General features: G+C 68.2%; 42 protein-coding genes and 2 pseudogenes. 27 read left to right on the plus strand and 17 right to left on the minus strand.

Annotated features, from left to right (window positions below):
• Together BM228_RS34855 and BM228_RS26270 are read left to right on the plus strand one after the other, a co-directional pair.
• Positions 1-200: ABC transporter permease (locus BM228_RS34855; protein WP_425285000.1), on the plus strand; the 200-nt coding region annotated here is incomplete at its 5' end.
• 37 nt (positions 201-237) lie between these two features.
• On the plus strand, positions 238-522 hold the full coding sequence (locus tag BM228_RS26270; protein WP_092045189.1) for a response regulator transcription factor: 285 nt from the start codon (positions 238-240) through the stop codon (positions 520-522).
• Between the two features lie 13 nt (positions 523-535).
• On the opposite strand, the gene BM228_RS26275 is transcribed toward BM228_RS26270, so the two are convergent.
• The 3 genes from BM228_RS26275 to BM228_RS26285 form a co-directional block, all read right to left on the minus strand.
• Entirely contained in the window at positions 536-1,153 is a 618-nt protein-coding gene (locus BM228_RS26275) for a hypothetical protein (protein WP_139234208.1), read from the minus strand.
• Positions 1,154-1,638: 485 nt separating this feature from the next.
• Entirely contained in the window at positions 1,639-2,337 is a 699-nt protein-coding gene (locus tag BM228_RS26280) for a phosphatase PAP2 family protein (protein ID WP_092045193.1), read from the minus strand.
• A 12-nt stretch (positions 2,338-2,349) separates the two neighbouring features.
• On the minus strand, positions 2,350-3,615 hold the full coding sequence (locus BM228_RS26285) for an MFS transporter (RefSeq protein WP_092045195.1): 1,266 nt from the start codon (positions 3,613-3,615) through the stop codon (positions 2,350-2,352).
• Positions 3,616-3,974: 359 nt separating this feature from the next.
• Between BM228_RS26285 and BM228_RS26290 the strand changes: the two genes are divergently transcribed.
• The 9 genes and pseudogenes from BM228_RS26290 (at position 3,975) to BM228_RS26330 (ending at position 11,680) form a co-directional block, all read left to right on the plus strand.
• A complete protein-coding gene (locus tag BM228_RS26290; RefSeq protein ID WP_092045197.1) occupies positions 3,975-4,757 on the plus strand; it encodes an SDR family NAD(P)-dependent oxidoreductase in 783 nt (260 codons plus the stop codon).
• A gap of 216 nt (positions 4,758-4,973) precedes the next feature.
• Entirely contained in the window at positions 4,974-5,666 is a 693-nt protein-coding gene (locus BM228_RS26295) for a GntR family transcriptional regulator (protein WP_092045199.1), read from the plus strand.
• Positions 5,667-5,753: 87 nt separating this feature from the next.
• Positions 5,754-6,506: an ABC transporter ATP-binding protein gene (locus BM228_RS26300; protein ID WP_092045201.1), complete on the plus strand. Its 753-nt coding sequence runs from the start codon at positions 5,754-5,756 to the stop codon at positions 6,504-6,506.
• The gene (locus BM228_RS26305) at positions 6,499-7,206 is read left to right on the plus strand and encodes an ABC transporter ATP-binding protein (RefSeq protein WP_092045203.1); all 708 of its coding nucleotides are present in this window, start codon (positions 6,499-6,501) and stop codon (positions 7,204-7,206) included. The genes BM228_RS26300 and BM228_RS26305 overlap by 8 nt, the downstream gene beginning before the upstream one ends.
• 101 nt (positions 7,207-7,307) lie before the next feature.
• Positions 7,308-7,868: pseudogene (locus BM228_RS35930) on the plus strand (ABC transporter substrate-binding protein); the annotation flags it as partial.
• Between the two features lie 82 nt (positions 7,869-7,950).
• Positions 7,951-8,529 carry an ABC transporter substrate-binding protein gene (locus tag BM228_RS35935; RefSeq protein ID WP_280142357.1) on the plus strand — a complete coding sequence of 193 codons (579 nt, stop codon included), beginning with the start codon at positions 7,951-7,953 and terminating at the stop codon, positions 8,527-8,529.
• 213 nt (positions 8,530-8,742) lie between these two features.
• On the plus strand, positions 8,743-9,645 hold the full coding sequence (locus BM228_RS26320; RefSeq protein ID WP_092045207.1) for a branched-chain amino acid ABC transporter permease: 903 nt from the start codon (positions 8,743-8,745) through the stop codon (positions 9,643-9,645).
• 9 nt (positions 9,646-9,654) lie between these two features.
• Positions 9,655-10,656: a branched-chain amino acid ABC transporter permease gene (locus BM228_RS26325; protein WP_092045209.1), complete on the plus strand. Its 1,002-nt coding sequence runs from the start codon at positions 9,655-9,657 to the stop codon at positions 10,654-10,656.
• Positions 10,657-10,783: 127 nt separating this feature from the next.
• On the plus strand, positions 10,784-11,680 hold the full coding sequence (locus BM228_RS26330; protein ID WP_092045211.1) for a dihydrodipicolinate synthase family protein: 897 nt from the start codon (positions 10,784-10,786) through the stop codon (positions 11,678-11,680).
• Between the two features lie 89 nt (positions 11,681-11,769).
• Here the strand turns inward: BM228_RS26330 and BM228_RS26335 are convergent, their stop codons facing one another.
• The 3 genes from BM228_RS26335 to BM228_RS26345 all read right to left on the minus strand — a co-directional run bounded on the left by BM228_RS26335 (position 11,770) and on the right by BM228_RS26345 (position 13,164).
• Positions 11,770-12,039 (minus strand): hypothetical protein, encoded by a 270-nt coding sequence (locus tag BM228_RS26335; RefSeq protein ID WP_092045213.1) that lies wholly within the window; start codon positions 12,037-12,039, stop codon positions 11,770-11,772.
• Between the two features lie 149 nt (positions 12,040-12,188).
• Positions 12,189-12,461: a hypothetical protein gene (locus tag BM228_RS34860; RefSeq protein WP_092045215.1), complete on the minus strand. Its 273-nt coding sequence runs from the start codon at positions 12,459-12,461 to the stop codon at positions 12,189-12,191.
• Positions 12,462-12,579: 118 nt separating this feature from the next.
• Positions 12,580-13,164: a hypothetical protein gene (locus tag BM228_RS26345; RefSeq protein ID WP_139234210.1), complete on the minus strand. Its 585-nt coding sequence runs from the start codon at positions 13,162-13,164 to the stop codon at positions 12,580-12,582.
• Positions 13,165-13,480: 316 nt separating this feature from the next.
• On the opposite strand from BM228_RS26345, the gene BM228_RS26350 reads away from it, so the two are divergent.
• The 10 genes from BM228_RS26350 (at position 13,481) to tkt (ending at position 24,321) form a co-directional block, all read left to right on the plus strand.
• Positions 13,481-13,927 (plus strand): hypothetical protein, encoded by a 447-nt coding sequence (locus BM228_RS26350; protein WP_244537316.1) that lies wholly within the window; start codon positions 13,481-13,483, stop codon positions 13,925-13,927.
• A gap of 116 nt (positions 13,928-14,043) precedes the next feature.
• Positions 14,044-14,334, plus strand: a complete 291-nt coding sequence (locus tag BM228_RS26355) for a hypothetical protein (protein WP_092045220.1) — start codon at positions 14,044-14,046, stop codon at positions 14,332-14,334.
• A 71-nt stretch (positions 14,335-14,405) separates the two neighbouring features.
• Positions 14,406-15,302, plus strand: coding sequence for a LysR substrate-binding domain-containing protein (locus tag BM228_RS26360; protein ID WP_092045222.1), 897 nt, complete (start codon positions 14,406-14,408; stop codon positions 15,300-15,302).
• Between the two features lie 216 nt (positions 15,303-15,518).
• Positions 15,519-16,268, plus strand: a complete 750-nt coding sequence (locus tag BM228_RS26365; RefSeq protein WP_092045224.1) for an SDR family NAD(P)-dependent oxidoreductase — start codon at positions 15,519-15,521, stop codon at positions 16,266-16,268.
• Between the two features lie 10 nt (positions 16,269-16,278).
• Positions 16,279-17,142: a transketolase gene (locus BM228_RS26370; RefSeq protein WP_167367834.1), complete on the plus strand. Its 864-nt coding sequence runs from the start codon at positions 16,279-16,281 to the stop codon at positions 17,140-17,142.
• On the plus strand, positions 17,139-18,161 hold the full coding sequence (locus tag BM228_RS26375) for a transketolase family protein (protein ID WP_092045226.1): 1,023 nt from the start codon (positions 17,139-17,141) through the stop codon (positions 18,159-18,161). The genes BM228_RS26370 and BM228_RS26375 overlap by 4 nt, the downstream gene beginning before the upstream one ends.
• Positions 18,152-19,033, plus strand: coding sequence for an NAD(P)-dependent oxidoreductase (locus BM228_RS26380; protein ID WP_092045227.1), 882 nt, complete (start codon positions 18,152-18,154; stop codon positions 19,031-19,033). Before BM228_RS26375 ends, BM228_RS26380 begins: the two co-directional genes overlap by 10 nt.
• A 216-nt stretch (positions 19,034-19,249) precedes the next feature.
• Positions 19,250-20,266, plus strand: a complete 1,017-nt coding sequence (locus BM228_RS26385) for a TRAP transporter substrate-binding protein (protein ID WP_092045228.1) — start codon at positions 19,250-19,252, stop codon at positions 20,264-20,266.
• A 12-nt stretch (positions 20,267-20,278) separates the two neighbouring features.
• Entirely contained in the window at positions 20,279-22,171 is a 1,893-nt protein-coding gene (locus BM228_RS26390; protein WP_092045230.1) for a TRAP transporter large permease, read from the plus strand.
• Positions 22,172-22,326: 155 nt separating this feature from the next.
• The gene (gene tkt, locus BM228_RS26395; RefSeq protein ID WP_092045232.1) at positions 22,327-24,321 is read left to right on the plus strand and encodes a transketolase; all 1,995 of its coding nucleotides are present in this window, start codon (positions 22,327-22,329) and stop codon (positions 24,319-24,321) included.
• A gap of 14 nt (positions 24,322-24,335) precedes the next feature.
• Here tkt and BM228_RS34865 read toward each other — a convergent pair whose 3' ends face one another.
• The 6 genes from BM228_RS34865 to BM228_RS26420 all read right to left on the minus strand — a co-directional run bounded on the left by BM228_RS34865 (position 24,336) and on the right by BM228_RS26420 (position 30,967).
• A complete protein-coding gene (locus BM228_RS34865) occupies positions 24,336-24,494 on the minus strand; it encodes a hypothetical protein (RefSeq protein ID WP_167367835.1) in 159 nt (52 codons plus the stop codon).
• 200 nt (positions 24,495-24,694) lie between these two features.
• Positions 24,695-26,335 carry an acyl-CoA synthetase gene (locus tag BM228_RS26400; RefSeq protein WP_092045234.1) on the minus strand — a complete coding sequence of 547 codons (1,641 nt, stop codon included), beginning with the start codon at positions 26,333-26,335 and terminating at the stop codon, positions 24,695-24,697.
• A complete protein-coding gene (locus BM228_RS26405; RefSeq protein WP_092045236.1) occupies positions 26,332-27,363 on the minus strand; it encodes a TRAP transporter substrate-binding protein in 1,032 nt (343 codons plus the stop codon). The genes BM228_RS26400 and BM228_RS26405 overlap by 4 nt, the downstream gene beginning before the upstream one ends.
• Positions 27,364-27,778: 415 nt before the next feature.
• Positions 27,779-29,503, minus strand: a complete 1,725-nt coding sequence (locus tag BM228_RS35560; RefSeq protein WP_244537317.1) for an AAA family ATPase — start codon at positions 29,501-29,503, stop codon at positions 27,779-27,781.
• 12 nt (positions 29,504-29,515) lie between these two features.
• Complete coding sequence (locus BM228_RS26415; RefSeq protein ID WP_092045238.1) at positions 29,516-29,905, minus strand: hypothetical protein; 390 nt, start codon at positions 29,903-29,905, stop codon at positions 29,516-29,518.
• 165 nt (positions 29,906-30,070) lie between these two features.
• A complete protein-coding gene (locus BM228_RS26420; protein ID WP_092045240.1) occupies positions 30,071-30,967 on the minus strand; it encodes a hypothetical protein in 897 nt (298 codons plus the stop codon).
• Positions 30,968-32,053: 1,086 nt separating this feature from the next.
• On the opposite strand from BM228_RS26420, the gene BM228_RS34090 reads away from it, so the two are divergent.
• The 3 genes and pseudogenes from BM228_RS34090 (at position 32,054) to BM228_RS26435 (ending at position 36,048) form a co-directional block, all read left to right on the plus strand.
• Positions 32,054-32,632 (plus strand): hypothetical protein, encoded by a 579-nt coding sequence (locus BM228_RS34090; RefSeq protein ID WP_139234211.1) that lies wholly within the window; start codon positions 32,054-32,056, stop codon positions 32,630-32,632.
• A gap of 235 nt (positions 32,633-32,867) precedes the next feature.
• Positions 32,868-34,295, plus strand: coding sequence for a phosphohexomutase domain-containing protein (locus BM228_RS26430; protein ID WP_092045244.1), 1,428 nt, complete (start codon positions 32,868-32,870; stop codon positions 34,293-34,295).
• A 531-nt stretch (positions 34,296-34,826) separates the two neighbouring features.
• A pseudogene (locus tag BM228_RS26435) lies at positions 34,827-36,048 on the plus strand (IS3 family transposase).
• Positions 36,049-36,083: 35 nt separating this feature from the next.
• Here the strand turns inward: BM228_RS26435 and BM228_RS26440 are convergent.
• The 3 genes from BM228_RS26440 to BM228_RS26455 all read right to left on the minus strand — a co-directional run bounded on the left by BM228_RS26440 (position 36,084) and on the right by BM228_RS26455 (position 38,718).
• Positions 36,084-37,186 (minus strand): IS3 family transposase gene (locus BM228_RS26440; RefSeq protein WP_092045246.1). Its coding sequence is split into 2 segments (ribosomal slippage): positions 36,084-36,925 and positions 36,925-37,186, totalling 1,104 coding nucleotides; the frame shifts between segments, so codons are not numbered across the junction.
• A gap of 537 nt (positions 37,187-37,723) precedes the next feature.
• On the minus strand, positions 37,724-37,978 hold the full coding sequence (locus BM228_RS26450) for a hypothetical protein (RefSeq protein WP_092045250.1): 255 nt from the start codon (positions 37,976-37,978) through the stop codon (positions 37,724-37,726).
• Positions 37,975-38,718: a Crp/Fnr family transcriptional regulator gene (locus tag BM228_RS26455; RefSeq protein ID WP_092045252.1), complete on the minus strand. Its 744-nt coding sequence runs from the start codon at positions 38,716-38,718 to the stop codon at positions 37,975-37,977. Before BM228_RS26455 ends, BM228_RS26450 begins: the two co-directional genes overlap by 4 nt.
• Before the next feature lie 312 nt (positions 38,719-39,030).
• On the opposite strand from BM228_RS26455, the gene BM228_RS26460 reads away from it, so the two are divergent.
• Positions 39,031-39,759, plus strand: coding sequence for a Crp/Fnr family transcriptional regulator (locus BM228_RS26460; RefSeq protein ID WP_092045255.1), 729 nt, complete (start codon positions 39,031-39,033; stop codon positions 39,757-39,759).
• A 143-nt stretch (positions 39,760-39,902) separates the two neighbouring features.
• Positions 39,903-40,151, plus strand: a complete 249-nt coding sequence (locus BM228_RS26465; RefSeq protein ID WP_139234212.1) for a hypothetical protein — start codon at positions 39,903-39,905, stop codon at positions 40,149-40,151.
• Between the two features lie 84 nt (positions 40,152-40,235).
• Here BM228_RS26465 and BM228_RS26470 read toward each other — a convergent pair whose 3' ends face one another.
• Positions 40,236-40,823 (minus strand): PAS domain-containing protein, encoded by a 588-nt coding sequence (locus BM228_RS26470; RefSeq protein ID WP_092045259.1) that lies wholly within the window; start codon positions 40,821-40,823, stop codon positions 40,236-40,238.
• A 189-nt stretch (positions 40,824-41,012) separates the two neighbouring features.
• Here BM228_RS26470 and BM228_RS34095 point away from each other — a divergent pair, with 189 nt between their 5' ends.
• Complete coding sequence (locus BM228_RS34095) at positions 41,013-41,264, plus strand: hypothetical protein (protein ID WP_139234213.1); 252 nt, start codon at positions 41,013-41,015, stop codon at positions 41,262-41,264.
• A gap of 36 nt (positions 41,265-41,300) precedes the next feature.
• On the opposite strand, the gene BM228_RS26480 is transcribed toward BM228_RS34095, so the two are convergent.
• The coding region (locus BM228_RS26480) for a diguanylate cyclase (protein ID WP_092045265.1) at positions 41,301-41,705 on the minus strand (405 nt) is incomplete at its 5' end.

Raw genomic sequence — 41,705 nt, forward strand, 5'->3', positions numbered from 1 at the left:
TGGGCGGTCTGGCCGGCGTCGTCGTCGGGAGCGCGATCTCGCTGACGGTGGCCCGGTCGGCGGGCTGGGCGACGATCATCGACGCGCAGGCGATCGTCCTGTCGGTGGGCTTCTCGGCGCTGGTCGGCCTGTTCTTCGGATACTACCCGGCCCACCGAGCCTCTCGGCTCGATCCGGTCGACGCTCTCAAGATGGAATGATGGACCCGTCGGACGTGTTCCGGCGCAGAAGGAGGTAATGATGATCCAACCGTCCGCGCGAACCGCTCTCGCCGACACCCGCATCGCCTTGACCGCACGCGAGCGGGAGATCATCCGGCATATAGCGCTCGGCGCGCAGAATGACGGCATCGCTTACGAGATGGGGATATCGGCCAATACCGTCAAAACCCATATCGGCAACATCATGCGCAAGTTCGGGCTGCACAACAGGACCCAGATCGCGATGCTGCTCACGCCCCATGTGACGCCCGCCGCACCCGTCCGGCACGGACGCGTCCCGTCCGCTCGCCTCACGCCGTAGCGGACGGTGCCGGTCAGCGCGGAGGCTCTGCCTGGGCGCGCCGACGCCGCTTCACCGGGGCGCGGCGGACAACGGGGGGCTCGAGATCGGATTGGGTCTCCGCGCCGAGGTCGGCGACGGCGGGATAGTCCTCGGAGGGCGCAAAGCCGACGGAACGCTGCGTCTCCGCGCCGGAGCCGGCGAGGCAGCGCACGCCCTCGACGGCCAGCGCCAGGGCGACGTCGGGATCGTTGCACAGGATCTGCGTGGCCGCGACCCTGTGGCCGAGGCTGTACAGGGTCCGGGCATAGAGGCGCAGGTTGCACCCCTTGTCGGTCAATGTGCCGCCGAGCGTGACGCCGATCCCGGGACCGGCCCCGCCGACGCTCGCGCTGCCGAGGCAACTCTCGATCCCGGCGGCCGCGAGACCCGGCGCCCAAACGCTCGGCGTGTTCCGGCCGCTGCCGCCGCCGATGCTCACCGAACTCGACGAGCCCGCCGCCGCAGCGGCGGCCAGCGCGTTGTTGCTGCCGTTGCCGTTGCCATTCCCGTTGCCGGCTCCGGAGTTGCCGTTGCCGTTGCCGGCGCCCACTTGGGCCTGCGCGGCCGTCGCCATCACGAGAGCGAGCCAGAGGAAGAGCAGACGACTCACGAGCAACCCTCACCTCGGCGAAGAGCAGCAGAGGCCACACGGCATGAGCGCCATGGTTCAAAGTCAGCCGCGACTCGTCAATGGCTGTTGCCGTCTGGAAGAGTACTCATGGCCTGAATACTTGCTCCTACCTGGCGAATTTTGAGGCGTGCGGCAAAAATGGCGATGCTCGTTCGGACGACCCGGCACCCGGTCCTTAAGCTTTAAGTACGATCCCATAGAGGTATCACTCCGCCCCCGACCGGCCCGGTATTCTGGACCGCATTGAATCCGGACGGGCCGATTGTTGACCGTAAGCGGTATGCACCGGGCCGATCGCGGAAGCATCGAGAGGGCCTTTGCCGGGGATGTGCTGCGTTCGGCGGTTCCGGAATACCGAAACATGCCGGCCTCTGTGTTCGAAAGTCTTAAAATGGCTGTCGGGCGACCGCGTTGCGGCGACGCCGGGCGGCCGGAGCCGGCGACGTTCGAGCAGGGGGCGGCATTTACCGGCCGGCCTGGTCGATCTCCGCTCGGGCATCAGCGAGCGCCTGTTGAAATCCGCCGTCGCTCAACAGCGCCTCGGCGATGATCGCGGCGGCGATCTTTCCGGCTTCGAGGTCGGACGGGAAATGCGTGCCGGCCTCGAAGCGATTCCGGCCGTACTGGTCCGCACGGGCGAACAGGGCCTCTCGCTTCTCCGGCGCCAGGATCCCAAGCACGGTCGCCGCGAGATACCCGAAGGTCGCGTGGCCGCTCGGATACGATGTGCTGCCGGACCGGTGGCCGAAGGTGCGCAGATCGGGATCGATTGTGTAGGGTCGCTTGCGGCCGATCGCCGACTTGGCCGCCAGCACCGCCAATTCGCCGTCCTGGAAGACGTGCTCGATCAGAGCCGCGAGCTTCGGCATGCGGGCGGCCGTGAAGGCCGGCCCGAGCACGTCGGCGAACCGGTCGAGGGTGCAGGGCAGGTCGGCGGTGATGCGACGCTCATCCTCCGGGGTTCGCGTGGCAACCGCCGCACGCACAGCGGCGAGATCCGCAATCTCCGTCTCGGAGCCCGCGGCCGGGGGCGGCGGCAGGACGCGCTGGAGCGCCAGGGCTTCCGGGTCGATCCAGGTGGCGTGCAGCTCGGCCGCTGCGACGGGCGTGAGGGGAAGGGTGGCCCAGACGAGGGCCAGGAGCGCGCGGGACAGAGGATGCATGGCGCGGGCTCCTCAGACGTTTCGGGCTTGTGCGGGCTCAGGGCCGTCCCGCTCGGTGGCGGTCTCGGGCAGGGCGAGCCAGAGCAGCGCCAAAGCGAGGAGCGCGACGCCCCCGCAGACGAGATAGGCAGCCTGGAACCCCGCGTGCTGAACGAGGCTGCCCGCCACCACGAAGGAGAGCGCGGCGCCCGCGCCCTGGAGGGTGCCGACGAGCCCCTGCGCGAGGTTGTAGCGACCGGTGCCGCGCATCACGTCGGCGAGGACCAGCGACTTCGACGCGCTCAGGAGCCCCGCGCCCACGCCGTCGAGGAGCTGCACCGCGATCAGCCAGATCGGATCGCGCCAGAGCGTGTAGAGCAGCGCCCGAAGCGGCAGCGCCACGAAGGCGGCGAGCAAGAGCGGCTTGTGCCCCCAGCAATCGGCCCGGCGGCCGACCAGGATCGCCATCGGCACCATCACCATCTGCGCGCCGACGATGCAAACCGAGACGATGACCGACGACCAGTCCGGCCGGTCTCGTCCGACTTCCTGGGCGACGAGGGTCAGCAAGGGGGCGTTGGCGAAGTGGAACAGGCCGACGCAGACGGCGAAGACGATGAGCGGCCGGTTATCGAGAAGCGTTCGGAGACCCGCGGGTCCGGTGCCGGTATCGCCCTCCGCCTCGCCGCGGGCCCGCCGGGCGTCGATCGCCCGGCGCGGGATCGCGAACAGGGCGGCGGCGGCCACGATGCAGAGGGCCGGTACCAGCAGGAACACCGCCCGGTCCGGGAGCAGCCAGCCGATCCCGCCGATCAGCAGCGCGATGACGACGTTGCCGGTGCGTTCCAGGGCGGCGTTGCGCCCGAGCCGCCGGGTGAGCTGACGGCGCGGGACCAGGCCGAGGGTGAGCGCGGCCACGGCGGGGCTCAGGATGGCCCCCGCCACCGCCAGGACGGTGGAGGCGATCAGGACCGGCCAGAAATGGGGCGCCCCGGCGATCACCGCGGTCGCCAACGCCAGGGCGATGAGCGCGGCGAGCAGCACGAGCCGCTTGTCGCGCACCGCGTCGATCGCGGCCCCGAGCGGCGCCTGGAACAGGATTCCGACGAGGCCCGCCACGGTCCCGACCAGCCCGACCGCGCCGTCGCTCCAGTCGCGCTTCACGTAGAGATAGACGTTGAGATACGGCTTGATCGCGCCGTTCACGTCGACGAGCGCGAGGTTCAGCGCGTCGAGCGCGACCGGTCGAAAACCCGTCCGGTGGGACCGCAGGGTCGGGCGGGTGTCGTCCTGATCCATGGTCCTGCTTCTTGGCCGGGGCGGTGCGGCGCGACCGTGATCGCCTCGCGTTCACGCAGTCACCCGGCGCGGCGTTACCTAGCTGCCGGGCCGGCGAAGGCAACGCGTGGGGGCCCGCCGGGCGGCGGTCTCGGCGTGAGGCTTTGAAGACTGACGCGAAGAGGGCGTTCGCGGTTGGGTCTGAGACCCGGGCCATCGTTTCCGGACGGCAGCAAAAAGCCTTTCGGTTGCAGACGGCTCCGGGTAGCACGGTGGCAGCGGTCAGCCTCGGCATGCGTACATCCGGGCTCGCGGCGACGCCGCCCGCCGGAACGATCCCTCGCCGCCCGCGCGCGGCCATCGCCGACGGAGACGCGCCCATGAGCGATACCCAGGACCGGACCGCGCTGGTGACGGGGGCGGCCCGCGGCATCGGGCTCGCCGCCGCGACCCGGTTCCTCGCGGAGGGGTGGCGCGTCGCCCTGCTCGACATCGATGGCCCGGGCGTGGAGGCGGCGGCCGCCCGCCTCGGCCGGCCGGAGGCGGTGTTGGCCGTGACCGCGGACGTCTCCGATCCGGTGGCGGTCGAGGAAGCGATGCGGCGGGTCGCTGACCGGTTCGGGCGCCTCGACGCGCTGGTCAACAACGCCGGCATCGCGATCTTCAAGCCGCTGATGGAAACCACCTTCGCGGATTGGTCGCGGGTGCTGGCGGTGAACCTGTCGGGGCCGTTCCTGTGCACGCAGGCGGCCGTCCCGCTGCTCGCCGCGCGGGGCGGTGCGATCGTGAACGTCACCTCGATCTCGGGCCTGCGCGCCTCGACGCTGCGGACCGCCTACGGCACGAGCAAGGCGGCGCTGGCGCAGCTCACCAAGCAGCAGGCCGTCGAACTGGCGCAGTTCGGGATCCGGGTGAACGCGGTCGCGCCCGGACCGGTGGATACGGCGATGGCCAAGGCGGTCCACAGCCCCGAGATCCGCGCGGATTACCACGACGCCGTGCCCCTTGGGCGCTACGGCCTGGAGACGGAGCTCGCGGAGGCGATCGTGTTCCTCTGCTCCAAGCGCGCCTCCTTCGTCACCGGCCAGCAGCTCGCCGTCGACGGGGGCTTCGAGGCGACGGGCATCGGCCTGAAAACCCTGCGCGGAGAGCGGCAGGACTGAGCGCCGGTCCGGCCGGAACAGACGGTTTCCGGACGATCGCCTCGCGGCCGTCCCGCCTGTGCCGGCGAGGCGATCCGAGGGTGCCGACCCTTGCCGCTGTCGCACCGCCTTCGGTCATTCGCTCCTCTCGTGAGGACGCCTTCATGGCAGCCCCGAGCCCCCGTTTGTCGCCGCGCATCGTTTCTGGATACAATCTACCCTCGTTTCGAGGTGTCCATGTCTGCTCCGGCTTCTCCGCCGTCCGCCACCGATCGCCTGCGCCACAAGACGGTCTCCGCGGCCGTCACCGAATCGCTCCGGCAGCGCATCCTGAACGGCGAGTTCGCGCCCGGTATCCAGTTGCGCCAGGACGCGCTGGCGGAGGAATTCGGCATCAGCCGCATCCCGGTCCGAGAGGCGCTGCTGCAACTGGAGGCCCAGGGGCTGGTCAAGATCGTGCCGCATCGCGGAGCCATGGTCACCGGTCTCTCCGTCGAGGAAGTCGAGGACATTTTTCGCCTGCGCGAACAGCTCGAACCGCCGCTGCTCGCGCTGTCCGCCCGCCGCTTCTCCGAGGCCGATTACCGGAGGCTGCGCAGCCTGACCGACGAGTATGGCGCGGCGTTGGAGGCCGGTCAGGTCGACCGCTGGGGCGAGCTGAACCGGAGCTTCCACCTCGATCTCCTGCGCTACGCCGATCGTCCCCGCTCCCTCAGCATCGTCTCCGGCCTGCTCCAGGATTGCGACCGCCCGACCCGGCTGCAGCTCTCGGCCTCTGGGGATACCGCGCGCGCCGACCACGAGCACACGCAGATCGTGGCGCTCTGCGAGGCCGGCCGGATCAACGAGGCAGCCGACCTCCTGCAAGCCCATATCGCGCACGCCGCCGTGTCGCTTGTGGCGATCTATCGGCACGCCCATGCCGGCTGAGCCCGCCCCGTGAAGAACCCGACACCAGGGGCCTTGACGCGCCTGCAGATTTTATACAATCTACAAAAAGAGACCGGTGAGGGCGCCGTGGCAGAGCACGCATTGGTGACAGAGGGGCTGACCAAGGCGTTCGGAGGCTTCACGGCCGTGCGCGGGGTCGACTTCGCGGTCCGGCGCCATGCAATTCACGCGCTCATCGGCCCCAACGGCGCGGGCAAGACCACCTTCTTCAACCTGCTCACGAAGGTCCACACGCCGACCGGCGGGCGCATCCTCTTCGAGGGCACCGACATCACCCACGAGAGCTCGGCGGCGATCGCCCGGCGGGGGATCGTGCGCTCGTTCCAGATCTCGGCGACCTTCCCGCATATGAGCGTGCGCGACAACGTCCGCGTCGCGCTGCAGCGGCGGCTCGGAACCCAGTACGCGTTCTGGCGCTCGATCCGATCGCTGGCGGTGCTGGACGATGAGGCCATGGCGCTCCTGTCCGATGTGGGGTTGGCCGACTACGCCGAGGCGAATGCCGCCGACCTGTCCTACGGGCGCAAGCGCACCCTGGAGATCGCCACGACGCTGGCGCTGGATCCACCCCTGCTGCTCCTCGACGAGCCGACCCAAGGCATGGCCATCGACGATGTCGACCGGATCAAGCGCCTGATCCGGCGGATCGCCGTGGGCCGCACCATTCTGATGGTCGAGCACAACATGTCGGTGGTGGCCGACCTCTGCGATACGATCACCGTGCTCCAGCGCGGGGAGATCCTGGCCGAGGGCAGCTACGAAACGGTCTCCGCCGATCCGGGGGTGAAGGCGGCTTATCTCGGGGGCGGGCATGCCTGAGTCCGCCGCCCTGGAGATAAGCGGGCTCGAAGCCTGGTACGGCGAGAGCCACGTCCTGCACGGGATCGACCTCACCGTGCGCGAGGGCGAGTGCGTGACCCTGCTCGGGCGCAACGGCGCCGGGCGCAGCACCACCCTCAAGGCGATTCTCGGCCTGACCGACCGCCGCGCCGGCTCGGTGCGGGTGCGCGGGCAGGAGACGATCCGGCTCAGCACACACCGGATCGCCCGGCTCGGCCTCGGCTACTGCCCGGAGGAGCGCGGCATCTATCGCTCGCTGACCACGCAGGAGAACCTCACCCTCCTGCCCCGCCTCGGGCCCGATGGGATGTCCGTGGCCGAGGTGCTGGCGATGTTCCCGAACCTCGCCGAGCGGGCCGATAGCGGCGGCGGCCGGCTCTCGGGCGGCGAGCAGCAGATGCTGGCGCTCGGCCGCATCCTGACCACGGGCGCCCGCATCCTGCTGCTCGACGAGATCACCGAGGGCCTCGCCCCGGTCATCGTCGAGGCGCTGGGCCGGGCGGTCGCCCTGCTCAAGAGCCGGGGCTTCACCATCGTGCTGGTGGAGCAGAACTTTCACTTCGCCCGCCACCTCGCCGACCGCCATTACGTGATCGAGCATGGCCGCGTCGCGGCCGAGATCCCGGCGGGCGAGGTGGCGGCCAGGGAGGCCGAGGTCGGGCGCCTGCTCGGCGTCTAGAGCATCGTCCCGAAAGGTGGATGCCGGCTTTCGGAACAAGACGATGCACAGTCGAACCCTCGGCAGGGGAAGAACAGTCGGGACGCACAGGAGGCGGGAACATGCGGTCACGGTTCATCGGTTACGTGCTCGGCGCGTCGCTCGCGTCGGCCCCCCTGCCGTCGCTCGCCGCCGAGCCGGTCAGCGACGGCGTCGTCAAGATCGGCATCCTTAACGATCTGTCGGGGATCTATTCGGACTTCACCGGGCGCGGCTCGGCGGTGGCGGCGCAGATCGCCATCGACGAGGTCGGCGGGAAGGTCCTGAACGCCCCGGTCGAGCTCATCGCCGCCGACCACCAGAACAAGCCCGACATCGCCGCCAACCTCGCCCGGGAATGGTTCGACCAGGGCAAGGTCGACATGATCGCCGACTTCCCGACCTCCTCGACGGCGCTCGCCGTGATGGAGATCGCCAAGCAGAAGAACCGGGTGACGATGCTCTCGGCTGGGGTCGCCATGGCGGCGATCAACGAGAAGTGCTCGCCGCTGAACGCCCAGTGGATGGTCAACACCTACGCGCTCGCGGCCGGCACCGCCAAGGCGCTGCTGAAGACCGGCCGCAAGACCTGGTACTTCGTCACCGCCGATTACACCTTCGGCCATTCCCTCGAGAAGGACGCCTCCGCGGTGGTGGAGGCCGAGGGTGGCAAGGTGCTGGGCGTCTCGCGCCACCCGTTCCCGGGGGGGCGACTTCTCCTCCTTCATGCTGAAGGCCCAGGGAAGCGGCGCGCAGGTGATCGCGCTCGCCAATGCCGGCAGCGACACGATCAACGCGGTCAAGCAGGCCGCCGAGTACGGTATCGGGCGCAGCGACAAGCAGGTGATCGCCCCGCTGCTGACCTACATCACCGACGTGAAGAGCCTCGGGCTGACCAAGGCCCAGGATATGTACCTCACGGAAGCGTTCTACTGGGATTACGACGACCGCTCGCGCGCCTTCGCGGAAAAATACTTCGCCAAGATGAAACGCATGCCGAGCGCCTCGCAGGCGGCGGTCTACTCGGCGGTGCTCAGCTACCTCAAGGCGATCGAGGCGGCGGGTACCGACGAGGCCGGCGCGGTGATGGGCAAGCTCCGCACCATGACCATCGACGACGCGGTCATCCGCAACGGCAAGCTGCGCGCCGACGGCGCCCTCGTCCACGACATGCTGCTCCTGCAGGTGAAGAAGCCGGCGGAGTCCAAGCGCGACTGGGATTTCTACAACGTCCGGGCGGTCCTGAAGGGCGACGACGTGTTCCCGAAACCCTCCGATGCCTGCCCGCTCAACGCCAAGGGCTGAAGCAACATCACTTCAGGACGCGCACCGCCTCCCCGGATCGGGCGCCTCTCCTCCCCCCTGCGGGGAGGAGTTGGAGGTGGGGGTGGCTCAGAAGGCACCGATGCGACCGATCCGGCACCACCCCCACCCCTGACCCCTCCCCGCAAGGGGGAGTGGAAAGTCCCGCCTCCCGCGTGAAGCGTTCGACCCCTCCAACCCGCCGGTGACCCCGCGATGGACATCACCTTCCAGGCCTTCATGGCCCAGCTCACCATCGGCCTCATCGGCGGCTGCTTCTACGCCCTGCTGAGCATGGGGCTCGCGATCATCTTCGGGCTGCTCAACATCATCAACTTCACCCACGGGGCGCAGTTCATGATGGCCGCCTTCCTGGCCTGGATCGGGCTGACCCAGATCGGGCCCTGGCTCGGCTATCCCGACTTTCAGATCAACTTCTGGGTCGCGCTGGTGCTGGCGCCGCTCTGCGTCGCCCTGTTCGGCATGGTCATCGAGCGCACGCTGCTGCGCCGGCTCTACCATCTCGACCACCTCTACGGCCTGCTCCTGACTTTCGGGGTGGCTCTGGTGATGGAGGGGGCGTTCCGGTACGCGTTCGGCGTCTCCGGCCAAGGCTACGAGCCGCCCGAGATCCTGCAGGGGCCGATCGATGTCGGCTTCATGCTGCTGCCGAAGTACCGCGTCTTCGTGGTCGTGGCCTCGCTGCTGATCTGTTTCGGCACGTGGTACCTGTTCGAGCGGACCAAGCTCGGCGCCTATCTACGCGCCGGCACCGAGAACCCGCGCCTGCTCCAGGCCTTCGGCATCAACGTGCCGGTGATGATCACCCTCACCTACGGCTTCGGCGTGGCGCTCGCCGGCATCGCCGGGGTGCTGGCCGCGCCGATCATGCAGGTGACGCCGCTCATGGGCGGCAACCTGCTCAACATCGTTTTCGCCGTGGTGGTGATCGGCGGCCTCGGCTCGATCCTCGGCGCGATGATGACCGGCCTCGCCCTGGGGCTGATCGAGGGACTGACCAAGGTGGTCTACCCCGAGGCCTCCACCGTGGTGGTGTTCGTCATCATGGCGCTGGCCCTGCTGGTGCGCCCAGCCGGCCTGTTCGGCCGCGAAGCCTGAGGGGAGCCGATGTCGAACACCTTCAAGATCTTTCTGGTCCTGATCGGGCTCGCCCTGATCGTGCCGTTCGTGCCGGGGCTGATCTACCCGGTCTTCGTGATGAAGGTGATGTGCTACGGGCTGTTCGCCTGCGCCTTCAACCTGCTCCTGGGATTTACCGGGCTCGTCTCCTTCGCGCATGCCGCCTTCCTGGGCAGCGCCGGCTACGTCACCGGCGCCCTGATGATCCGCTTCGGCAACCACCCGCTGGGGATGCCGGCGGCGTTCGCGGCAGGCGTCGCCGCGGCGGCTTTGGTCGGCTTCGCCATCGGCGGCCTCGCGATCCGGCGGCGAGGCATCTATTTCGCGATGATCACCCTGGCGCTGTCGCAGATCATCTACTTCCTGGCGGTGCAATTCCGCTGGACGGGCGGTGAAGACGGCCTTCAGGGCATCCCGCGCGGCAGCCTGTTCGGGCTCGACCTCTCCTCCGACACGGTGATGTACTACGTGACGCTGGCGCTGTTCGCGGCGGGCTTCCTGTTCGTCGACCGCGTCGTCCACTCGCCCTTCGGCCAGATCCTGCAGGCGGTGCGGGACAACGAGGCCCGGGCGACCTCGCTCGGCTACGACACCGACCGGTTCAAGCTCCTGGCCTTCGTGATCTCGGCGGCGGTCGCCGGCTATGCCGGGGCGATGAAGGCGTTGGTCTTCCAGCTCGTCTCCCTCAACGACGTCTCGCTGCACACCTCGACCGAGGTGGTGCTGATGACTCTGCTCGGGGGCGTCGGCACGATCTTCGGGCCGCTGCTCGGGGCGGGGCTCGTGGTCGGGCTGCAGAACTACCTCGCGACCATCGGCGACCTCGTGACCGTGGTGATCGGCCTGATCTTCATCGTCTGCGTCTCGTTCTTCCGGCGCGGCATCGTCGGCGAGTTCCTGCACCTGCGCCGCCGCCGGGCCGAGCGGGGCAAGACGCGTCCGGTCCTGACCGCCACCCGCGCGGAGGCACCGGCCGTCGAGGCGGCCTGAGCCGCGCCCCCTGCCCCGACGGGCAGACCGATTTCGCCGCCGCGCCGCGCGAGGCGTGGGCGAAGCCATGGCCGCGCGACCCGAGCGCGGTGCCGTTCAACGCGTTGACACAAAAGGAAAATCGATCATGTGGACAGGTGTCATCCCCGCCGTCACGACCAAATTCAAGCCCGACGGCAGCCTCGACCATGCCGAAATGGAGCGCTGCTTCGCCTTCCAGATGGAGGCCGGATGCAACGGCATCATCGTGTGCGGCTCGCTGGGCGAGGGGCCGATGTTGTCCCAGGACGAGCGCATCGAAGTGCTCCGGCTGGCCCAGTCGGTCACCAAGGGCAAGCCGACCCTGCTGACCGTGGCCGAGGCGGGCACCCGCGAGGCCTGCGAGCTCGCCGCCAAGGCGGCAAAGGCCGGGGCCAGCGGCCTCATGGTGGTGCCGAGCCCGATCTACCACACCAACCCGGCCGAGACGGCGGAGACCCTGCGGGCCGTCGCGGCCGCGGGCGACCTGCCGGTGATGATCTATTCCAACCGCGTCGCCTACCGGGTCGACGTGACGCCCGAGATCATGGAGGAGCTGGCCGCGGATCGGCGCTTCGTGGCGATCAAGGAATCCTCCGACGACATCCGCCGCACCACCGAGATCATCAACCGCCTGGGCGACCGCTACGCCGTGCTCACCGGCGTCGACAATCTCGCCCTGGAAGCCCTCGCGGTCGGCGCCTGCGGCTGGGTCGCCGGCCTCGTCTGCGCCTTCCCGGCCGAGACGGTGGCGATCTACCGCCTGATGCAGGCAGGCCGCCTCAAGGAGGCCCTGGCGATCTATCGCTGGTTCCGGCCGCTCCTCGATCTCGATGTCTCCACCTACCTGGTCCAGAACATCAAGCTTGCCGAAGCCCTCGCCATCAACTCGACCGAGCACGTGCGCGGCCCGCGCAAGCCCCTGTCCGGAGCCCGGCGGGCCGAGGTCGAGGCGATCGTGCGCCATGCGATGGAGAGCCGCCCTGCCCTGCCCGCGGCGGCGTGACGGTTATTGGCAGTCGGGCCTCTGCAAACGCGATGGTCCGGCAGGCTCACCGCGCCGGTTTCACCGGGGAGTGAGCCTGGACCGCTCGCTCAGCGGCCGACGCCCACTCCGGTGCCGCCGCCGATCGGGCCGATGGCGTTCGGCCCGGTATTCGGGGTGGGCGTCGCGGCCTGATTCCGCTCGATGTTCATCTGAAGCGTGTTGCCCTGCGTCGTCTGCTCCTGACGCAGGGAGCGCATCTCGCTGTTGTACTCCATGGACTGGTTCGCGGCGTTGGGATTGTTCTGCCGCACCTGCGCCAGGACGGGAGTCGCCACGATCGGCGAGAGGCAGAGGGCGGCGATGAGGAGAGCGCGCATGATAAAGCTCGGACGAGTGATGGGGGTCACGGAGTCGACGCGCTCGGGGCAGGGCCAGTTCCGCCGGGGGGCAGCGACCTGATGCATCAGGGTGGCGCGTCGCAGCCCTGGCTCGACGGGGTCGTCGCGACGAGCCGGCCTCCGCCGCGCTAGCAGCCAATGCAGACGCGCGGATCCCATTTCGGCAGGGGCTTCAGCGGCGGCAAGGATGCCGGCGCCGGGGCAGTGGTTGTCACGCTCTGCTCGGGCAGCGTGACAGCGGCGATTGCCTCGCCATCGACGCCGGCTTCTGCGCCCTGGACCGGCTCGGCTGCGGCCGGCCCGTCGATGCTGCCGGTCGGATCGGGCTCGACCGCGTGCGCGGCGCCGAGGCTGAGCGCGACGGCGAAAAAACCGGCGGCGATGAGGCGGATGACGATCATGGGGGGCTCCGCCGGCACAACGTGATGCGGGCGGTGGGGTTCAATCCCCCTCCCCGTCTGCCGTGCGGCGTTTTAGGGCGTCGGCCCCGGCGCCCGATGGGCGCAGCTCCGCGGCGTGTCAGGAGCGCCGCGGGCGCTGCGACGATGCCGGCAGGATCGTTATCGCGTGCCACCGGTCGTCGTCCTGCGGCACCCACGGGCGCTCGACGGGCGGTTCGGGCAGCCGGTAGGCGACGCGGCTCGACCCGACCGGCCATGCGACCGGCGCCCTGTGGAGCTGCGCGAGCTTCCGCAGGTGCAGGCGCTTCGCCAGCCGAACGGGATGCGCCCGCAAGGCGAGCCTGCGTCGGTCGCGCCGCTGGAGCCGGGCGTAGCGCTTGCGCAACTGGGCGAGCCGCACCTCGGCCCTGGGGCGGTGCGTGGCCGTCTTCACGCCTGGGGCCGGCTGCGCCAGCTCGATCAGGCTCGGCTTGTCGTAGTTGACCGGCGCGACGCGGTTGGCCGCGGTGATGCAGCCCGTGCAGATGGAGCCCGAAAGCTGCTGCCAAGTCCGCTGCTGCCGCTCGGCGATGAGTGCGCTCCGGTCGGGCCCCGGATCGGATCGTTCCGTGACCCGGCTCGCCGGAACGGCCGCGCTGATGGACGGCAACGCGATGGCGAATGCAGCAAGCGTTGCCGCCAAGGAGTGTAGAACGCGCTTCATGACCCATCTCGGCGGTCGACCGGAGCCGCCAAGCTTCCTGTTGCCCGGTGGGCGCGGTCGCGCAAACCGTTTTCTTGGGTCTTCGGTACTCAATACGTATGCCGAGGGCGCGGTTTCGGACGGCCCGTACCGGCGATGCTTTCCGCGCCGGGATTTGATCAACGCAAGATTATCTGGACGTTTCTCGTCATCAATATATGTCTAAGTGTTGTCTATCGGCCGTTCTGGCGGCTGTTGATTGGACAAATCCCTAATTTGTCGTTAATGCAGTTGGCTCGCGGCCTGCGGCCAGGCCGAGTCTCTCTTCAGGGCGATCATGATCTCTGTGAAGCGGATTGCGGCTCTAGGCTTGGTGCTCCTGGCAGGGGCGTGCTCGCGTCTGCCGAATGTTCCGACCGCCTACAGCGCATTGCCGCGCACGCCGGCCTCCGGCGCTGCGGGGCCGGTGGTGACGGTTCCGGAGACCCCGGCCGAAACCGTCGCCGCCCTGCCGCGCATCGTGATTCCCGGGACCATGACCGTCCCGATGGTGGCGGAGCCGCACGGCCTGAACCCGAACGCGGCTCTGGACACGTCCCGGCGCAGCCGCATGACCTGGGAGGCCCTGCGCCCCGGCGAGCTCGTGAAGCCGCCGGTTCTCGCCGCGGCGGGCCGGCCGGCCGCGGCGAATTCCGCGCCTCAGACCTACGACCGCGAGGCGGCGATGGACCGCCTGCTGAAGGGCGGCCGGAACGCCGCGAGCGGCATCTGTTCCGGGTGCTGATTGTGCGTTGCCGGGATGCGGCATGGTTAGCCGATGACTTCTTAGGCCGCGCTCGGTTTACGCGGCGTTAACGTGTCCTCTCCATCTTGTATTCAGCGACCCGAGGGAGGCGTGGCATGGGTGCCTTGAAGGCGGAAGACGAGCAGGCCGTCGAGCGCCTGACGCTGCGGCTCCTCCAGGACGCCTATTGCGACCTCGCGGCCGTGCTCCGCGGTGCGCAGCCCGCGGCCGCCGCGGCCATCCTCGCCGTCATGGAACAGCGCGTCACCGACGTCCTCACCCGAATCTGCCAGCAGGGCTCGGAAGGCGCGGCCTCGGCGGAGATCGCCATCGCCGTCGGCGAGCGGATCGGCGAGATCATGGATCAGGCGCAGGGCCGGGACGTCAGAACGGCTCTGGCGGCGTGAGGCGAGCCGTTCGGCGGGGTCTGCTTCGCGGCCATTGCCAGCACGGTTAGCCCGGGCCCATCCTGCTTCGAATGCGCCCTCCTGTTCCCCTGTCCGCCGTCCGGATCTTCGAAGCCGCCGCGCGGCGACGCTCGTTCAAGGCGGCGGCCGGCGAATTGAACCTGTCGCCGAGCGCGGTCAGCCACGCCGTGCGCAAGATGGAGGAGTCCCTCGGCGTCGCCCTGTTCGAGCGGATCGGGCAGGGCATCACCCCGACCCCGGCCGGCGAGGCTTTGTGCGACCATGTCGGGCGCGCCTTCGCCGAATTGAACCGCGGCCTCGACCTCGTGGCCAACCGCGGGCCGCAATTGCTGCGGCTGCACTGCGCCCCGAGCTTCGCCGCGCAATGGCTCGCGCCGCGTCTGGCGCGCTTCCTCAGCGAGCATCCGGGCTTCGAGGTGCGGCTCGCCGCCGGCATGGATTACGCCCGCTTCATCACCGACGAGTTCGACGCCGACATCGTCTACGGGCCGCCCCGGGGAGAGGGGCTGGTGCGCATGCCCCTCGGGCTCGAGACGGTGACGCCGCTCTGTGATCCCGAACGCGCCGCCCGGATCGCCGGTCCCGCCGACCTGTTCGGGCAGACCCTGATCCAGAGCGACAACAAGCAGGTACGCTGGACCCATTGGTTCGAGCGCAACCGCCTCACCGCGCCGCCCACCGCCGCGATCCGCTTCGACCGGAGCTTTCTGGCCCTGGCGGCGGCGGCCGATGGGCTCGGCGTGGCGCTCGAATCGACCCGGCTCGCCGAGCGGGAGCTCGCCGCCGGCCGCTTGGTGGCGCCGCTCGCCGGGCGGGCGGAGGATATCAGCTACATCGGCCACCATTTCGTCTGCCCGGCCGATGCCCGCCGCCGGGCGCCGCTGCGGGTCTTCGCCCGCTGGCTCGCCCGGGAACTCGCGATCGAGTTGGACGCCGAACTCGCCTGAAACGCGAGGGCAGGTGAATCCCACTCACCTGCAGGTGTAGGATTCGCGTTTGTCGCGCAGGCCGCCCCGGGCCAATGTCGCCGCAACGAACAAGACGCGAGGAAACGTCACCGTGAGGCCGCCGATCCCCGGATCGCGGTCGCCGGCCGGCCGCAGCCTCCGTCGCGACGACAGGCTTCGCCTCCGCGCACGCGCGGAATGCCGGGAGGGTTTTCCATGCTTCTGAACGATCGGGTCTGCGTGATCACCGGGGCGGCCTCCGCCCGCGGCATCGGGAAGGCCACGGCGCGCCTGTTCGCGACCTACGGCGCCCGCATCGCCGTGCTCGACCTCGATGCCGGCCAGGCCGAGGAGGCCGCCCGCGACATCGGCCCCGGCCATATCGGCCTCGCCTGCAACGTGACCGACCGGGCCGCCTGCGACCGGGCCGCCGAGGAGATCGTGGCCCGGCTCGGGCGCATCGACGTGCTGGTCAACAATGCCGGCATCACCCAGCCGCTCAAGATCATGGACATCGCGCCGGAGAACTACGACGCCGTCACCGACGTGAACCTGCGCGGCACCCTCTACATGAGCCAGGCCGTGATCCCGGGGATGCGCGGCCAGGGCTCGGGGGCGATCGTGTGCATGTCCTCGGTCTCCGCCCAGCGCGGTGGCGGCATCTTCGGTGGCCCGCATTACAGCGCGGCCAAGGGGGGCGTGCTCGGGCTCGCCAAGGCCATGGCCCGGGAACTCGGCCCCGACGGGATCCGGGTGAATTCCGTGACGCCGGGCCTGATCCAGACCGACATCACCGGCGGCAAGCTCACCCCCGAGCTCAAGGTCGAGATCGCCAAGGGCATCCCGCTCGGGCGCCTCGGGGTCGCCGACGACGTCGCCAACGCCTGCCTGTTCCTGGCCTCCGACCTGTCCACGTACATCACCGGCGCGGTGATCGACGTGAACGGCGGCATGCTGATTCATTGAGGGCAGCGCTATGACCGCGTCGTCACCGACCGAACGGCCCCGCGCGGGCTCCAACGTCCCGCTCAGCGAGCGCGCCTACCACATCCGCCGCCACGCCCTGCGCATGGGCGAGGTCCAGGGCCAGGGCTATATCGCCCAGGCGCTGGGCATCAGCGACGTGCTGGCGGTGAGCTACTTCCACGCCATGACCTACCGGCCCGAGGATCCCGAATGGGAGGGCCGTGACCGGTTCCTGCTGTCGATCGGTCACTACGCCATCGCCCTCTACGCCGCGCTGATCGAGGCGGAGATCATCCCGGAGGACGAGCTGACGAGCTATGGCGGCGACGAGAGCCGCCTGCCGATGTCCGGCATGGCGGCCTACACGCCCGGCATGGAGATCACCGGCGGCTCGCTCGGCCACGGGCTCGGGATCGCGGTCGGCATGGCGCTGGGCCTCAAGCGGAAAGGTTCGAAAAACTTCGTCTACAACCTGTTCTCCGACGGCGAGCTCGACGAGGGCTCGACCTGGGAGGCCGCCATGTCGGCGGGCTCGTTCAAGCTCGACAACCTGATCGGCCTCGTCGACGTGAACGGCATGCAGGCCGACGGCGCCTCCACGGGAGTGCTCAACTTCGAGCCGCTGGCCCCGAAATTCGAGGCGTTCAACTGGTTCGTGCAGCGGGTCGACGGCAACGACATCGACGCGCTGGTGGCGGCCTTCGACGCCGCCCGGAACCACCCGGGGCCGCAGCCCCGGATCATCATCTGCGACACGCGCATGGCCAAGGGCGTGCCGTTTTTGGAGGCGCGCGAGCGCAACCACTTCCTGCGCGTCGAGCCCGACGAGTGGCAGCGGGCGCTGGCGATCCTGGACGAAGGGAGGGTGCGGTGAGACGCTCGAAATACGAGAAGCCCGCTCCGCGGGAGGGCGGCAGCCTCAAGACCTCGGCGATGATCGCCTCGCTCGCCGCCCCCGGGCAGCGCACCAAGGCCGCGCCCTTCGGCCATGCCCTGGTCGAGCTCGCCAAGACGCGGCCCGACATCGTCGGCCTGTCGGCGGACCTGTCGAAATACACCGACCTGCACATCTTCGCGCAGGCCCACCCTGAGCGCTTCTACCAGATGGGGATGGCCGAGCAGCTGCTGATGAGCGCGGCGGCCGGGCTCGCCCGCGAAGGCTTCACGCCGTTCGCCACCACCTATGCGGTGTTCGCCGCCCGCCGGGCCTACGACTTCATCTGCCTGGCGATCGCGGAGGAGAATCTCGACGTCAAGATCGCCTGCGCCCTGCCCGGCCTGACCACCGGCTACGGCCCGAGCCACCAGGCGACGGAAGACCTCGCGATCTTTCGCGGCATGCCCAACCTCACGATCATCGACCCGTGCGACGCGCACGAGATCGAGCAGGTCGTGCCCGCGATGGCCGCCCATAAGGGGCCGGTCTACCTGCGGCTCCTGCGCGGCAACGTCCCGCTGGTGCTCGACGAGTACGGCTACACGTTCGAGCTCGGCAAGGCCAAGACGATCCGCGACGGACGCGACGTGCTGGTGGTCTCCTCCGGCCTGATGACCATGCGGGCGCTCGAAGTGGCCGAGGCTTTGCGCGACGACCGGATCGACGTGGCGGTCCTGCACGTGCCGACGATCAAGCCGCTGGACGAGGCGACAATCCTGCATGAGGCCCGGCGCGGTGGCCGGCTCGTGGTGGTTGCCGAGAACCACACGGTGATCGGCGGCCTCGGCGAGGCGGTTGCGGGCCTGCTCATGCGCAACGGCACGATGCCCGAGCGCGGCTTCCGCCAGATCGGCCTCCCGGACGAATTCCTCGACGCCGGCGCCCTGCCGACGCTGCATGACCGCTACGGGATCTCGGCGGCCGCCATGGCGCGGAGCATCCGCGGATGGCTGTGAGCCGCCTCGCCTTCGTCGGCCTCGGCGCCATGGGCCTGCCGATGGCGGGCCACCTCGTCGCCGCGGGTTTTTCCGTACGCGGCTACGACATTCGGCCGGAGAGCCGCGCGGCCGTCGTGGCCCTGGGCGGTGCGCCGGCCGAGACCCTGGCGCAGGCGGCAGAGGGCGCCGACGCGCTCCTGCTGATGGTGGTGAACGCCGCCCAGGCGGAGGACGTGCTGTTCGCGCAAGGCGCCCTCGACGCCCTCGCCCCGGATGGGATCGTGGTGCTGATGGCGACCTGTCCGCCGGGGGCGGTGGAGGCCATCGCGGCACGCGTCTCGGCCACCGGCCGCCGGTTCGTGGATGCCCCGGTCTCGGGGGGCGTCGTCGGGGCGAAGGCCGCCAAGCTCACGATCATGGCCGCAGCCCCGGCCGCGACGCTGGCGGCGATCCGCCCGATCCTCGACGCGCTCGGCGACCGGATCTTCCATGTCGGCGAGCGGCCGGGACAGGGCGCCACCGTCAAGGCGGTGAACCAGCTCCTGTGCGGAGTCCATATCGCGGCCGCCGCCGAGGCGATGGCTCTGGCCGGGCGGGTCGGGGTCGATTGCGCGGTGGTGCTGGAGATCCTCTCGGGCTCCTCGGCCGCGAGCTGGATGCTGCGCGACCGCGGACCCCGGATGCTGGAGGCCGAGCCGCAGGTGACCAGCGCGGTCGACATCTTCGTCAAGGATCTCGGCATCGTGCTGGAGGCCGGCCGCAGCGCCGGTGCGGCCCTGCCGCTGGCGGCGCTGGCCCATCAGCTCTTCGTCTCGACCTCGGGCCGGGGCGACGGCGGTGCCGACGACAGCCAGGTGGTGCGCGCCTATCGCGCGCTCAACGGCAAGTAAATGTAGGGGCTTGAATGTAGGGGCTTGCGGGCCGGCGCGGCTTGTCCGCGCGCCGCGGAGCCCGGATGATCCGCGCCGGAGAAGAAGCGGCGCGTGAGACGCACGAGAACGGCACCGGAACCCGTATCCGGGGCCGAATAATGGAGGGACGCACGATCCACATGACCGGCTAACGGCGGGGATCGGGCGGCTCGGGACGACCCAGGGAGTGAAACCATGCGCGACACGCGTTTCAGCCGCCGCAGCCTGCTCGCCGGCGCGGCCGCCATTCCAGTCTTCGGCATCCTGACCCGGCGCGGACAGGCGGCCGAGTTCTCCTACAAGCTCGCCACCGGCCAGGACCCGACCCACCCGGTCAACGTCCGGGCGCAGGAGGCCCTCGACCGGATCCGCGAGGCGACCGGCGGCCGCCTGGAGATCAAGCTGTTCCCGGCCAACCAGCTCGGCTCCGACACCGACCTGCTGGCGCAGGTGCGCAACGGCAGCGTCGAGTTCTTCAACCTCGCCACCTCGATCCTCGCCACCTTCGTGCCGGCCGCGAGCCTGCCCAACACCGGCTTCGCGTTCAAGGATTACGACGCGGTCTGGTCGGCGATGGACGGGGGGCTCGGCACCTACGTCCGGGCCGAGATCGCCAAGACGCCGATCCTCACCGTCTCGAAGGTCTGGGACAACGGCTTCCGGCAGATCACCTCCTCGACCCGCGAGATCAGGACGCCGGAGGACCTGAAGGGCTTCAAGATCCGCGTGCCGCCGGCGCCGATGCTGACCTCGCTGTTCAAGGCCCTCGATGCCGGCGCGGCGCCGATCAATTTCAACGAGCTGTATTCCTCGCTCCAGACCAAGGTGGTCGAGGGTCAGGAGAACCCGCTGGCCATCACGGCCACGGCCCGGCTCTACGAGGTGCAGAAATCCTGCAGCCTGACCGGGCATGTCTGGGACGGCTACTGGATCCTGGGCAACAAGAAGGCCTGGCAGCGCCTGCCGGAGGACCTGCGCCAGACGGTCTCGCGCGAGCTCGACCGGTCCGGCACCGACCAGCGCGCGGATGTCGCCAAGCTCAGCCTCTCCCTGCGCGAGAGCCTCGCCGCCAAGGGCATCACCTTCGTCGATGTCGACCGCGCGCGCTTCCGTGAGGCGCTCGGCCGGACGAGCTTCTACCGGGATTGGAAGGCCAAGTACGGCGATGCGGCGTGGGCGCATCTCGAAGACGTATCCGGCAAGCTCACCTGAGGAACGGACGCCATGCAGATCGACATCGCGGCCGTCGAGAGCGCGGCCGGGCTTGAGCTGGCGGGGCCGCCCCTGCGCGCCCGGACCTGGCTGCGCAAGCTGGACGTGGCCCTGGGCTACCTCGTGGAGATCCCGGCAGCCCTGCTGGTGCTGGCCGAGATCGCCGTGCTGTTCGGCGGTGTGGTCAGCCGCTACGTGTTCCGCGAGCCGCTGGTCTGGTCGGACGAGTTGGCCGCGATCCTGTTCCTGTGGCTCGCCATGCTGGGCGCGGTGGTCGCCTTCCGCCGCGCCGAGCACATGCGCATGACCGCCATCGTGGCGATGTGCGGCCCGCGCATGCGCGCCTTCCTGGAAACGGTCGCCCTCGTGGCCGGCCTGATCTTCGTGGCGCTGGTGCTGGAGCCGGCCTTCGAATTCGCCAGCGAGGAGACCTTCGTCCAGACGCCCGCGCTGGAGCTCAACAACGCCTGGCGGGCCGCCGCCCTGCCGATCGGCTTCGGCCTGATGCTGCTCGTCGCGCTGATCCGCCTGCTGGAGACCGCCGACTGGCGGCTCACCGTCGGGGCGCTGGCGCTCGGCGGCGGCATCGCCGCCGGGCTTATCGCGCTCCAGCCCGTCTTCGCGGGGCTCGGCAATCTCAACTTGCTGCTGTTCTTCGTCGTCGGCGTCGGTGCCTTGGTCTTCTCCGGCGTGCCGATCGCCTTCGCGTTCGGGCTGTCCACCTACGCCTACATCACGCTCACCACCGGCGCGCCGTCGATGGTGGTGGTCGGACGTATGGACGAGGGCATGAGCCACCTCATCCTGCTCGCGGTGCCGCTGTTCGTGTTCCTCGGCCTGCTGATCGAGATGACCGGCATGGCCCGGGCCATGGTCGGGTTCCTGGCCTCGCTCTTGGGCCATGTCCGCGGCGGCCTGCATTACGTGCTGGTCGGCGCCATGTACCTCGTCTCGGGCATCTCCGGCTCGAAGGCCGCCGACATGGCCGCCGTCGCGCCGGTGCTGTTTCCCGAGATGAAGGCGCGCGGCGCCAAGGAGGGCGACCTCGTGGCGCTTCTGGCTACCACCGGCGCGCAGACCGAGACGATCCCGCCCTCCATCGTGCTGATCACCATCGGCTCGGTCACCGGCGTGTCGATCACGGCCCTGTTCACCGGCGGCCTGATGCCGGGCCTTGTGCTGGCCGTGACCCTCTGCGCCCTGGTCTGGTGGCGCTACCGTCGGGAGGACCTGAGCCACGTCGCCCGGCCCTCCGGCGGGGTGATCGGCCGGGCGCTCCTGGTGGCGGTGCCGGCCCTGGCCCTGCCCTTCGTGATCCGCTTCGCGGTGGTCGAGGGCATCGCCACCGCCACCGAGGTCTCGACCATCGGCATCGTCTACGCGGTGCTGGCGGGGCTGCTGATCTACCGCCAGTTCGACTGGCGGCGGCTCTACCCGATGCTGGTGATGACCGCGACCCTGTCGGGGGCGATCCTGCTGATCATCGGCGCGGCCACCGGCATGGCCTGGGCGCTGACCCAGTCGGGCTTCTCGCAGACCCTGGCGGTGGCGATGAAGAGCCTGCCCGGCGGACCCGTGGGCTTCCTGTTCGTGTCGGCGGGCGCCTTCATCATCCTCGGTTCGGTGCTGGAGGGCATCCCGGCGATCGTGCTGTTCGGCCCGCTGCTGTTCCCGATCGCCCGGCAGGTCGGCGTGCACGAGGTCCACTACGCGATGGTGGTGATCCTCGCGATGGGCATCGGCCTGTTCGCGCCGCCCTTCGGGGTTGGCTACTACGCCGCCTGCGCGATCAGCCGGATCCACCCGGACGCGGGCATGCGCCCGATCGTCGGCTACATCCTGGCCCTGCTCGTCGGCCTCGTCGTCATCATCCTCGTCCCCTGGTTCTCGATCGGGTTCCTTTAAAAATCCCGCATTCGAGAGGTCCGAGACCTTTCGTGGGTGCAGGGCAAAGCCCTGCTCTCGAGCAGCCTGCTTCATCAGGGCTCCGCCCCGATACCCCGCCAAAGGGCTGAGCCCTTTGGAAACCCTGACGCATGCCTGAACTTCGAGCCCCCGCCATGCCCGAGACCGACTCGTCGACGCTCACCGCCCAGATGGCCGACGCGATCCGTTTCCTGTCCCTCGACGCCATCGAGCGGGCGGGCGACGGGCATCCCGGCGCGCCCCTCGGCTGTGCGGAGATCGCGGTGGCGCTGTTCACCCGCCACCTGAAGTGCAATCCGGCCGATCCGGAATGGCCGGACCGCGACCGCTTCGTGCTCTCGAACGGGCACGGTTCGATGCTGCTCTATGCTGCGCTCCACCTCGCCGGCTATGCCGGCCTGCCGATGGAGCAGATCCGACGCTTCCGCGAGCTCGGCTCCCACACCCACGGCCATCCGGAGATCGCCCCCGAGCTCGGCATCGAGGCGACCACCGGCCCCCTCGGGCAGGGCATCGCCAACGCCGTCGGCATGGCCGTGGCCGAGGCCAAGCTCGCCGCCACATTCGGTCCCGGGCTCGTCGATCACCGCACCTACGCTCTGGTCGGCGACGGCTGCCTGCAGGAGGGCATCGCCCACGAGGTGATCTCGCTCGCCGGCCATCTGCGCTTGGCGAAGCTGACCTTCCTGTGGGACGACAACCGGATCACCGACGACGGCGCCACCGACCTGTCGATCTCGGAGGACGTGCGCGCCCGCTTCCGCGCCGCCGACTGGCAGGTGATCGACGCGGACGGCCACGACGTCGAGTCCGTCTCCGCCGCTATCCGCCTCGCCCAGTCCGATCCGCGCCCGACCCTGATCGCTTGCCGCACCGTGATCGGCCGCGGCCTGCCCCGGCTGGAGGGTCAGCGCGGCGCCCATGGCGGGCGGGTGTTCGAGACCGACCTCGCCGAGGCCCGGGCCGCGAGGGGCTGGGACCATCCGGCCTTTACGGTGCCGGACGATGTGGAAGCGGCGTGGCGCGCGGGCGTCGCCGAGCGCAACCGCGCGGCCTATGCGGCCTGGCAGGCCCGGCACGAGACCCTGCCCGCCCCGGTGCGAGTGGAGTTCGACCGGGTCAGCACCGGCCGCCTGCCTGAGACCTGGCGCGACGCGCTCCGCACCCAGCGCGACCGTTTCGCCGCCGCCGGCGCGGCGCGCCCGAGCATCGAGGTCTCCGCTGAGATCGTCGCCGCCTTGTCGGAGACGATCCCCGAGCTGTTCTCCGGCGCCCCGGATCTCGAAGGGCCGACCCAGCACAAGGGCGAGCTCCACGCCTTCACGGCGCAGGACCGCTCCGGGCGCTACCTGCATTACGGCATCCGCGAGCACGCGATGGGCTCGATGATGAACGGCATCGCGGCCCATCGCGGGCTGGTGCCGGTGGGCGCCACCTACCTGGTATTCTCGGATTACATGCGCCCGTCGCTGCGGATGGCGGCGCTGATGAACCTGCCGGTCATCACGGTCTACAGCCACGATTCGATCGCCATCGGCCGCAACGGCCCGACCCACCAGCCGGTGGAATACCTCGCCTCGCTCCGGGCGATCCCGAACATGCTGGTGCTGCGCCCCGCGGACGCGGTCGAGACGGCGGAATGCTGGGAGATTGTCTTGGCCAACCGCCACGGGCCGAGTTCGCTGATCTGTTCCCGGCAGCCGCTTCCCGCCTTACGCCGGCCGGGGGAGCCTGAGAATCGCAGCGCCCGGGGCGCCTATGTGCTGGCGGAGGCCGAGGGGACGCGGCGGGTCACGCTGATCGGCACCGGCTCGGAGGTGGCGCTGGCGCTGGCGGCCCGCGACCGGCTCCAGGCGGAGGGCGTGCCGACCGCGGTGGTCTCGATGCCGTCCTGGGAGGCGTTCGCGGCGCAGGACGCGGCCTATCGCCGGCAGGTCATCCCGCGGGACACGGTCCGGGTCGCCGTGGAGGCCGCCCTGCGCTTCGGCTGGGACCGCTGGATCGGCGAGGAGGGCGGCTTCGTCGGCATGACCGGCTTCGGCGCGTCCGGCGCACCTGAAGCCCTGTTCCGCCACTTCGGCATCACCGCCGAGGCGGTGGTGGAGGCGGCGCGGGCGCGTCTGACTTAGGGCGGTTCCGCCGGTCAGATCATCCCGGCGCCGCCGGTGCGCGCGATGCGTGCGCGCTGCTCGGCATAGCGACCGTTGGCGACGCGCTTCAGCGCGCTTTCGAGGCGGTCCGCGACCTGGCCGAGAAGCGAACGCTCAGCGCGAAAGCCAACGAGATACGCGAGGGTCGCCATCGTGCCTGATCCCGAACGAGGACCGGGCCATGCACCCGGTTGCTGCGGTGCAATATGCATCCACCCGGGATTGCGTGTCAGGGGGTTCTCAAGTGGCCTGCCATGCAGCGAAAGCATGCAATGGACACGGAATCTTCACCGGATTGAGCTGAGAGCTGTATCCAGCCCGTGCATTGCAGCGAATGCAGTCGCCCGCGCCCTCACCGTTTGGCAGCGGGACCTACCTCGAGGGGCAGGCAATTCCGGGCTTCGAGTTCCTCGCGGATCGCCCGCTTGGTGATCTTGCCGTAGCCGGATTTCGGCAGCTCATCCCAGAAGAACACCCGCTTCGGCAGTTTGTAGCGGGCGACCTCGCCAGAGAGCCACGCGATCAGCGCGGCCTCGGTGATCTCGGCTCCGGGGCGGGCGACGCAGACCGCCACGCCGACCTCGCCCCAGGCCGGGTCGGGCACCCCCAGGATCGCGGCCTCGGCGATGGCAGGGTGCCGCAGCAGCTTCTCCTCGGTCTCACGCGGATACACGTTCGACCCGCCCGAGATGTACATGTCCGAGGCGCGGCCGGTGATGAACAGAAACCCTTCCGGGTCGAGATGGCCGAGATCGCCTGTGCGGAACCAGCCGTTCCAGAAGGCGGCCGCGTTCGCCTCCGGGTTGTCGTAATAGCCCGCGAACACCGCCGGGCCGCAGACGCAGATCTCCCCGGTCTCGCCCGCCGGCACTTCCAGCCCTGCCCCGTTCTGGATCTGCACCTGCATGCCGGTGCGCTCGAACCCGCAGGTGCCGACTTTTACCCCCGGCCCGTCCTCGGCGGAATGCAGGCGGGGCGGCAGCACGGTGATGTTGCCGGTCACCTCGCCGAGCCCGAAATACTGGACCAGCACCGGCCCGAGCGCCCGCAGCGCCCGCTTCTGGTCCTCCCGGTACATCGGCGCGCCGGCATAGATCACGTGGCGAAGGCTGGTGTGGTCGTGCGCTGCGACCGCCGGGTGCTCGGTGAGGAGCTTCACGATGGTCGGCACCGTGAACAGGTTGGTGATCCGCCACCGCTCCACCAGGGACCAGACCTCTGCGGGGTCCAGGCGCGCGCCGCCGGTGAGCACCGTCTTCGCGCCGGCCGCGACCTGGGCGAGCTGGTGGATGCCGGCGCCGTGCGAGAGCGGCGCCACGACCAGGGAGGCGTCGGCCTCGGTGGTGCCCGGCATCAGGTCGCAGAGATGGTTGGTGATGACGAAGGCCATCTGGCCGTGGGTGAGCACCGCCGCCTTCGGCCGGCCGGTGGTGCCCGAGGTGAAGAAGAACCAGCACGGATCGTCGTGCTCGACATCGGCGGTCGGGGCCGCCGCCCCCGCATGCGCGTCGACCAGGGCGTCGTAATCCAGCCCGAAGGTGGAGCCGCCGATCTCGACCACGAGCCCCAGCCCGGGCGCGGCCGCGCGGATCGCGGCGGCGTGGTCGGGGAACTCCGTGCCGCAGATCAGCGCCGAGGCGCCGCTGGCGCTGGCGAGATAGGCGACCTCTGCGGGCGTCTGCCGAAAGTTCGTCGGCACCCAGACGGCGCCGAGCCGGAAGCAGACGAACATCGATTCGAACAGTTGATTGCCGTTGCGGGCCTGGACCAGCACCCGGTCGCCCTTGGTGACGCCGCGCGCCGCCAGCGCCGCCGCCATGGCGTCGACCCGGGCATCGAGGGCGCCCCAGCTCCAACTCCGGTCACCCCAGGCGAGGCCGATCGCGTCCGGCCACCGGCGGGCCGCCCGGCGCAGAAAATGGGCGAGGTTCATCACCCGCCGGGAACAGGGCGCGACGCCGCCGCGCGGCGCCGGCCCCGTCGGGCCGTTCACGCGAGCTTCCCGCAGGCTTTCTCCAGGAGAGACCAGCCCTCCTCGCCGTACCGGCCCTTCCATTCGGCGTAGAAGCCGGCCTTGCGCAGCTTCTCGCGAAACGGCTCCGGATCGGGCTTGTTGAACACGAGGCCGTTCTTGGTCAGGTCTTCCTGCAGGCTGGCATTGAGCTTGGCGACGTCGGCCCGCTCCTTCATTCCGGCCGCGTTGATGTGGCGGGCGACCATGGTGCGCAGATCCTCGGGGATCCGCTCCCAGGCCCGGCGGTTCGCCAGGAACCAGTAGCCGTCCCACATGTGGTTGGTGAGCGAGCAGTATTTCTGCACCTCGTAGAACTTGGTCGTGGCGATCACCGCCAGCGGGTTCTCCTGGCCCTCGACGATCTTGGTCTGGAGGGCCGAGTAGGTCTCGTTGAGGTTGATCGAGGCGGGCGCGGCCTCGAAGGCCCGGAACATCGAGGTCCAAAGCGGCGAGACCGGCACGCGGATCCGAAAACCCTTGAAGTCGTCCGGGCTGGCGATCGGCCGGGTCGAGGAGGTTGTCTGGCGGTAGCCGTTGTCCCAGATCTTCTCCATGGCCACGAGGTTGGCCTTGGCGATCTGTTGCCGGACCCAGGCTCCGAGCTCCCCATCCATCGCGGGCCAGACCGCGTCGTAATCCGGGAAGGCGTAGCCGATGCCGTTGATCGAGGCGTTGGGCACAAGCGTCGAGAGGATCAGCGGCGACATCGTGAAGAACTCGACGCTGCCCGAGCGCAGCTGGCTCAGCGTGTCGGTGTCCGAGCCGAGCTGGCTCGACGGAAAGATTTTGAGATCGAACCGGCCGCCGCTCTCGGTCCGCAGAGCCTCCGCCATCTCGCGGGCGCGGATGTTCATCGGGTGCGTGTCGGGCAGGTTGTTCGCGTATTTGTAGGTGAAGTCAGCCCGCTGCGCCCGGGCCACGTGCGGACTGGCCACCGTCCCGGCGAGGAGCGCCGTCGAGCCGGCGGACAGGAACCGGCGGCGGGACAGGTGGAATGGCGACGACATGGACGGCCCTCCTGGTATGGGCTCGCAGGCCCGGCGTTTCCTCAGGGTCCACGTTCATGCGCGGACTCTCTGCGTCTTGCCGCTTCGATAGCGGCTGGCCGGAACCAGTCAACGGGGTGGTTTCGGCTCGGCTATCGGAGTGAGTGACTTGTCAGGGCGAGCGGGGTTGTCGAGCCAAGTGGGAGCGGCCGCCGGCGCGGCTGATCCCACCCCTGCGCAAGCGGGCTTCGCGTCGAGCGGGCCAAGCAACGGTTCGAGTTCGATAGATTGACGGGCGAGGGTTCAGACTCAACAGGTGGGCTTGGTGGCCCCAGAGGCTAACGAACGCGCACTCGCCACCACGTGGAGGAGCATAAAGCCAGGTCCCGGAACCACGCTTACCTGAGCCGCTCCGAAGTCGTGAACATTATTTCGACTATTGGCGCGTCACGAGAGTCTCGCGTGCCGTCACCAGGGCCTCGATGAGCCGGGTCAGGCGTCGGATCGAACCGCCCCGCCATCCCCGCCGGATCAGCGAAACCGCGTCGCCGTCGAGGGCCGGCAGAAAGGCGGGGTCGAGCCCGCGATCGGCCGCGATCTGCGCCAGGATCGGCGCGAGGAGAGCCTCGAGATGCACCGCGCTGGGCGCAGACATCTCTAGAATTCGCAGGCGGTCGAGCAGCGGACCGGGCAAACCTTTCACGCTGTTGCACGTGGCAAGCCACGACACGTGGCTCAGGTCGACCTCGACTTGGAAGGCCGGGTCTTGGTAGGTCCGGGCAGTCTCCGGCTCGAGCATCGGCAACAATGCGTTCCAGAGCCGGCCATTGTCGGTACGGGTCGCAGCCTTCTCAAGTTCGTCGACCAGCATGAGCGGGTTGGCGCAGCCGGCCCTGGCCACTGCCATGACCGCGTGCGCCGGCTCCGACGTCGCCCAGCGCCGATCGAGTCCGCCGATAGACGCCCCCGAATCCCGCGTCGCATCCACCCGCCAGAGCACCAGCCCGAGATGATGGGCCAACCGGGTCCCGAGCCGGCTCTTACCGGCGCCGGGCGGGCCGACCAAGAGCGTCGGACGCAGCGTTGCATGCGTCCGACCGACCAGATCGGCGAGCAGCCGGTCGACGGTGCCACGGGCGTACGGGAACTCGAACAGCAAGGCCGCACGCACCGCCGCGAGATCCGGAACCGGCGTCAGCGGCAACGGCTTGCCGATGATGTGTTCGTAGCCGCGGGTGACGCCCTTGCCGCGATCGGTCCCGGTCTCTTGGACCGCCGGGACGACCATGACGTGCCCATCCGGCGAGAGTTCGGATTTGAGATCGTCATCCGGCGCCTCCGCCCGACCCGTGGTCGCCTTGTCGCGATGGCGCGCCTCGCTGCGGGCGAGCGAGGCCTCGACGATTTTGCGCTTGCGCCGCTCTCGCCTCGCCACGTGATCCGCCAGCGGCTGCATCATGCGCTGCCCGACCGGCACGAGCGCCCGGACCAACGGTACTCCGTCGGCGAACGGATCGTGGGCGCCGGCGGCCAGCGCCGCCGCCGCCGCGGCTGCGGCGCTGGCTTCACCCGAGAGTTCCAGCAGGGCGTCCGCGAACGCATCACTCCAAGCCGTCTGCAGGGCGGTTGCGAGATCGGTGGCGCCGATCATTTCGGCGTCCGAGGCGGCATCGGGTTCGGAGGCCCGGCCGAGCGAGAGACGCGTCTGCGCCTCCGCGAGGCCGGAGAGTTGCAGGCTGAGGTCTGAGATCGCGTCGCATTCGAGCCAGAGCGGCCGAGCCAGACGCGCGGCAGCCTCGCGATCATCACCGCCGCAGGAGAGCAGCATCACGATATCCGCGAGCGCCCGCGCCGCCGGTTGGTCGCGCTCGACCGCCCACGCGTCGAGAAATCCGGTCAGAGCGCATCGGGGTGCGATCCACCGATGATCGTGCCACAGGTCGCTACCCGATGCGGCGATCGCCGCGCTCCAGGCTTGGACCGGCACCTCGGCCTCGGGGGCGATGGCGGTGATCTCGACGGCGAGACCGATGCAGGCGGCGGGAATGCGCAGGGTAGGGTCGAGGCAGGCGCGCAGGCGCCGCGGCAACATGGGCTGCAGCAGGCGCCGTGCCGCCTTGGGATCGATCTGCAGGATCGGCGGTTTTGACGAGAAAACCATCCTTCGCCCCCTTCAGCGCCCGGAGACAGCGGTGACGCGGTCGGGACCGCGTCGCGCGGCGGAGCACCAAGCCCTGGCGAGCCATAGGGCCCCGAGGTCGGCCCGGCGCCGCGCCCGCCGCCCGAGTACGTGTGCGAGCAGGTCGATGCACGCAGGGTCCCCCAGCGCCGCGCACAACAGGATCGCCGACATCGCCGGGTCCAGACGCTCCGGCAGGATCGTGCCTTCGGCGAGAACATTGATTGCGACGCCGATCGCTGCGGTCGGATCGGCTCTGCAGGCGGCGCCCCAGTCGGAGGAGGGCAGCGGCGGCGAATCGAGGAGAGCGGTCCGTAGACGGCGTTGCGCGTCCAGGTCGAGTACCATGGGGGCGAGGACGCGCCACCACGTCAGAGGGGGCACGGGCTCGACGGGCGTACGGGGTCTGCCGGCATCGGGGTGCGCAGTTGAGTTCATGGAGATAGACCTAGAGGGCGCACAGGCGCACAGGCGCACAGGCGCACGGCACGGCGGTGATCGGAGGGGCGAAAGGCGCGCCGGGCCATCGGCCGGCGCCAAGGCATGCGGTCAGAGCGCGGGCGGCTCGGGGCGACGGGGGAACGCGTCGTCCTCGCCGATGCCGAGGCTCGCCAGCGCGACCGTGAGCAGGTCCGGGACGGCGCCGCGCAGGCGGCGCTGAAGCACCGCCGTGACGGCCTCGACCGCGGCCGTGACCGGCACCGCGAACAAGCCGTCGATTGCGGGACCTGAGATCGTCAGATCATCGCTGTAGCCGGCACGTCCGTAGACATCGATCAGCACAGCGCGCGCGGACGCAACCTCGAAGCCCAGACTGGCCAGAAAGGCCCGGCCCTGGACCTGGGCGCAGCGCAAAATCCACTCGACCTGATGGACTTTTCTGGCCTCGTTCTTGCCGGAACCCCGTTTGACCTCGGCGATGATGGCACGGCTCTCGTGCCGATCGACCACGACGAGGTCGAGGAACACGGTCTGGGCCACGGGTCCTGCGAGCGCGATCGACATGTCGCCGAGCTGCGCGACGGTGCTTGCGCGCACCAGTTCCTGGGTGGGATTTGTAATGGGCATCGCGACACCCCGGAGCACGATGTAGCGGCCGCTGCGCTCGAGGGCGTCCGTCATGGCCATCTCGATCAGGCCGCCATGGCGTTTGACCACGGAGGCCAGCACCGACCCGAGCTGCGACAGGCCGGGCCCGAGCAGAGGATCGGGCACGAAGGTCGCCCTGAGAGCGCCGTCGACCGCCGCCTCGGCGGCCGTGAGCAACTCGCTCCCGCAAGCCCGCGGGATCACGGCGTGGGTGAAGCCGCAGCCGGCGGCAGCCGCGCTGCCGAGCGGGACGGTGATGCGTGTGTGATGCTCCGGACTGGGGGCGGGCTGGCCGCGCGCAGATATCCGATGCCGGACGCCGCGGTGGGCAGCCGGGTGGGAGACGACGATGGGCATAAGGGGGTCCGTCCAGGTGACACCCGCCCGCCTGCGTCCTCCGCGATGCGACAGGACGACAGGCAGGTTCGTACCGCGGGCCGTGGCCCACCGGCATCGATCGGGCATCTGGGTTGCAGGAAAGCGAGACAGGGTGCGTCCGCACCGGGCAGGTGCGTTGGGCGAGCCTCAGGCAATCATGCGTTTTGTCGGGACGGGCAGGGATTGGAGCCCGGATTTCGTGCCCCGGGGCGGTTTCGCGGACGGGACAACGCCGGTAGGAAAGGTCTCAGCCATGGGTCGGTATCCTTGAACGATACGGATCGTGGTCAGGCCGACGCCGGTGCTGCTAACACCGGTGCCGGCCGCCCTCTGCTAAAGGGCGGCTCGGCACATGCGACGGTTCTGCCGTCGATGAACCTGGCTTGGTCCAAGGCCGTTGGGAAGCGCCGCGGTGCGGAAATCCCCGGTCGGGCAAGCCGTATTCCGTGAGAGCGTTAACGGAGGCCTGGCCGCGCTGGGGCGGAGGCCGTCCGTGTCTGAGATACGTCGCGTCAGGAACCGCCCATCCGGAACGCCTCGACGAGCATGACGGAACGGTTTCGCGATCGAACGCACGCGATGACGACGGGCGATCTCAGCGCGTTCCGCCGACGCGCATCCTCACCGGGATTTCTTGCGCGCCACCGCACGCGGCCCGCCGCCTCACACTTGCCGAAAAATCAGGCGCACGAAGAGCATCTTGGACGAGTTCATCGATGAAGACAGGCCTGCCAGTCGCTTATTTATATTTTCATGACATGAAAATTGTATAATATTGATAGATTGCTATTAAAAATTTTTAATACAGAACATCTGTATCGGAATTATCTCATCTAGAACTTATTGCATACTGATTCGGCGTGGATAGGGTCGATATCTGTGCCGGATTGATTCGATTTCGGGATTGCGCAAGCAGCTGAGATATAGAAAACGACGAACGATCTGATCGGTCGAGACGACGATATGACCTCGCCGTCGCGTGAGACGGCTGATCGAGGTGCTGCTCAAGATCTATTGCGACAGATGCGTGTCGAGAGGTCCCGCGACCGACGTCACGAAAACTGAGTGCAGTTGGAAATTTTCGGCTCATCCCAAAATCCAGTTTCGGCGCTCGGTCGTCATCATGGTCAAGTCGACGACATAAGCCCCGATCACGCCCCCTGGATCGAAATCCTCAAAGGCGGGCTGGATTTTATATGTTGGCGACCGCTTCTTCGGCCAAGCTGGCGGCGAGGATCGAAATATTCGAAGGCTCGGCCGGACTATGTTTGCGATAACGATGAGGTCGACGATCTCATGAGACGGCGCGAGAAATTTCGTCGATCTAAAACCCGCTTTACTGTTGAGGCCGGCACAAGGTCTTCGTGCGAAGCGTCCCAGCGTAATCCATGCGAAGCCGAGACCGAGAGGATCCGAGCCCTGGAGCGGATCCTCGAAGGTATCTTACAGTTGCCGGGGCAACCGATGCAGCCCGAGCCCGAAAGCCAGGAGGATGAGCGGGCGATGGAAGCCTTTGCCTTCCGCAGGCGGGCGGCTGCAGCGATGCCACGCGTGAACCCGCCGCCGGCCGCCAACGATGACCCTATGACGATCGCTCATGTAGTGATGGAGTATACGCTGATGGACGCGGCTCGCCTGCGCTGATTGCGTTCGCGGGAATTGAGGGCGGCAATGTCACCGACGCGGACCCATCATTTCTGCGCTCCGAGGCAGCCGACCGTCTCACCCGGCAAACAGGGGGATGGCAATTTGGTGCGCGCGTGAGGGGTGAACCGATCTGCGCATCCGGCTTCTCACTGCCCTCGGGCGTTGTGAAGACGTGCGATTCGCGGCATCAGTCGTCGGAGCATATCCCAGCGCCGGAGCAGATGGAAACGCCGTGAGCAGCTTGAAATTCGGTACGAGTGGCTTGCGGGGCCTTGTGACGGATCTCGTCGGCTGGCCGAGCTACGCCTACGCCGCCGCGTTCTTCCGATCCGTCTCGGCGGACGGAGACCGCCGAGAGGTCGTGATCGGGCGCGACCTGCGCGACAGCAGTCCAGGCATCGCCGCGACGGTGGCAAGCGCCGCTGCGGCATCCGGCTTCACGGCGATCGACTGCGGCGCTCTCCCGACACCTGCTCTCGCGCTCGAGGCGATGCGACGCAGCGCCTACGCCGTGATGGTCACGGGCAGCCATATTCCCGAGGACCGAAACGGTCTTAAATTCTACCGGCCCGACGGCGAGATCACCAAGAGGGATGAGATCGCCATCCTGGAAGCCCTGGGGGACGTCACGGCGGTCGGCCAAGTGCCGACGCCGGTCCCTGCCATCCCAGAGCCCGATGCCGTCGAACGCTACCATCGACGCTACAGCGACGCCTTCTCGCCCGAGATCCTGAAGGACGTGCGCATCGCGGTCTATCAACAGAGCTCGGTCGCGCGCGACCTTCTGACCGATCTGCTCGCGAGCTTCGGTGCGAGCGCCGTATCGATCGGCCGATCGAATACGTTCGTTCCGATCGATACCGAGGCGCACCGCCCCGAAGACATCGCCTTCATCGCTGAGGTCATGGCGTCCGGCGATTACGACGCGTTGGTGACGTCCGACGGCGATGCGGATCGACCCCTTGTGGCCGATGGGGCGGGGCGGATCGTGCGTGGCGACGTTCTCGGCCTTATCACGGCCCGCTACCTCGGCATCGATACGGTCGTGGTGCCGGTCACCGCCGGCTCGGCGCTCGAGCAGTCCGGTGGCTTCAGCCGGGTCGTGCGTACCAAGGTGGGCTCGCCCTTCGTCATCGCCGGCATGGAGCAGGCAAAGGCCGAGGGGGCGGGAGCCGTTGCGGGCTTCGAGGCGAATGGCGGCTTCCTGCTCGGATCGGACATCAACATCGCTGGACGGATCCTGCCCGCCCTGCCCACGCGGGACGCGATGCTGCCCATCCTGGCCACGCTCGCGGCAGCGCGCGCGGCCGGTGCGACGTTGGCCGATCTCGTGACCTCGCTCGATGCGGGAGAGATGGCGAGCGACCGCCTCCCCAATACCCCTTCCGAACGGAGCAGCGCATTTCTCGCACGGCTTGGAGATGAGATCTTCAGAGCCGAGTTCCTCCAGCCGATCGGGTCGTCGCGCACGGTGGATCAGCAGGATGGTGTCCGGATCGGTCTCGATGGCGGACGGTCGATCCATTTTCGGGCCTCAGGCAACGCCCCGGAACTGCGATGCTACGCGGAGGCTAAGACGGCGCGGGACGCCCATGATCTCGTTCGTTGGGGGCTGACGGCGGCGGCAGCCGTCATGGCGGAACAGGCCAGTCGATCCTGATCGCCAGCATCGGCTGGCTGGCGGAGGGATGGTTCGCGGAGGCAGCAACACGAGGCGGCCTCCCATCGCCGTGAACCCAAGCCGTCACCGACGCCGAGCCCCGTCTCAGACCGAGCAACCCAACCGGGCCCTCCACCACTCATCGAGTTGCTCATACGCCCTGCAATGGCCGCGACATCGCGGGGAGCCCAGGGACCGGTAGGGTCGTCGTCGACGGTCGTGCTCTTGGGCAGGATGTCAGGGTATCGTTGTCGTGGCGGACGACAGTTTGTTGCGCGAAGCGACGATGCCCAGGACCATCCGTCTGGTTGCGCCTCCGATCGAGTCAGAGGCCAAGCATTACACGGCGCGGCTGCTGCCCATCGGCGGGCGCAGTCTGTAAGCTCCGACGCGTTGGGTTCAATCAACTCGCCATTGTTTTGCGGGCGAACATCGCGGCAGCGAACAGAACGGCAGATCCTGCGGTGACCTGACCGGCTGGCTTTGGACCGGGCTGATTGAGAGGATCAGCCAGGACCAGAGGAGTCGGGCATGCGTCGAGGTCAGAAGACGGGTGCGGAGCAGGTCGTGCTGAAGCTGCGCCAGATTGAGGTGCAGACAGCCCAGGGCAAGAGTTTGGCCCTCGCCTGCAAGGAGACCGAGATCTCCGAGCAAAGCTACTATCGCTGGCGCAAGGAATACGGCGGTCTGCAGATCGACCAAGCGCGCCGGATGAAGGATCTTGATCGTGAGAACGCGCGATTGCGGCGGCTCGTGGCTGATCTATCCTTGGAGAAGCAAGTGCTGGCGGATGTCGCCTCGGGAAACTTGTAGCCCCCGAGCGACGCCGGCAGGCGGTCGACGGCATCCGGGAGAAGTACGGTCTCTCGGAACGTCACGCCTGCCGGATCGTCGGCCAGCATCGGGGTACGCAGCGCTACGTGCCCACCGTGCCGGCCGACGAGGATGAGCTGACCCGCGCCATCATCGCCCTGGCGTCCGAGTATGGGCGCGACAGATACCGCCGCGTCACCGCGCTGCTGCAGGCAGCCGGCTGGCAAGTGGGCAAGGACCGGGTTCATGGTTCGACAGGCTCACCATGAGGGCATCTGGCGTCGCGAGGGGCTCAAAGTCCCTAGCCGACAGAGACCCCGCAGCCGCCTATGGCTGAACGACGGCTCATGCGCGCGCCTGCGCCCGCTCCACCGCAACCATGTGTGGAGCTTCGACTTCGTGCAGGCTCAGACCCACGACGGCCGAAGCCTACGCATCCTGACGCTGATCGACGACCTCACCCTGAGCTTGTCGAAGGGATAGCCGGGCGTGCATGGCGCTGAAGGTGGCACGGCGTATCAACAGCGTCGGCGTGATCGAGGCGCTGGCCGATGCCATGTGCCTGCACGGCATCCCCGAGCACATCCGCTGCGATAATGGCCCTGAGATGATCTCCATGGCGCTGCGCAAATGGGTCGCCAAAGCTGGCTCACAGATCCAGTACATCGCACCAGGATCCCCGTGGGAGAACGGGTACTGTGAGAGCTTCAACGGCAAGCTGCGCGACGAGTGCCTACGCCAGGAGATATTCTACTCGTTGAAGGAGGCGCAGATCGTCATCGGTCTATGGCAAACCACGTACAATTGCATCCGACCGCATTCGTCGCTGGGCTATCGGCCGCCCGCGCCTGTCAGCTACCCGGATCTGGCCTTCCGGCTATCCATGGCCGCGACTGACCGGGCCCCTTGGGAGTGGTCCGCCCTGAAGTATAGCTTTTGAGCCGACTGGAGTTGACCCCGTTTGTGGTCCACGGCCTATGCAAGTTCCCGGGCTGTGACAGCTTGGTTGGCGAAGGCCCTGGGCGTCAAGCCGCCCAGGGCCGTGTGAGGTCGATCGTCGTTGTAGTGGCACCTCCATTCCTCGATGCGCTCGCGGGCATCGGCCAGCGACAGGAACCACGAGGCGTTCAGGCATTCCGCTCGGAGGCGGCCGTTGAACGCTTCGATGTAGGCGTTGTCGGTCGGCTTGCCCGGTCGTGAGAAGTCGATCTCGACCCCGTTCAGGTAGGCCCACTGGTCGAGCATGCGGCCGGCGAACTCCGGCCCATTGTCGACCCGCAGGCTCTTCGGCCGACCCCGCAGCCTGACCAAGGCGTCGAGCGCCTCGGTCACCTGGAAGGCGCGGAAGTTGGCTCTCGGCGTGAGTGAGAGCGCCTCTCGCGTGTGGCAATCGACGACGGTCAGGATCCGGAACGGACGCCCGTCGAACAGGCGGTCGGACATGAAGTCCATGGCCCAGACCTCGTTGGGTCCACCGATCGCCGGTCGTCCCTGGCGATAGCGCCACGCCCGTTTACGCTTGGGCAGTTTAGACCGGATCGACAGCCCCTCGTCGCGGTAGATCCGGTAAGTGCGCTTGTGGTTCACCTCCCAGCCCTCGCGTCGCAACAGGATGTGCAGCCGCCGGTAGCCGTAGCGCACTCGCGCGGCAGCCAACTCCTTCAGCCGCATGCGCAGCGCTACTTGAGGGTCCGAGCGCTTCCTGTAGCGCTGCGACGAACGACCGAAGCCGGTGGCTTGGCAGGCCCGACGCTCGCTGATGCCGTAGGCCGCCTGCCGGTGGCCGGCGACGTCACGGCGAGCGGCGGGCCTTACCACTTTCGCTTGAGCACATCCTGCAACATGGAGCGGTCCAGCGTCAGGTCGGCGACCAGCCGCTTGAGCTTGCTGTTCTCGTCCTCCAGCTGCTTCAGCCGGCGGATCTCCGGCACGCCCATGCCGACGAACTGCTTCTTCCAACGATAAAAGGTCGGCTCGGATACGCCCATCTTCCGGCAGACCTCGTCCACCGTCGCGCCGTTCTCCGCCTGCCGCAGGGCGAAGGCGATCTGTTCGTTCGTGAAGCGTTTGCGAGGCATGGCATCCACCCTCCTTCAGGGGTCAGGATGCCCGAAAAACTTGCGCTCAGCGCGGACCAGTTTGGTGGGTCAGGGTCACGTCTTGAGCAAGATCGGGCGATCCATCGTGCTCAGTCGCATACATCTGGAGCTAATTCAGGGCCTTCTCAGGTGATCGACACTCACGGGCAGGGTATCGGGTGATCCTGCCAGGGTCTCCATCGATGCGCTGTCCACCAAGAGCCGGATCATCTCGGAGCGACTTGCCAGCATCGTGGCGGGCGGCTCGCCTACTATAGCTTCCCAGGCCGCTACGAACTCGGCCTGCGACATGTGGATGAGCGCGTCTTCGCTCTGAGACGCTGGCTTTGTCGGGGAGACACGCAGGTTGCTCATGGAGAGGATACGCCCACAAGCCAAACGACGTTTCGAAACGCTGCGGTTAAGGTAACTGGCGCCTTAACTCGCCGACCGAGATGCGGCCTGCAAATCCTATCGGTCCGCGATCAGATCGGGCGGCGGGGTCGAGCCGGTCACAGCGCCTTCTAGCCGCCTGATCTACTGATTGCTGCGCTTGGCGCCGAGATGTCGCTCGATCCAGCCCTGAGCCGCATCCAGGTCCAAGAACAGGGGCGCGCTCATCACCGAGGTTAGGCCGAACGCCGCCTCCAGGAACCACAGGCCCACATCGGCACCGTGCTGGTCCGAAAGCCGCACCAGAACTGCTACGAGGAAGCCATCAGCGAACACGAGTTGCCCGTCGCTGTCCTCGCTGCTGGTCGCAACCCGCACCGGCTGGAGGTGCAGGGTCATCCCGCTGTTCGCTTCTGCAAGTGCAGGTAGGTCGCGTCGAACTCGGAAGCGCGGACAAGCTCGTCCCACGCCTTCACCACCAACGTCTGCCGGTGCAGCGTGATCAGACCTCGACCGCGCATCTCCTTCAGCACGCGGTTGATGTGAACGCTGGTCATCCCGGTGGCGTCGGCGAGATCGATCTGGGTGATCGGCAGCGGGCATCGGTGATCCCCCGCCAGACCGACCGCCTCCTGCTTCAGGTACAGTTCGCAGAACAGGTGGGCCAAGTGCTCGAACGCCGGGCGGCGTCCCATGGAGATCAACCACTCTCTGAAGAGCGCCGCGTCGATCAGCGTGTCACGCCAGAGCGCCGCCGCGATGGCTGGGAAACGGGCCGTGAGGTCGTGCAGGTTTTCGTGCGGGATGAACGCCACCGTGGCCTGGGTCATCGTCCCGAGGTTGTGGTCCATCAGCGGGATGTGCAGGCTCTGCAAGTCCGGGATGTCGCCCGCGATGTGGAACGAGAAGATCTGGCGCCGTCCCTCGGCCAGGAACTTATAGCGGTAGGCCCAGCCCTCCAGGATGACACAGCACTGCGTCGCCCGGTCGCCGTCACGGACGATGTCCTGTTTTGCCGAGAGGGTCCGCACCCGGACGGGCAGGCTCTCGATCGCTTGATGCGCCTCATCCGAGAGGCGGGTGACGCTCTCCAGCTTGCGGATGAGCGGATAGAGAGCGTGGGGGAGCTTCGAGGCCATGGCGGCTTCGCCTTGTGTTGCAGGCGGAAGCACACGGCGCTCCCAGGCGGCAGCACCTGTTCCGGGGCGGCTGACGATGGCACATCGGGTAGGTGGTATATTATCGAACCGAACCATCATGGATTAAGTTTTTTCGCGGTTACGGCACTTTCCGTGGTCGAACCGCATGTATTGTTTTGTAAATTAGTTACATAAAAATCATCCGCTTGTTATTCGTCAAGAAAACACGACATCAGAATCATCGCCAGCCGTATTCAGGGCGCTGATGATTGAGGGACCGAGTGTGCTCTTGCCCCTAGCAGGCGAACACCAGTGGCTCCCCTCCAACAACCGGATGTACGCAACAAGCTCCTCGCTGGCCTCTCGCCAGAGGATTTCGCCAGCTTGCAATCTGCTCTGCGCCTGGAGCCGATGCAGCTACGGCAGGTATTGATCCCCGCCCATTCGGCGATTGAGGTCATCTATTTCCCCGAAGAAGGCTTCGTCTCCATCACGGCGGATGGAGCGCATGGCCGGGTCGAGATCGGGCTCGTTGGACGGGAGGGCGTGGTCGGGGCAGGACCGACGCTGCTCGGGGACGACCGTAGCCCGCACACCCACTTCGTGCAGATGGCCGGACACATGCTGAGCATCGACGCGGAGGTTCTGCGCGCCGCGTTCGAGAGGCTCCCTTCCCTCCGCCGCCTGATCCACCGCTACATCCAAGCCCAGCATGTACAGACAGCCCAGACGGCGTTCGCGAACGCGCGGGGCACCACGCCGACGCGCCTCGCTCGATGGTTGCTGATGTGCCACGATCGGATCGACGGCGACATGGTCACGGTCACCCATGAGTTCATGTCGTTCATGTTGGGGGTCGAGCGTCCGGGGGTCACCGCCGCGCTGCGCTCACTGGAAACGGACGGCTTGGTGCGGAAGCATCGCGGAAGGGTCGAGATCCTCGACCGCGATGGCCTGCTCGACCTCGCTGGCGATAGCTACGGTGGGGCAGAGGCCGAGTATGCCCGCCTGATCGAAGGGCGTCCCGAGCCGATCGATTGATCGTCTGGACGGCTCGCATACGGCCGAGCCTTCACGCCTCCGGCCTCTCGCAAAGACGTGAACGCGCGGAAGGTGGTCGGTTAACCTCGTTCAGAGCCGGGCCATCGCGAAGCGGCTATGGCGTCGCCATGGCAAACCGGCTCATGACGCTCGATCTGTTCGCCACGCTCGATATCGTCGAGGACGATGTTGCCGCAGTGGTGAACGCCTACATGACCGATCCGACTTCGGGTCCAGTCTCGTTCGGCGAGGGTTATCGGATCGACCCAGCGGTAGCCGTTGCGGACCACCCCTTCGCCAACACGCTGATCGGTCAGTCCTGGGCAAGCGCTGAGCTACGCCGGGCCGCAGTCCGCGCCGCCATCATGCTCGCGCAGCCGGAACGAGTGTAGGCGTCGCATGCGGTTCGCCTTCTTCGACGGTGCCCGACCTTGCTGAGCGCCGCCCAGTCCAGACGACGCGACCAATGTCGTCCTTCAAGACGGCCAGCCCTGAGCGATGGCATGCCCAAGGTTGAACAGAAGCACGTCGGCCGCAGCGCGTAACTCGGCCGGAGCGTCGGACCCGAGTGTTTCCTTCAACGCGATAGCGAGGTCGGCCGCCCGTTCGATCGGATCCCCTGCTTGCGAAGCACTACCCATGACATACCGTGCGCCACCGTCGCGCATCTCGGTGATGTCGATCAGGATGCCGCGTGACCGGAGCGGGCGATCGAAGTGGTCGCGATATGTCCGGCCACGGCTGAGCAGCCAACTCACGGCTCCGTCAGGGGCGATGACGCGGTACTCGGACAGCACAAGGCCGCCAGCCCGCGCGGCCTGCCGCATGTGTTCGGCCAGCCATTCCCGGTCGTCCGGATGAACCGCCGCCGCGGCAGACATCCCGCTGATCTCGCGCTCTGCGAGAGCAGCGTCACCCGTCAGCAGGCGAGCGGCGCCCGCGTCGTAGGTGACCACGCCGCGAACGTGATCCCAGTCCCATGTGCCGACAACACACGACGCTTCGAGTGCCCCCCTGAGGCGGTCTACGTTCTCGCTGAAGCCGTGGGTGACATCACTGCGCATGGCGCCTCTCGGAACCAAAAGTGGGACGGGCGCCGCTCAGGCGCGCACTGAGGGTATCAAATATGCCAAAGCCCTAACCTGGGTTGCATTCATTTTACGACGTAACGTAGAAATTGTGCGGCGTGGCAGTCAGACGCACAGCGGAAATGCCGACCTAGCCTTAAGAGGCGAGCCGCGAAGCGAGGTGGCATGCGCGACAACACCAATGGCAGCGACGATGGACGCGGAGTTCGTAATGCGCTGACCCGGATCAGTGCTGCGCTCGGAGTCCCAGCGGCGGCTTTCTACGACGCCGATGCGGATGCGGTCGCGCATCTTCGTCGCGAGCAAGAGGCCCATCTTCTCGGACTCGTGCGAGCGTATCTGCAAGAGGTCGATCATGAGCACGCACAGCGCTTCATAGCAGCGGTGCGGGCTCTGGCCGAGGCTGAGGTACGGTAGAGGCCGCAGGTTCCAGGATCGCCATCGCGTGTGGCTTCAATGAAGACGGCCCTCGGGGTCCGGGGACGCCATTTGTCGGGCGAGCAGCATACCCGCCGCCGCCAACGCCTGCTGTAGCACCGGCAACATTTCATGCGCATGATCTTGTTCGATCAGCCCATGGGCCATCAGCAAGTGATCTGCGACGAGTTCGAGCGTCGAGCCCGGAGGTGTCGTCGCGTTCATGGGCGGCGGAACGAAGCGCGCGAGCGTGCCGTAGGCGGTCAGAGGTTCAGAGCCGCTGGTACTGATCTCCGTCAACGATCCGAGATAGCCGAGGAAGGTCCGATCCGGCGGCCCGTAGGAGGGTATGGCACCGATCAGGACCCAGGCGTAGCTCCCGTCAGCCCGGCGCAGCCGCAGGCGCAAGCTGTACTCGCTCTGCTGATCTCTGGCGCTGCG

This window comes from Methylobacterium pseudosasicola (assembly GCF_900114535.1).
Taxonomy (GTDB): domain Bacteria; phylum Pseudomonadota; class Alphaproteobacteria; order Rhizobiales; family Beijerinckiaceae; genus Methylobacterium; species Methylobacterium pseudosasicola.

Bases quoted from the DNA above. Each gene is read 5' to 3' on its own strand.
- BM228_RS26325 (WP_092045209.1), top strand. From the start codon at position 9,655: ATGTCGAACACCTTCAAGATCTTTCTGGTCCTGATCGGGCTCGCCCTG.
- BM228_RS35560 (WP_244537317.1), bottom strand. From the start codon at position 29,503: ATGGTTTTCTCGTCAAAACCGCCGATCCTGCAGATCGATCCCAAGGCG.
- BM228_RS26335 (WP_092045213.1), bottom strand. From the start codon at position 12,039: ATGCGCGCTCTCCTCATCGCCGCCCTCTGCCTCTCGCCGATCGTGGCG.
- BM228_RS26270 (WP_092045189.1), top strand. From the start codon at position 238: ATGATGATCCAACCGTCCGCGCGAACCGCTCTCGCCGACACCCGCATC.
- BM228_RS26390 (WP_092045230.1), top strand. From the start codon at position 20,279: ATGCAGATCGACATCGCGGCCGTCGAGAGCGCGGCCGGGCTTGAGCTG.
- BM228_RS26280 (WP_092045193.1), bottom strand. From the start codon at position 2,337: ATGCATCCTCTGTCCCGCGCGCTCCTGGCCCTCGTCTGGGCCACCCTT.
- BM228_RS26465 (WP_139234212.1), top strand. From the start codon at position 39,903: ATGACGCTCGATCTGTTCGCCACGCTCGATATCGTCGAGGACGATGTT.
- tkt (WP_092045232.1), top strand. From the start codon at position 22,327: ATGCCCGAGACCGACTCGTCGACGCTCACCGCCCAGATGGCCGACGCG.
- BM228_RS26405 (WP_092045236.1), bottom strand. From the start codon at position 27,363: ATGTCGTCGCCATTCCACCTGTCCCGCCGCCGGTTCCTGTCCGCCGGC.
- BM228_RS26355 (WP_092045220.1), top strand. From the start codon at position 14,044: ATGGGTGCCTTGAAGGCGGAAGACGAGCAGGCCGTCGAGCGCCTGACG.
- BM228_RS35935 (WP_280142357.1), top strand. From the start codon at position 7,951: ATGCTGAAGGCCCAGGGAAGCGGCGCGCAGGTGATCGCGCTCGCCAAT.
- BM228_RS34860 (WP_092045215.1), bottom strand. From the start codon at position 12,461: ATGATCGTCATCCGCCTCATCGCCGCCGGTTTTTTCGCCGTCGCGCTC.
- BM228_RS26380 (WP_092045227.1), top strand. From the start codon at position 18,152: ATGGCTGTGAGCCGCCTCGCCTTCGTCGGCCTCGGCGCCATGGGCCTG.
- BM228_RS26305 (WP_092045203.1), top strand. From the start codon at position 6,499: ATGCCTGAGTCCGCCGCCCTGGAGATAAGCGGGCTCGAAGCCTGGTAC.
- BM228_RS26285 (WP_092045195.1), bottom strand. From the start codon at position 3,615: ATGGATCAGGACGACACCCGCCCGACCCTGCGGTCCCACCGGACGGGT.
- BM228_RS26420 (WP_092045240.1), bottom strand. From the start codon at position 30,967: ATGCCCATCGTCGTCTCCCACCCGGCTGCCCACCGCGGCGTCCGGCAT.
- BM228_RS26350 (WP_244537316.1), top strand. From the start codon at position 13,481: ATGATCTCTGTGAAGCGGATTGCGGCTCTAGGCTTGGTGCTCCTGGCA.
- BM228_RS26385 (WP_092045228.1), top strand. From the start codon at position 19,250: ATGCGCGACACGCGTTTCAGCCGCCGCAGCCTGCTCGCCGGCGCGGCC.
- BM228_RS26320 (WP_092045207.1), top strand. From the start codon at position 8,743: ATGGACATCACCTTCCAGGCCTTCATGGCCCAGCTCACCATCGGCCTC.
- BM228_RS26290 (WP_092045197.1), top strand. From the start codon at position 3,975: ATGAGCGATACCCAGGACCGGACCGCGCTGGTGACGGGGGCGGCCCGC.
- BM228_RS26455 (WP_092045252.1), bottom strand. From the start codon at position 38,718: ATGGCCTCGAAGCTCCCCCACGCTCTCTATCCGCTCATCCGCAAGCTG.
- BM228_RS34095 (WP_139234213.1), top strand. From the start codon at position 41,013: ATGCGCGACAACACCAATGGCAGCGACGATGGACGCGGAGTTCGTAAT.
- BM228_RS34865 (WP_167367835.1), bottom strand. From the start codon at position 24,494: ATGGCGACCCTCGCGTATCTCGTTGGCTTTCGCGCTGAGCGTTCGCTT.
- BM228_RS26365 (WP_092045224.1), top strand. From the start codon at position 15,519: ATGCTTCTGAACGATCGGGTCTGCGTGATCACCGGGGCGGCCTCCGCC.
- BM228_RS26345 (WP_139234210.1), bottom strand. From the start codon at position 13,164: ATGAAGCGCGTTCTACACTCCTTGGCGGCAACGCTTGCTGCATTCGCC.
- BM228_RS26470 (WP_092045259.1), bottom strand. From the start codon at position 40,823: ATGCGCAGTGATGTCACCCACGGCTTCAGCGAGAACGTAGACCGCCTC.
- BM228_RS26330 (WP_092045211.1), top strand. From the start codon at position 10,784: ATGTGGACAGGTGTCATCCCCGCCGTCACGACCAAATTCAAGCCCGAC.
- BM228_RS26370 (WP_167367834.1), top strand. From the start codon at position 16,279: ATGACCGCGTCGTCACCGACCGAACGGCCCCGCGCGGGCTCCAACGTC.
- BM228_RS26295 (WP_092045199.1), top strand. From the start codon at position 4,974: ATGTCTGCTCCGGCTTCTCCGCCGTCCGCCACCGATCGCCTGCGCCAC.
- BM228_RS26450 (WP_092045250.1), bottom strand. From the start codon at position 37,978: ATGACCCTGCACCTCCAGCCGGTGCGGGTTGCGACCAGCAGCGAGGAC.
- BM228_RS26360 (WP_092045222.1), top strand. From the start codon at position 14,406: ATGCGCCCTCCTGTTCCCCTGTCCGCCGTCCGGATCTTCGAAGCCGCC.